The organism is Tistrella mobilis (genome assembly GCF_039634785.1).
Taxonomy (GTDB): domain Bacteria; phylum Pseudomonadota; class Alphaproteobacteria; order Tistrellales; family Tistrellaceae; genus Tistrella; species Tistrella mobilis.
Map to the genome: position 1 here is coordinate 56,072 of NZ_JBBIAB010000012.1, position 57,671 is coordinate 113,742.

General features: G+C 68.3%; 48 protein-coding genes, 1 pseudogene and 1 riboswitch (2 of these 50 running past the window's edge). Of the genes and pseudogenes, 31 read left to right on the forward strand and 18 right to left on the reverse strand.

Features of this window, described 5'->3' with window-relative positions:
• Nucleotides 1-705 carry the 5' portion of an ATP-binding protein gene (locus WI697_RS17515; RefSeq protein WP_345959345.1) on the reverse strand. It extends 411 nt beyond the left edge of the window, so the window shows 705 of its 1,116 coding nt (coding positions 1-705); its start codon is at nt 703-705; its stop codon lies off the left edge, out of view.
• Complete coding sequence (locus WI697_RS17520; RefSeq protein ID WP_345959346.1) at nt 702-1,454, reverse strand: response regulator; 753 nt, start codon at nt 1,452-1,454, stop codon at nt 702-704. Before WI697_RS17520 ends, WI697_RS17515 begins: the two co-directional genes overlap by 4 nt.
• 145 nt (nt 1,455-1,599) lie before the next feature.
• Between WI697_RS17520 and WI697_RS17525 the strand changes: the two genes are divergently transcribed.
• Nucleotides 1,600-2,808 carry an efflux RND transporter periplasmic adaptor subunit gene (locus tag WI697_RS17525; protein WP_345959347.1) on the forward strand — a complete coding sequence of 403 codons (1,209 nt, stop codon included), beginning with the start codon at nt 1,600-1,602 and terminating at the stop codon, nt 2,806-2,808.
• Between the two features lie 15 nt (nt 2,809-2,823).
• On the forward strand, nt 2,824-5,967 hold the full coding sequence (locus WI697_RS17530) for a multidrug efflux RND transporter permease subunit (RefSeq protein ID WP_345959348.1): 3,144 nt from the start codon (nt 2,824-2,826) through the stop codon (nt 5,965-5,967).
• Between the two features lie 7 nt (nt 5,968-5,974).
• Here the strand turns inward: WI697_RS17530 and WI697_RS17535 are convergent, their stop codons facing one another.
• Genes WI697_RS17535 through WI697_RS17550 form a run of 4 tightly spaced genes read right to left on the reverse strand, consistent with a single transcriptional unit; the run spans nt 5,975 to nt 9,417 of the window.
• A complete protein-coding gene (locus WI697_RS17535) occupies nt 5,975-6,502 on the reverse strand; it encodes a cupin domain-containing protein (RefSeq protein ID WP_345959349.1) in 528 nt (175 codons plus the stop codon).
• Nucleotides 6,503-6,535: 33 nt separating this feature from the next.
• Nucleotides 6,536-7,831, reverse strand: coding sequence for a TRAP transporter large permease (locus tag WI697_RS17540; protein WP_345959350.1), 1,296 nt, complete (start codon nt 7,829-7,831; stop codon nt 6,536-6,538).
• Nucleotides 7,831-8,361, reverse strand: a complete 531-nt coding sequence (locus WI697_RS17545; protein ID WP_062769837.1) for a TRAP transporter small permease — start codon at nt 8,359-8,361, stop codon at nt 7,831-7,833. The genes WI697_RS17540 and WI697_RS17545 overlap by 1 nt, the downstream gene beginning before the upstream one ends.
• A gap of 36 nt (nt 8,362-8,397) precedes the next feature.
• Entirely contained in the window at nt 8,398-9,417 is a 1,020-nt protein-coding gene (locus WI697_RS17550; RefSeq protein WP_345959351.1) for a TRAP transporter substrate-binding protein, read from the reverse strand.
• 205 nt (nt 9,418-9,622) lie between these two features.
• On the opposite strand from WI697_RS17550, the gene WI697_RS17555 reads away from it, so the two are divergent.
• Genes WI697_RS17555 through fahA form a run of 3 tightly spaced genes read left to right on the forward strand, consistent with a single transcriptional unit; the run spans nt 9,623 to nt 12,993 of the window.
• Nucleotides 9,623-11,029, forward strand: coding sequence for an amidohydrolase family protein (locus WI697_RS17555; protein WP_062769832.1), 1,407 nt, complete (start codon nt 9,623-9,625; stop codon nt 11,027-11,029).
• A complete protein-coding gene (locus WI697_RS17560) occupies nt 11,029-11,721 on the forward strand; it encodes a TetR/AcrR family transcriptional regulator (RefSeq protein ID WP_345959352.1) in 693 nt (230 codons plus the stop codon). Before WI697_RS17555 ends, WI697_RS17560 begins: the two co-directional genes overlap by 1 nt.
• Nucleotides 11,722-11,736: 15 nt before the next feature.
• Complete coding sequence (gene fahA, locus WI697_RS17565) at nt 11,737-12,993, forward strand: fumarylacetoacetase (RefSeq protein ID WP_345959353.1); 1,257 nt, start codon at nt 11,737-11,739, stop codon at nt 12,991-12,993.
• Nucleotides 12,994-13,005: 12 nt separating this feature from the next.
• On the opposite strand, the gene WI697_RS17570 is transcribed toward fahA, so the two are convergent.
• Both WI697_RS17570 and WI697_RS17575 read right to left on the reverse strand, forming a co-directional pair.
• Nucleotides 13,006-13,926 (reverse strand): hypothetical protein, encoded by a 921-nt coding sequence (locus WI697_RS17570; protein WP_345959354.1) that lies wholly within the window; start codon nt 13,924-13,926, stop codon nt 13,006-13,008.
• 212 nt (nt 13,927-14,138) lie between these two features.
• Nucleotides 14,139-14,498, reverse strand: coding sequence for a hypothetical protein (locus tag WI697_RS17575; protein ID WP_345959355.1), 360 nt, complete (start codon nt 14,496-14,498; stop codon nt 14,139-14,141).
• A gap of 219 nt (nt 14,499-14,717) precedes the next feature.
• Between WI697_RS17575 and WI697_RS17580 the strand changes: the two genes are divergently transcribed.
• The 16 genes and pseudogenes from WI697_RS17580 to rpsD all read left to right on the forward strand — a co-directional run bounded on the left by WI697_RS17580 (nt 14,718) and on the right by rpsD (nt 35,519).
• Complete coding sequence (locus WI697_RS17580) at nt 14,718-16,175, forward strand: NAD-dependent succinate-semialdehyde dehydrogenase (protein WP_197465303.1); 1,458 nt, start codon at nt 14,718-14,720, stop codon at nt 16,173-16,175.
• A gap of 92 nt (nt 16,176-16,267) precedes the next feature.
• On the forward strand, nt 16,268-17,617 hold the full coding sequence (gene gor / locus WI697_RS17585; RefSeq protein WP_062769819.1) for a glutathione-disulfide reductase: 1,350 nt from the start codon (nt 16,268-16,270) through the stop codon (nt 17,615-17,617).
• A gap of 356 nt (nt 17,618-17,973) precedes the next feature.
• A complete protein-coding gene (locus WI697_RS17590) occupies nt 17,974-19,368 on the forward strand; it encodes a class II 3-deoxy-7-phosphoheptulonate synthase (protein ID WP_014745816.1) in 1,395 nt (464 codons plus the stop codon).
• Between the two features lie 170 nt (nt 19,369-19,538).
• Nucleotides 19,539-20,669 (forward strand): beta/alpha barrel domain-containing protein, encoded by a 1,131-nt coding sequence (locus WI697_RS17595; RefSeq protein WP_014745815.1) that lies wholly within the window; start codon nt 19,539-19,541, stop codon nt 20,667-20,669.
• Nucleotides 20,670-20,710: 41 nt separating this feature from the next.
• Nucleotides 20,711-22,375: an NAD+ synthase gene (locus WI697_RS17600; RefSeq protein WP_062769816.1), complete on the forward strand. Its 1,665-nt coding sequence runs from the start codon at nt 20,711-20,713 to the stop codon at nt 22,373-22,375.
• Nucleotides 22,376-22,455: 80 nt separating this feature from the next.
• The gene (gene gltX / locus WI697_RS17605; RefSeq protein ID WP_345959356.1) at nt 22,456-23,811 is read left to right on the forward strand and encodes a glutamate--tRNA ligase; all 1,356 of its coding nucleotides are present in this window, start codon (nt 22,456-22,458) and stop codon (nt 23,809-23,811) included.
• 94 nt (nt 23,812-23,905) lie between these two features.
• Nucleotides 23,906-25,297, forward strand: a complete 1,392-nt coding sequence (gene cysS / locus WI697_RS17610) for a cysteine--tRNA ligase (protein WP_014745812.1) — start codon at nt 23,906-23,908, stop codon at nt 25,295-25,297.
• A 120-nt stretch (nt 25,298-25,417) separates the two neighbouring features.
• Nucleotides 25,418-27,055 (forward strand): citramalate synthase, encoded by a 1,638-nt coding sequence (gene cimA, locus WI697_RS17615; RefSeq protein ID WP_062769804.1) that lies wholly within the window; start codon nt 25,418-25,420, stop codon nt 27,053-27,055.
• A 62-nt stretch (nt 27,056-27,117) separates the two neighbouring features.
• Nucleotides 27,118-27,873: pseudogene (locus WI697_RS17620) on the forward strand (RNA methyltransferase); the annotation flags it as partial.
• Nucleotides 27,874-28,062: 189 nt separating this feature from the next.
• Entirely contained in the window at nt 28,063-28,692 is a 630-nt protein-coding gene (gene pncA, locus WI697_RS17625) for a bifunctional nicotinamidase/pyrazinamidase (protein ID WP_345959412.1), read from the forward strand.
• Between the two features lie 111 nt (nt 28,693-28,803).
• Nucleotides 28,804-29,015: riboswitch (cobalamin riboswitch) on the forward strand.
• Between the two features lie 96 nt (nt 29,016-29,111).
• Complete coding sequence (locus tag WI697_RS17630; RefSeq protein WP_345959357.1) at nt 29,112-29,933, forward strand: methyltransferase domain-containing protein; 822 nt, start codon at nt 29,112-29,114, stop codon at nt 29,931-29,933.
• 29 nt (nt 29,934-29,962) lie between these two features.
• A complete protein-coding gene (locus WI697_RS17635; RefSeq protein ID WP_345959358.1) occupies nt 29,963-32,107 on the forward strand; it encodes a TonB-dependent receptor in 2,145 nt (714 codons plus the stop codon).
• A 2-nt stretch (nt 32,108-32,109) separates the two neighbouring features.
• Complete coding sequence (locus tag WI697_RS17640; protein WP_345959359.1) at nt 32,110-33,048, forward strand: ABC transporter substrate-binding protein; 939 nt, start codon at nt 32,110-32,112, stop codon at nt 33,046-33,048.
• Nucleotides 33,045-34,040, forward strand: coding sequence for a FecCD family ABC transporter permease (locus tag WI697_RS17645; protein WP_345959360.1), 996 nt, complete (start codon nt 33,045-33,047; stop codon nt 34,038-34,040). Before WI697_RS17640 ends, WI697_RS17645 begins: the two co-directional genes overlap by 4 nt.
• Nucleotides 34,037-34,828, forward strand: coding sequence for an ABC transporter ATP-binding protein (locus tag WI697_RS17650; RefSeq protein WP_345959361.1), 792 nt, complete (start codon nt 34,037-34,039; stop codon nt 34,826-34,828). The genes WI697_RS17645 and WI697_RS17650 overlap by 4 nt, the downstream gene beginning before the upstream one ends.
• 76 nt (nt 34,829-34,904) lie before the next feature.
• Nucleotides 34,905-35,519, forward strand: coding sequence for a 30S ribosomal protein S4 (rpsD, locus tag WI697_RS17655; protein WP_062769792.1), 615 nt, complete (start codon nt 34,905-34,907; stop codon nt 35,517-35,519).
• 107 nt (nt 35,520-35,626) lie between these two features.
• Here rpsD and WI697_RS17660 read toward each other — a convergent pair whose 3' ends face one another.
• From WI697_RS17660 to ccoN, 8 genes are all read right to left on the reverse strand, one after another.
• Nucleotides 35,627-36,343, reverse strand: coding sequence for a sulfite exporter TauE/SafE family protein (locus WI697_RS17660; RefSeq protein ID WP_345959362.1), 717 nt, complete (start codon nt 36,341-36,343; stop codon nt 35,627-35,629).
• Between the two features lie 29 nt (nt 36,344-36,372).
• Nucleotides 36,373-37,029 (reverse strand): hypothetical protein, encoded by a 657-nt coding sequence (locus WI697_RS17665; RefSeq protein ID WP_345959363.1) that lies wholly within the window; start codon nt 37,027-37,029, stop codon nt 36,373-36,375.
• A 106-nt stretch (nt 37,030-37,135) separates the two neighbouring features.
• Complete coding sequence (locus tag WI697_RS17670; protein ID WP_345959364.1) at nt 37,136-37,669, reverse strand: FixH family protein; 534 nt, start codon at nt 37,667-37,669, stop codon at nt 37,136-37,138.
• On the reverse strand, nt 37,666-39,258 hold the full coding sequence (locus WI697_RS17675) for a 4Fe-4S dicluster domain-containing protein (RefSeq protein WP_345959365.1): 1,593 nt from the start codon (nt 39,256-39,258) through the stop codon (nt 37,666-37,668). The genes WI697_RS17670 and WI697_RS17675 overlap by 4 nt, the downstream gene beginning before the upstream one ends.
• Complete coding sequence (gene ccoP / locus WI697_RS17680) at nt 39,255-40,124, reverse strand: cytochrome-c oxidase, cbb3-type subunit III (protein WP_345959366.1); 870 nt, start codon at nt 40,122-40,124, stop codon at nt 39,255-39,257. The genes WI697_RS17675 and ccoP overlap by 4 nt, the downstream gene beginning before the upstream one ends.
• Nucleotides 40,111-40,278 carry a cbb3-type cytochrome c oxidase subunit 3 gene (locus tag WI697_RS17685; protein WP_296717434.1) on the reverse strand — a complete coding sequence of 56 codons (168 nt, stop codon included), beginning with the start codon at nt 40,276-40,278 and terminating at the stop codon, nt 40,111-40,113. The genes ccoP and WI697_RS17685 overlap by 14 nt, the downstream gene beginning before the upstream one ends.
• Complete coding sequence (gene ccoO, locus WI697_RS17690) at nt 40,275-41,045, reverse strand: cytochrome-c oxidase, cbb3-type subunit II (protein WP_322111405.1); 771 nt, start codon at nt 41,043-41,045, stop codon at nt 40,275-40,277. Before ccoO ends, WI697_RS17685 begins: the two co-directional genes overlap by 4 nt.
• An 8-nt stretch (nt 41,046-41,053) precedes the next feature.
• Nucleotides 41,054-42,565 carry a cytochrome-c oxidase, cbb3-type subunit I gene (gene ccoN, locus WI697_RS17695; RefSeq protein ID WP_345959367.1) on the reverse strand — a complete coding sequence of 504 codons (1,512 nt, stop codon included), beginning with the start codon at nt 42,563-42,565 and terminating at the stop codon, nt 41,054-41,056.
• Between the two features lie 563 nt (nt 42,566-43,128).
• Between ccoN and WI697_RS17700 the strand changes: the two genes are divergently transcribed.
• The 4 genes from WI697_RS17700 (at nt 43,129) to WI697_RS17715 (ending at nt 47,322) form a co-directional block, all read left to right on the forward strand.
• Nucleotides 43,129-43,659 carry a PaaI family thioesterase gene (locus WI697_RS17700; protein WP_345959368.1) on the forward strand — a complete coding sequence of 177 codons (531 nt, stop codon included), beginning with the start codon at nt 43,129-43,131 and terminating at the stop codon, nt 43,657-43,659.
• Nucleotides 43,660-44,208: 549 nt separating this feature from the next.
• A complete protein-coding gene (locus WI697_RS17705; RefSeq protein ID WP_062769769.1) occupies nt 44,209-45,168 on the forward strand; it encodes a tripartite tricarboxylate transporter substrate binding protein in 960 nt (319 codons plus the stop codon).
• Between the two features lie 183 nt (nt 45,169-45,351).
• Nucleotides 45,352-45,786 (forward strand): tripartite tricarboxylate transporter TctB family protein, encoded by a 435-nt coding sequence (locus tag WI697_RS17710; protein ID WP_345959369.1) that lies wholly within the window; start codon nt 45,352-45,354, stop codon nt 45,784-45,786.
• Nucleotides 45,787-45,804: 18 nt separating this feature from the next.
• Nucleotides 45,805-47,322: a tripartite tricarboxylate transporter permease gene (locus tag WI697_RS17715; protein WP_062769763.1), complete on the forward strand. Its 1,518-nt coding sequence runs from the start codon at nt 45,805-45,807 to the stop codon at nt 47,320-47,322.
• 14 nt (nt 47,323-47,336) lie between these two features.
• Here the strand turns inward: WI697_RS17715 and WI697_RS17720 are convergent, their stop codons facing one another.
• Nucleotides 47,337-48,182, reverse strand: coding sequence for a LysR substrate-binding domain-containing protein (locus tag WI697_RS17720; RefSeq protein ID WP_345959370.1), 846 nt, complete (start codon nt 48,180-48,182; stop codon nt 47,337-47,339).
• 127 nt (nt 48,183-48,309) lie between these two features.
• Here WI697_RS17720 and WI697_RS17725 point away from each other — a divergent pair, with 127 nt between their 5' ends.
• Both WI697_RS17725 and metC read left to right on the forward strand, forming a co-directional pair.
• Nucleotides 48,310-50,553 carry a rhodanese-like domain-containing protein gene (locus WI697_RS17725; RefSeq protein ID WP_345959371.1) on the forward strand — a complete coding sequence of 748 codons (2,244 nt, stop codon included), beginning with the start codon at nt 48,310-48,312 and terminating at the stop codon, nt 50,551-50,553.
• Nucleotides 50,554-51,732 (forward strand): cystathionine beta-lyase, encoded by a 1,179-nt coding sequence (gene metC / locus WI697_RS17730; protein ID WP_345959372.1) that lies wholly within the window; start codon nt 50,554-50,556, stop codon nt 51,730-51,732.
• Nucleotides 51,733-51,798: 66 nt separating this feature from the next.
• Here metC and WI697_RS17735 read toward each other — a convergent pair whose 3' ends face one another.
• On the reverse strand, nt 51,799-53,211 hold the full coding sequence (locus WI697_RS17735) for an amidohydrolase family protein (RefSeq protein ID WP_345959373.1): 1,413 nt from the start codon (nt 53,209-53,211) through the stop codon (nt 51,799-51,801).
• Between the two features lie 183 nt (nt 53,212-53,394).
• Between WI697_RS17735 and WI697_RS17740 the strand changes: the two genes are divergently transcribed.
• From WI697_RS17740 to WI697_RS17755, 4 genes are all read left to right on the forward strand, one after another.
• Entirely contained in the window at nt 53,395-54,138 is a 744-nt protein-coding gene (locus tag WI697_RS17740; protein WP_345959374.1) for a TetR/AcrR family transcriptional regulator, read from the forward strand.
• 45 nt (nt 54,139-54,183) lie between these two features.
• On the forward strand, nt 54,184-54,708 hold the full coding sequence (locus tag WI697_RS17745) for a sigma-70 family RNA polymerase sigma factor (protein ID WP_345959375.1): 525 nt from the start codon (nt 54,184-54,186) through the stop codon (nt 54,706-54,708).
• The gene (locus WI697_RS17750) at nt 54,705-55,664 is read left to right on the forward strand and encodes a FecR family protein (RefSeq protein WP_345959376.1); all 960 of its coding nucleotides are present in this window, start codon (nt 54,705-54,707) and stop codon (nt 55,662-55,664) included. The genes WI697_RS17745 and WI697_RS17750 overlap by 4 nt, the downstream gene beginning before the upstream one ends.
• A 153-nt stretch (nt 55,665-55,817) precedes the next feature.
• Nucleotides 55,818-57,671: the 5' portion of a TonB-dependent siderophore receptor gene (locus tag WI697_RS17755; RefSeq protein WP_345959377.1), read on the forward strand. It continues 627 nt past the right edge of the window; only the first 1,854 of its 2,481 coding nucleotides appear in the window; it begins with the start codon at nt 55,818-55,820; the stop codon falls past the right edge of the window.

A 57,671-nucleotide genomic window follows, 5' to 3' on the forward strand; every position in this document is an offset into this window, starting at 1 on the left:
GAGGTCGAAGCCGGCCTCCGCCAGCCGGGGTTCCACCACCTGCACCACCGCGGCGATTTCAGCTGACAGATCCGCCGCCCTGAGCTGCAGGTCCAGCCGGTCGTTTTCGGCAAGGCCGACCAGCCGCAGATCGTCGATCAGACGTCCAAGCCCCTCGACCTGGGTCAGCAAAGACCGGTGCAGCTCGGGCGTGGGCTCGAAAATCCCCTCGGTCAGGCCCTGAAGGCGGCCACGCAGCACCGTCACCGGTGTCCGCAATTCGTGGGCAATGGCCGCGTTCCAGAACCGGCGCTCGTGTTCCACCCGCTCCAGCCGGTCGGCCATGGCATTGAAATCATGGACCAGCTGCGTGGCCTCGTCGGGCAGCGGATCATCGGCCGTGGCCCGCGCCGACAGATCCCCCTCGGCCAGCCGATGCAGACCACCGGCCACGGCGTTGATCGGCATCAGGATGCGCCGCGCCAGCCTGAGCGCCCAGAGGATACCGAGGCCGAGGGCCGTCAACGCCGTCAGCACCATCCACCCCCATTCCGCCGTCGTCGGGACCAGGCCGCTGTCGTCGGGGCCGGGGATGCTTGTGGGGAAGAGGGCGAACCAGAGTATGTAGAAGACGTAGGTGCCGAGCAGCGCCAGCGCGCTGATGATCAGGGAGAGAGAGACCATCGACCGGATGATGCGGCGGCTGAGACCACCATTGCCGGTCATGACGGATCTCCCAGCCGATAGCCGACCCCGCGCACGCTGGCCGGCACGGCCTCCAGACCGGCTGCTTCCAGCTTCTTGCGAAGCTTGCTGACATGGCTGTCCACCGTGCGTTCCAGGGTCTCTCCCTCGGGCAGGCAGGCGACCAGCAATTCCCCGCGACTGAAGACCCGCCGTGGCGCATACATCAGATGGGTCAGCAGCCTGAATTCGGTCAGGGTCAGCGTCAGGGGCTGGTCGCCATCCGGGCTGCACAGCCGGATTTCGTGGCTTTCCATATCCGCATGCAGCCGGCCGACGCGGATGACCTCCCGTCCATGGTCGCGGCCGGCCGGTCGGGAGCGGCGAAGCACCGCATTCACCCGCGCCACCACTTCCGCCGGATTGAACGGCTTCACGATGTAGTCGTCGGCACCGATCCGCAGGCCGGTCAACTTGTCCATGTCCTGATCCATGGCGGTCAGCATGATGACCGGTGTCTCGCCGCGATGGCGGATTTCGGACAGCACCTGCCAGCCGTCCAGGCGCGGCATCCCCACATCCAGCAGAACCAGATCGGGCTTGAGCGACAGATGCAGGTCGAGCGCCTGGCGCCCGTCCGCGGCACGGATGCTGCGCAGGCCGTTGCGGTCGAGATAGGCGGACAGGATCTCGGCGATCTCGGGTTCGTCCTCGGCAACGAGGACAAGCGCCCGGGGGGCGGAAGGCTGGGACGTGGCAACCCGCGAGGCGGGGATCGGCGGGTGGGGCATGGCTGGTCTGCATGTTTGCGGGCGGCCTCCACTCTATCTCCACACTCCGTCGACGGAAACGCCATTCCCCCGGCATAGGGTTCGCCCCGCTCGTCCCGCCTTGGGCGGAAAGGACGAGGAGACGTCATCCCTGAAAGGCCGATGCATGAGGATGGAACGCCTGCTTCGCAGCAGTGCCGGGCTCACCCTGGCGATGATTGTCCTGGCCGGGTGCAACGAGACGACGCCCAGGGCACCCACGCCGCTGCCCCGGGTGGCGGTGGTCGAGGTTGCCCCCGAGCGGCTGGAGGTCGTCGAGGATCTTCCCGGGCGTGTCGTTGCAGTGCGCGTGGCCGAGATCCGCCCGCAGGTCGGCGGCATCGTCCAGCGCCGGCTCTTCGAACAGGGCGCCGATATCCGCGCCGGCGACCCGCTGTTTCAGATCAATCCCGCCCCGTTCGAGGCCGATGTCGGGATGGCAGCGGCCGCCTTGCGGCGGGCCGAGGTTGTCGCGGCGCGCGCCGGCCAGCAGGTCCGGCGGCTGGGGCCCCTGCACCGGGCCGATGCGATCAGCGATCAGGCCCTGGACGATGCGGTGGCGCAGCGTGACCAGGCCGTCGCCGAGGTCGCACAGGCCCGCGCCACCCTGGACCGCCGCCGGCTGGATCTGGCCTTCACCACCGTGGAGGCGCCCATCGCAGGCCGTATCGATCAGGCCCTGGTGAGCGAGGGTGCCCTGGTCTCGCCGACCGATGCCACGCCTATGGCCCGCATCCAGCAGGTGGATCAGGTCTATGTCGATCTGCGTCAGCCGGCGCGCTCGCTGGAGGCACTGCGTGAGGCCCTGCGGCGTCGCACAGGGCCGGACGGCCAGTCGGTGGAGGGCCAGTCGGTGGATGGCCAGTCGACGGATGGGCCGTCCACGGACGGGGAGGGGCGTGGCCTGCCGGTGAGGATCCTGCGCAGCGACGGCACGCCATACGGCTCGATCGGGCACATCCTCTTCTCGGGCATCACGGTCGATGCCGGCACCGGCGATATGCTGCTGCGCGTTCTGGTCGACAATCCGTCGCGCGAGCTGCTGCCGGGCATGTTCGTGCGCGCCCGTGTGCCGCGGGCCGGATACGACGACGCCCTGATGATCCCCCAGCAGGCCGTGACGCGGGCGGGCGGCGCGCCGCAGGTCTGGACCGTTGCCGCCGATGCCACCGTCCGGCCGGTGCCCGTGACGTTGGGAGAACTGGTCGATCACCGCTATCGCGTCGCCACCGGCCTTGAAGCCGGTCAACGGGTGGTGGTCGAGGGCGTGGACAGGCTGGCCGAGGGGATCGGCGTCGAGCCGCAGATGTGGCGCCCGGGCGCCGATGCCGGCTGAGATCGGAGAGGGATCATGCCGCAGTTCTTCATCGATCGCCCGGTATTTGCCTGGGTGGTCGCACTGTTCATCATTCTGGCGGGCGTGCTTGCGCTGCCCCGGCTGCCCATCGCCCGCTATCCCTCGGTGGCCCCGCCCACGGTCAGCATCTATGCCACCTATACCGGCGCCAGCCCGCAGACGATGAACGACTCCGTTCTGGTTCCGATCGAGCGCGAGCTGTCGGGCGTGAGGAACCTGCTCTATTTCGAATCATCCGCCGATAGTTCGGGCACGGCGCAGGTCACCGTCACCTTCAAGCCCGGCACCGATCTGGAACTGGCGCAGGTGGATGTGCAGAACCGGCTGAAGGCCGTCGAACCCCGCCTGCCGCAGGCCGTTCGCCAGAACGGTCTGACGGTCGAGTCCGCGACCTCCGGCTTTCTGATGCTGATCAGCCTGAAATCCGAGGATGGCCGGTTCGACGAGACGGAATTGAGCGATTATCTGGCCCGCAATGTGATTGAGGAGCTGCGCCGCATCGACGGTGTCGGCCGGGTGCAGCTGTTCGGCGCCGAACAGGCGCTGCGCATCTGGGTCGATCCGTCGCGGCTGATCGCATTCGGCCTGTCGATGACCGATCTGTCGGCGGCGATCCTGCAGCAGAATGCCCGCATCGCCCCCGGGCGGCTGGGCGATGCGCCGGCCGTGCCGGGGCAGCGGGTGAGCGTGCCCCTGACGGTGGACGGGCAGCTGCAGACGCCGGACGCCTTTGCCCGCATCGTGTTGCGTGCCGCGGCCGACGGCTCGCGGGTGGTGCTGGGCGATGTCGCACGGATCGAGACCGGCGCGCAGACCTACAGCTTCGCGAACCGCGAGAACGGCAAACCCGCGACGCTTGCCGCCGTCCAGCTCTCCCCGGGGGCGAATGCGGTGCGGACCGCCGCCGCCGTCAAGGCGCGGCTCGACACGTTGAGCCAGAGCATGCCGGCGGGGATGAGCGTCGCCACCCCGTTCAACACGGCCCCTTTCGTCAAGATCTCGATCGAGAAGGTCATCTACACCCTGATCGAGGCGATGGTGCTGGTGTTCCTGGTGATGCTGCTGTTTCTCCAGAATCTCCGCTACACGCTGATCCCGGCCATCGTGGCGCCGATCGCGCTGCTCGGCACTTTCACGGTCATGCTGGTGGCGGGGTTCTCGATCAACGTGCTCACCATGTTCGGCATGGTGCTGGCCATCGGCATCATCGTCGACGATACGATCGTGGTGGTCGAGAATGTCGAACGGCTGATGGCTACCGAAGGGCGGTCGCCCCGCGACGCCACCCGCAAGGCCATGAAAGAGATCACCGGTGCGGTGATCGGCATCACCCTGGTGCTGACGGCGGTGTTCATTCCCATTGCCCTGGCCGGGGGTTCGGTCGGGGTGATCTATCGCCAGTTCGCCCTGTCGATGGTGGTGTCGATCCTGTTTTCGGCCCTCCTGGCCCTCAGTCTGACGCCGGCCCTTTGCGCCACGCTTCTGAAACCGGTCGGCCCCGGTGCGCATGACCGACGGGGTTTCTTCGGCTGGTTCAACCGGCGCTTCAATCACATGACCCGGTCCTATGAAACCCGTCTCGTCGCGGTCGTGCGGCGCAGCGGACGGGTGATGCTGGCCTTCGTGGCGATCACCGTGCTGCTGGTTCTGACCCTGCGCACCCTGCCATCCGCATTTCTGCCTGAAGAGGATCAGGGCTATTTCATGACCTCGGTTCAGCTGCCTGCGGATGCCACGCGCGAGCGCACCCTCGACGTCGTCCGGCGCCTGGAAACCCATCTTGCCGGTCGGCCGGCGATTACCTCGAACATGGTCATCCTGGGCTTCGGCTTCTCGGGGTCGGGGGCGAACACAGCCCAGGCCTTCGCGATGCTGAGCGACTGGGACCGGCGCAACGGCGCCACGGCGGCCGACGAGGCACGGCGCGTCGACGAGGCGATGGCGGACATCACCGACGGCACGGTGACGAGCCTTCTGCCGCCTGCGATCGACGAGATGGGCACGTCTTCGGGCTTCAGCCTGCGTCTCCTCGACCGCTCCGGTCGGGGGCATGACGCCCTGGAGGCGGCGACGGCCAGGCTGCTGGAGCTGGCGGGACAGAGCGACCGGCTTGCCAATGTCTATGCCGACGGCCTGCCGGCCGGGGCCGGTGTCCGCCTGGACATCGACCGCCAGAAGGCCGAGGCGTTGGGGGTGTCGTTCGCCGCGATCGGCGACACCCTGTCGGCCGCCATGGGCTCGCTCTATGTCGACGACTTCCCCCATGAAGGCCGTCTGCGGCAGGTGATCATCCAGGCAGACGCTGCCGCCCGCATGCAGGTGGATGATGTGCTGAAGCTGACCGTGCGCAATGCCGATGGCGGCATGGTACCGCTGTCCGCGGTCGTCACGCCCGTCTGGCAGGATCTGCCCCTGCAGGTGCAGCGCTATCAGGGGAGCCTGTCCTCCAGCATTTCCGGCAGCCCTGCACCCGGTGTCTCCAGCGGCGACGCCATGGCCGAAATGGAGCGGCTGGCGGCGCAGCTGCCCCCCGGTTTCCTGGTCGAGTGGAGCGGTCAATCCCTGCAGGAACGCATGTCGGCTGCCCAGGCGCCGCTGTTGATGGCCCTGTCGATGCTGGTGGTGTTCCTGGTTCTGGCCGCCCTCTACGAGAGCTGGTCGATTCCGCTCCCGGTCATGCTGGTGGTGCCGCTGGGTCTGATCGGCGCGGTGGCGGCGGTGATGCTGCGGGGCATGCCCGACGATGTGTTCTTCAAGGTCGGCCTGATCACCGTGATCGGCCTGTCGGCGAAGAACGCCATTCTGATCGTGGAATTCGCCCGCCAGCTGCACGAGCGCGGCATGGGTGTGATAGAGGCGGCAGTGACCGCGGCCCGGCTGCGCCTGCGCCCCGTTCTGATGACGTCGCTCGCCTTCGGCCTGGGCGTCGTGCCGCTGATGCTTGCCAGCGGCGCCAGTGCCGAAACCCAGCGGGCCATCGGCACCGGCGTCTTCGGGGGCATGGTCACGGCCACGCTTCTGGCGATCTTCTTCGTGCCCGGCTTCTTCGTGTTCGTGATCGGCGGCCGGGAGCGGCTGGCGGGCTGGTGGCGTGCCCGTCGGGGCACGCCGTCACAGCCACCGGCATCACGTCCCTGAGCCGGCATCACGTTCCAGAGGAGGTGTCGATCAGCACCGCGATCAGCTGCGCCGGCTGGTCGGACAGGTTCTGCCAGGCGTGGTTGGTCTCGCGCTGGATGACCACGTCGAAGGGCTCCAGGATGGTTTCCTCCTCGTCGAGGATCAGCTTCACCCGGCCCGAGAGCAGGACGATGTAGTCGATCGATCGGGTGCAGTGCATGTTGGGATGTTTCGCATCCGCATCATGGGCGTCGCTCGCCCCCATGCGGGCGAAGACATCGGCCGACAGCACCCGGTCGTTCTCTCCCACCCCGGCCGGCGGCAGCTGAAAGATCCGGAAGGTGTTGCCGCCCCGGGCGGGGGCCAGCACCACCGGCCGGTCGGCGCCGTCCGGGGTGGCGGTGTCCGGGCCATCCTCGGCCATGGCCCAGAGATCGATCAGACCGCGATGGGTTGCCGTTTCCAGCACATGCGGCGAGGGACCGTCGGAGAGGATCCGCGAGCGGCCTTCGGCCGTGTTGGTGGTGACGATGCGGCGAATGGGTTTGAGCATATGCGTTTTCCATATCCGGGGAGCGGGAAGGGTTCAGGAGGTGAGCAGGTAGAGCGACAGCACCGGAAACACCGCGAGCAGGATCAGGCGCAGCAGATCCGAGACCACGAAGATCGAGACGCCGCGGAAGATGGTCCCGAGCGGGATGTTGCCGGCGACGCCTTTGAGGACGAAGACGTTGAGGCCGATCGGCGGCGTGATCATGCCGAGCTCGATCACCACGATATTCACGATCGCCCACCAGACCGGGTCGTAGCCGAGCGAGACGACCAGCGGCAGCACGAAGGGCAGGGTGATCAGCATCGCCGAGACGGTCTCGAACACCGCCCCCAGCGCCAGATACATCACCAGCAGCGCGAAGATGATCACCAGCGGCGGCACCTCCATGGCACCGATGGTCGAGACCAGCACCTGCGGTGCGCCGCTGATCGTGAAGAAATACGAGAAGATCGAGGCGCCGAAGATGATCAGATAGATCACCGCCGTGTTGGTGGCGGTCTCGCCCAGCGCATGCAGGAAGCTGCCCCAGCTCAGGCGCCGGCGCAGCAGGGCCAGGAACAGGGTGAAGCAGGCGCCGACCGCGGCCGCCTCGTTCACCGTGACGATGCCGCCATAGATGCCGCCGATCACGGCGGTCAGCAGAACCAGCACCGCCCAGCTTTCGCGCAGCACCTTCCACCGCTCCGCCCAGCCGGTCCGAGGCCCCGCGGGACCGGCTTCGGGCACGAAGCGGGTATAGACGGTGATCGCGATGCCGTGGAAGACGACGGCGATGATCGCCGGGATCACGGCAGCCACGAAGACGTCCAGGATCGAGACCTGGGCCAGCACCGCATAGATGATCATGATGATCGAGGGCGGAACCAGGGCGCCGAGCGTGCCGCCGGCGGCGATGCAGCCGGTGGCGAAAGAGGGCGCGTAGCCGCGGTCCAGCATCTGGGGCAGGGCCACCCGGCCGAAGGTCGCGGCCGTGGCGGGCGACGAGCCGCAGACCGCGCCGAACAGCGCGCAGCCGCCCATGGTCGCGATCGCGAGCCCGCCGCGACGATGACCGACGAAGGCATGGGCCAGGCGGTAGATTTCGGCCGACAGGCCGCCGGCGGTGGCGAAACTGCCCATCAGCAGGAAGAGCGGGATGACCGCGAATTCGTAATTGGCGATGATCCCGGCCGGCTCCGAGACCAGGATGCTGAGCGAGGGCTTCACCCCGCCCAGGATCGCATAGCCGATGAAGCCGGCCATGCCCATGGCGATGCCGATCGGCACCCGGACCAGGATCAGGGCGAACATCAGGGCGAGGCCGAGCGCGCCGGTGGTCAAGGGATCCATCAGACCTCTCCCTGATGCGCGGCAAGACGGGCGGTGTCGCCGGTGGCGAGGTCGCGCAGCGCCGTGGCGACCACCACCAGCTGCACCGGCACGCAGAGCATGAAGAGAGCGGTGGCGGCCACCCACCAGGGGGCGATTTCGACCTCGAGGATGAACGAGGTCTCGCCGCTGTCGATCAGCTCCTGCGTGTAGACCACCAGCTGCCAGGCGAGCAGGGTGAAGAAGACCAGGGTCATGATTTCGGCGAAGAGATCGCAGGCGAGCTGCGCCCGCCGCGGCAGCCGGTCGGCCAGGAAGGTGACCTTGATGTTCTGCCGGCTGGCGATGGCGGCCGGGAAACAGGCCGCCATCGCCACCGCGATGAACAGGGTCGAGAGATCATAGACCCCGGCGATCGGGGCATCGGCGAGCCAACGCGCGCCGACATCGGCCAGGGTCGCGATGGCGATGATCAACAGGGCGGCGAGGCCTGCCAGCGCGATGAGCCGCGTGCAGGCGACGTTGAGCCCGTCGAGGCGGTCGAGGGTCATGTCAGACGCTCCGCTCCCGGGGGATCACCGGCCGGATCATTCGGCGCGGATACGGTCGAGTTCGGCCTTGAAGGCCGCGGCGAGCGCCGCTCCGTTCTCCTGCTCCGCAACGAATCTGTCCGAGCAGCCGGCCATCGCCGCCGACCAGGCGGCTGCGTCTTCGGCGGTCGGGATCACGATCGTCTGCCCGGGCGCCGCTTCGGTCTCCGCCAGCCGGCGGGCGTTTTCGGCATCCATGGCGGCGCCGAAGATGCGTGCCAGCTTTTCGCCACCCTCCGCCTGCATGGCCTTCTGCACGTCTTCGGGCAGGGCCTCGAACCGCTCCCGGGTCATCACGAAGCCGAAGGGCATCGAGCCCAGCGCCGCGTGGTAGTGATATTTCGTGGCACTGGAAATGCCGAAGGCATAGAGCGCGGCATAGTGCATCGGAGTGGCATCGATGATCCCGCGGCTCAGGCTTTCGGGGATCTTGGTGATCGGCATGCCGACCGGCACGCCGCCCACCGCCTCGACGCATTGCTGTTCCAGCTTTCCGGCGATCCGGATCTTCTGGCCCTTCAGGTCCGCAACCCGGTTCATCGGCTTGTTGCCGTGGAGCAGATAGGGCGAGGTGGCGACCATGCTCAACACCTCGAAGCCGTCATAGCCCCTGAGCCGGCCGCTTTCGACCATCCGCCAGAAGGCGACCGAGCCTTCGCCTGCGGTCCGGGAGGTGTCGGGCAGCTCAATCACCCAGTTGTCGGGGAACAGCCCCGGATTGTAGGCCGGGATGATGAAGGCGATGTCGGCGACGCCGTCGTTCAGCATCTTGATCTGCTTGGACCCGTCGCGCCCGAGCGTGCCGCCGGGGAAAAGCTGGATCCGGACCCGGCCGCCCGCGGCCTCTTCCACCGCCTGGACCCAGGGCTTGATCGCCTCCTGATAGGTGATCTCCTGCTCGGGCGTGAAGACGGCGAATTTCAGGTCGATGACCTCGTCGGCCCGGGCGGCGCCGGCGGCCAGCGTCGCCGTTGCCAGCGTGGCGGCCAGGACGGCCGCGATGCGCGGAAACCTCATGCTTCCTCCCCCCTGTCTTTTTGGATGTGGTCGGTCTTCGACGGATCGGGCCGATGTGCAGCAGGCGTCCGTCTGCCTTGGGGAATTGGTAGGCGACGCTTCGGCAGATGTAAAGCGCTTGTTTGAATCAGATGATTGGATCACTTGCTTGATGCAGGTGCTGGGGCTATGGTTGCATCAACGAACCGAAGGGAGGACACCGCCCGTGCCCAACGAAATCCTGATCAGGAACGTCTATCCGGCGGATCCGGATCTGGCCCCGCAGACCCGCCCGCGCCCGACCGACATCCTGGTGCGGGACGGCCGGATCGCGGCGGTCGAAGACGGGATCCAGGCGCCGGATGCCGAGGTGATCGAGGGGGATCGGGCGATTGCGGTGGCCGGCATGGTCGACAGCCATCGCCATGTCTGGCAGACGGCGATCCGCGGCGTGGCGGCCGACTGGTCACTGGCGGACTATGTGCGCGAGATCCGGGTCGGCTATGCCACCGCCTACACGCCCGAGCATATCTATCTGGCCAATCTGGCCGGTGCGCTCGAAGCGCTGGACACCGGCGTCACCACGCTTTGCGATTTCTCGCATCTGATGAACAGCCCCGCGCATGCCGAAGCCGCGATCCAGGGGCTGACCGATGCGGGCATCCGCGGCGTGTTCTGTTATGGCTTCTACGACGTGCCGGCGCGGGAGCGGGCCTTCGCCAGCCATGACGATCGCCTGCGCCATGCGGAAGAGGTGGCGCAGAGCTTTCGAGCGACCGCGGGGCCCTTGCTCGATTTCGGCGTCGCCCTGACCGAATTCGGCCTGGTCGGGCCGGATGTGACGGATCGGGAGCTGGCCTTCGCGCGGCGCCATGACGCGCTGATCACGCTGCATGTCGGCACTTTCGGCTCGCCCCACGGCATTGCCGATCTCGACCGTCGCGGCCGGCTGGGGCCGGACATGCTGCATGTCCATGCGAATATGTGCGGCGACGACGAGCTGGAACGGCTGGTCGCCTCGGGTGGCGGGCTGTCGATCACGCCCGAGACCGAGATGCAGATGGGCATGGGCTGGCCGGTGACCAACCGGCTGATCGAAGCCGGCGGGCTGCCCAGCTTCGGTGTCGACATCGCATCCAATATCGGCGGCGACATGCTGACCCAGATGCGTCTGGCCCTGCAGACGGCGCGCGCGATCGACAATCAGAAGGTGCTGGATCAGGGCATCGTGCCCGACAGGATCGGGCTGACCGTGCGCGATGCGCTGCGCTTCGGCACCGAGGGCGGGGCGCGTGCGATGCGGATGGGCGGGGAAATCGGCACGCTCCGCAAGGGCGCCCGGGCCGATATCGCGCTGTTCGCGACCGGCGGGCTGAATATGATGCCGATGGGCGACCCGGTTGCGATGCTGCTGCTGGAATCGCGGCCGGGCGACGCGGTGACCGTGCTGGTCGACGGCCGGGTGGTGAAGCGCGACGGCCGGATGGTCGGCGTGGATCTGGCGGGGCTGCGCGAGAAGCTGGACCGGGCCTTCGGCGAGATCGCCGACCGGGTGGCAGAGAGCCGCGACACCGCCGCCGGATCGTCCAATGCCTATGCACGTGTGGTGAAGAGAGCGACCGGAACCGATTGATGACCGAGATGGAAGCCCAGGGACAGTGTCAGCCGGCCGAGGGGCCGAAGGAGCGTATCCGGCTGGTCGCCCGCATGCTGATCAGCGAGCGCGGCGTCGATGCCGTCACCACCCGCGACATCGCGCGCGGCGCCGGGCTGAACGTGGCCGCGGTGAACTATCATTTCGGCACCAAGGACAATCTGGCCGTCGACGTCTTCCGCCAGGTGGCGCGGCGGAGCGCCGAATACCGGCTGGAGCAGCTGGACCGGCTGGAGGCAGAGGCCCGCGCCGCGGGGCGTCGGGTCCGGATCCGCCAGATCGTCGAGAGCTTCGTCAGCGGCTATTTCCGCGAGGATACGCCGGCCGAGGGCGGGCTGCTCGCCAATCTGATCCTGAAGAACCGGCTGATGCCGACCGAATGGACCTCGAACCTGATCGCCGAAGAGCTGGACGGCATGGCCCGGCGCTATATCGCCGCGATCGCGGCGGCGGCGCCCGACCTCGATCACGCCGAAGTCTGCTGGTTCTACAATTTCATGGTCGGCACGGTGCTGATCTCGGTCAGCCAGCGCGATGACGGCCGCCGGGTGGAGCGTCTGTCGGACGGCGGCTGCTCCATCCTGGCACGCGACGAGATGCGCGAGCACCTGGTGCGGTTCATTACCGGCGGGATCTCCACCGCCGGCCGGAAGACCGCCGGTCAAGACTGAAGGAAACCGCTACACATGTCCGGGCGTCTGGAAAGCTGGGTCGCAAGCGCGAACCAGGCCGAGACTTCTTTTCCCCTCAACAACCTGCCCTGCGGGGTGTTCAGCCGTGGCGGAGATGCACCGCGCTGCTGCATCGCGATCGGCGATCAGGTGCTGGATCTGGCCTGGCTGCAGCGCGCCGGCCTGCTCGACGGTCTGCCGGCGGTCTTCGATCAGCCGTCCTGGAATGGCTTCATGGCCGCGGGGACGGCGGCATGGTCGGCCCTGCGGCAGCGGTTGACCGGCCTGCTGTCGGCCGGTGCGGCCGAAGCGCCGCTGCTGCGCCCGGCGCTGGTGCCGCTGACGGAGGTGCAGTTGCATCTGCCGTTCACGGTTGCCGAATACACCGATTTCTTCTCGAGTGAAGACCATGCCCGCAATGCCGGCATGGCGCTGCGCGGCGCCGATACGCTGGCCGAGAACTGGGTGCATATCCCCGTCGGCTATAACGGCCGGGCCTCGACGGTGGTGGTCTCGGGCACGCCGGTCCGGCGGCCGCTTGGCCAGGTTCTGCCGGCCGGTGCGACGATGCCGGTCTTCGCCGCTTCGGCGCGGATGGATTTCGAACTGGAACTGGGGGCGGTGGTCGGCCTGCCCAACCGGCCGGGTGAGCCCGTCACCCTGGCCGAGGCCGAGGCGATGATCTTCGGCTATGTGCTGCTCAACGACTGGTCGGCCCGCGACATTCAGGGCTGGGAGAACCGGCCGCTCGGGCCCTTTCAGTCCAAGGGCTTCGCCACCTCGATCGGCGCCTGGATCGTGACCCGCGAGGCGCTGGCGGCGGCACGCTGCGCCGCCCCCGCACGGCACCTGCCGCTGCTGCCCTATCTGGACGATGCGGGCCGGCCGGCGCATTTCGACATCGACCTCACCGCAGAGCTGACCACCTCCGCGGGCACCGGGGCCGTCATCACCCGGACCAATTACCGGCGGATGTATTTCTCGCTGGTTCAGCAGCTCTGCCACCATGCCGCCAATGGCTGCGCCATGCGCACCGGCGACCTGATCGGATCCGGCACCGTCTCGGGCCCGGCCCCCGAAAACCGCGGCTGCCTGCTCGAAATCACCTGGAACGGCCGCGACCCGCTGCACCTGCCCGACGGCACGACCCGGCGCTATCTGGAAGACGGCGATACGCTCACCCTGTCCGGCTACGCTGACTGCGACGGCTACCGGATCGGCTTCGGCGAATGTGCGGGGACCATCACGGCGGCTGTGGCCGAGAGCGGCTGACAGCGAGGCCGGTTACTTCGTCTCACGGCCTGCATCATCGCCGTTCTTTCGGGTCCAATTCATCGGCGGTGGTGCAGGCTTTGCCGCGTCGGCGGGCTGCGAGGTTTCGGACGTCGCCGGAGGAGACACGGGTTTGCCACTCATCGTGTCTTCTTCTGTCTGAGGTCCTCCACGTCCCCCGGGACTTCCCCGTAAGTCCAGAAGCCCTTCACGACCTTGCGCATCCGTGGCGGCTGCGGCTTCTCCATCACCTGTCCCGTCTTCGGATCCCGCATCACGCGGTTGCGCAACTTCTGTGCCAGAGAGGCGATGTCTTCCATGTGATCCTCCATGGATCATGCTCTGAAAAAGCATAACGCAGATCAGTACGAGCGCGAAGCCCAACCCCATGATCAGAAAATGGAAGGCTCTGCTGCGGGCTTTCAGGCGTGCCCAATTGTTGCGGCGGCTGATTCCGGCCGATTTGGCGAGCTGTGTTATGAAGACGTTGCGAAGGTCTTCCAGAACGGCACGCTCCACGATCGCGTGGACGTCAAGATCACCTCCGGGCGTATCCGACCTGACGACCTCCAATGTATTCGCCTCAAGGTCGCTGTCTGCTGGTGAGGCCGGGGGTGTCGGCGTATAGTACGATATCAGCCGTTCTGCATAATCGAGCAGGTCTTCCTCGTGCATAGGATAACCAAACGCACGTGTACGTATTGCCTGATGAAGAAAATACAGAAGAGCAAAGATATCTGCGATCAATAGGATCAGAATCCCATAGATAAATATTATCCATAGATCATGATCCGCCGTTGGCAAATTGTGAAGAGCAAGGCTGATCAGGGTGATTAGTATACCGATAGATGTCGCGAAGAATGGCAAGCTTCGAACGACATTTTCTTCCTGATCTAGTTCCCGTTTGAAGCCATCAAGGACGAGCTTCTCCAAATAGTCCCCGGCTCTTCCTGAGGGAAGCCGCGCATAGGCTGGATCTGTCAGGTTATCTGCGTGCATATCGTCATCCAGCAGGTCGAAACGCCTGACGTTGCCGGGGATCCATCTTCAGGTTCAATTTCTTCTGAATTTATACAGGCGTCAACGAATTTAACTTATGAGTTAGATGCAACCAGTTCGTGTAGTGGTGAATATTTATCTATACTTTACAGCCATGCCCCACCATCCCGCTCCACCGGCCGTCCCCGGTCCGGCCTCTCGCCCTCGCGTTCGTCCGGGGCCTTGTCGCCCTCAAGCGGTGCGCCGTGTTGGGGCAGGCGGCGCATGATGATGTTGCCGTCGCCGTCGATTTCCGGGGCGGCGTAGCGGGGCAGGTCTTCGATGGCGTCGCGCAGGCTGGTCAGGGCCTCGTCCGCCGCGCGGCCCAGGCGTTCGAGCTTGGGCCCCAGACCCTCTTCCGGCGGCTCGTTTCCGGCGGCGAGGGCCGGACCGCCTGCAAGCAGGGCAATCCCCAGCATGGCCGTGGCGATGCGGTGCGTCGTCTTCCGGTTGCCGTGCGGGCGCATGACCTGATCCTCCAGCCCTGCATGATCCGCGGAACAGGGTCCACGGCGTGTGGGGGTTCCTTGCGGCACCCCCGGCCGCCATATAGTCTGATGCCGCATTCGGGCGGGTTCAACCCATGGCCGGCCCGGAGGGCGGCGAAGTTTCGCGTGCGGACCCCCGGGGCGGTCGCCCCGGAGCCAGGCCGCATGTGGGAGACATTCCAGGGAGGACTTCAGGTGATTCAGCTCTCGCACAAGGGTCTGATGCGCGAGGCGTGCTATATCGACGGCGCCTGGGTCGGCGCCGATGATGGCGCCACCATCACCGTCGACAATCCGGCGACGGGCGCCGTTATCGGCCGCGTGCCCAAGATGGGCGCCGCCGAGACCCGCCGCGCGATCGAGGCCGCCAATGCCGCGCTGCCGGCCTGGCGTGCCAAGACCGGCAAGGAGCGGGCGGCCCTGCTGCGCAAGTGGTTCGAGCTGATCATGGCGCATCAGGAAGACATCGCCCGGATCATGACCACCGAGCAGGGCAAGCCGCTGGCCGAGGCGAAGGGCGAAGTCGCCTATGCCGCGTCGTTCATCGAATGGTTCGCCGAAGAGGCCAAGCGCGTCTATGGCGACACCATCCCGACCTTCTCGGCCGGCAAGCGGATCGTGGTGACCAAGGAGCCGGTGGGCGTCGTCGGCGCGATCACGCCCTGGAACTTCCCCGCGGCGATGCTGACCCGCAAGGCCGGCCCGGCCCTGGCTGCCGGCTGCACTATGGTCTGCAAGCCCGCCTCGCAGACCCCGTTCACCGCGCTGGCCCTGATGGTGCTGGCCGAAGAGGCCGGCATCCCCAAGGGCGTGCTGAACCTGGTGACCGGCTCGGCCTCGGCGATCGGCGGCGAGATCACCTCCAGCCCGATCGTGCGCAAGCTGACCTTCACCGGCTCGACCGAGATCGGCAAGGTGCTGATCGAACAGTGCGCCGCCACCGTCAAGAAGGTGTCGATGGAGCTGGGCGGCAATGCGCCGTTCATCGTGTTCGACGATGCCGATCTGGATGCGGCGGTGGAAGGCGCGATCGTCTCCAAATATCGCAACAACGGCCAGACCTGCGTCTGCGCCAACCGGCTTTATGTCCAGCGCGGCGTGGCCAAGGCCTTCGCCGAGAAGCTGGCGGCCCGCGTCGCCCAGATGAAGGTCGGCGACGGCCTGGAGCAGGGCGTGGTCCTGGGGCCGCTGATCGACGACGCCGCGGTCGAGAAGGTCGACGAGCTTCTGGCCGATGCCACCTCGAAGGGCGCGGAAGTCATGCTCGGCGGCGGCCGTCACGAACTGGGCGGCCGGTTCTACAAGCCGACCATCGTCTTCGGCACCACCCAGGAGATGCGGGTGGCACGCGAGGAGATCTTCGGGCCGGTGGCGCCGATCTTCGTCTTCGACGAGGAGAAGGAGGCGGTCGCCTATGCCAACGACACCGAATTCGGCCTGGCCTCGTATTTCTATACCCGCGATGTCGGCCGGGTGTTCCGGGTGATGGAAGCCCTGGAATATGGCATCGTCGGCATCAATGAAGGCCTGATCTCCACCGAAGTCGCCCCCTTCGGCGGCGTGAAGGAGAGCGGCATGGGCCGCGAAGGCTCGAAGTACGGCATCGAGGACTACCTCGAAGTGAAGTACGCCCTGATCGGCGGCATCGGCGCCTGATCCGGACCGGCGGGGCAGGGCGGGTCTCGGCCCGTCTGCCCCTGCCGGACGACGACGCACCCAGGGACGCGAACGCCAGGAGACGCGAACGCATGTACGATTACGACCTGCTCACCATCGGCGCCGGATCGGGCGGCGTCGCAGGCTCGCGGCGCGCAGCCGAATACGGCGCCCGTGTCGCCATCGTCGAAGCGGGCCGGGTGGGCGGCACCTGCGTGCTGCGGGGCTGCGTGCCCAAAAAGCTGCTGGTCTATGGTGCGCATTTCCGCGACGAGATCGAGGATGCCCGCGGCTTCGGCTGGACGATCGAGGGCGCCAGCCACGATTGGGGCGCGCTGATCCGCACCAAGAACCGCGAGCTGGAGCGGCTGGAAGGCATCTACGAGACGATGCTGGCCAATTCGGGCGTGACCGTGCTGCGCGGCCGCGGCCGGGTTACCGGCCCGCACGAGGTGGAGGTCGACGGGCGCACCGTCACCGCCGAACGGATCCTGATCGCCACCGGCGGCCATGCCTATCTGCCGAAGATTCCGGGCATCGAGCACGTCATCACCTCGGACGAGGCGCTGGATCTGACCGAGCGCCCCGAACGGCTGGTGATCATCGGCGGCGGCTATATCGCCACGGAATTCGCCTCGATCTTCTCCACGCTCGGCACGCAGACGACGCTGGTGCTGCGCGGCGACCGGATCCTGCGCGGCTTCGACGCCGATATCCGCACCGCCGTCGAGGGCGAGATGCAGGCGCGCGGCATCGGCTTCCGCACCGGTGTCGAGCCGGTGCGCATCGATCGCCTGGCCGACGGTTTCGCCGTCACCCTCACCTCGGGTGAGGTGCTGGAGGCCGACCGGGTGATGTTCGCGACCGGCCGCGTGCCCAACACCGCCGGCCTCGGGCTCGAAGAGGTGGGTGTGCACATCCGCGAGAACGGCGCGATCGTGGTGAATGATCGCTACGAGACCCAGCTCCGCTCGATCCTGGCGGTGGGCGACGTGACCGACCGCTTCCAACTGACCCCGGTTGCGATCGCCGAGGCGCGCTCGCTGGCGGAGCGGCTCTATAACGACAACAACTACCGGCTGCGCTACGACACCCTGCCGACCGCCGTGTTCTGCACCCCCCAGGTGGGCACGGTCGGCCTGACGGAAGAGGCGGCTCGGCGGATGTACGCCTCGATCCGGATCTATCGGGCGCGCTTCCGGCCGATGAAGCACACGCTGACCGGCCGCGAGACCCGGGTGCTGATGAAGCTGGTGGTCGACGGTGCCAGCGACCGCGTGCTCGGCGCCCATATGGTCGGCGACGATGCGGCCGAAATCATCCAGTCGCTGGCGGTCGCGATCACCTGCGGCGCCACCAAGAAGCAGTTCGACGAGACGATCGCGCTGCACCCGAGTGCGGCCGAGGAATTCGTCACCATGCGCAGCCCGGTGAAGGATTGAGACGGCAGAGAGGCTGAACGCGCAGGTATTTGTTGCGATGCACAAAGCCGGCTTGCCGGATATTACATCCGTCACTGATCGGCCGTGCGGCGGTGTTGCATCATCTTCCGGCCCGCGTTTTGTTTGAAAACCACCGGGGGCGGCGGTATAGGTTCGAAACCGGCGACCGTCCGGGGGCCGGAGAAGATCCGGTCCATGGGGGGCGCGTTGCCGCCGCCGCTCTTTGTCTCTCCGGCCGGCATCCGGTGCCGGCCGTGCCTTCTCCGTGACCAGCTCACGTCCCGCCCAACGCACCACGTAAAGCCGTCCGACCAGATCGGCCCGCCGATCCCGACGCCCGCGAGGACCGAGACCCGATGCCTGCCACCTGGACCCCGCAAGCCTGGCGCGCGCTGCCCATCAAGCAGCAGCCGACCTACGACGATCCGGCGCATCTCGCGCGCGTCGAGGCCGAGCTTGCGGGCTATCCGCCGCTGGTCTTTGCCGGCGAGGCGCGGCGCCTGAAGGCGCATCTTGCGCGCGTCGCCGAAGGCAAGGCCTTCCTGCTCCAGGGCGGTGACTGCGCCGAGAGCTTCGCCGAGTTCAGCCCCAACAACATCCGCGACACGTTCCGCGTGCTGCTGCAGATGGCGGTCGTGCTGACCTATGGCGCCGGCATGCCGGTGGTGAAGGTGGGCCGCATGGCCGGCCAGTTCGCCAAGCCGCGCTCCGAGGATTTCGAGAACCGCGACGGCGTCGCGCTGCCGTCTTATCGCGGCGACATGGTCAACGGCATCGAGTTCGACGCCGCGGCCCGCAAGCCCGATCCCGACCGGCTGATCCGGGTCTACAACCAGTCGGCGGCGACGCTGAACCTGCTCAGGGCCTTCGCCCAGGGCGGCTTCGCCGACCTCAACCTGGTGCACAAGTGGAACCTGGCCTTCGTCGGCGGCTCCGAACAGGCCGAGCGCTACCGCGCGACGGCCGAGCGGATCTCGGATGCGCTCGACTTCATGGCCGCCTGCGGGGTGAATTCGGAAACCGCGCCGCAGCTGCGCCAGACCGATTTCTTCACCAGCCACGAGGCGCTGCTGCTGGGCTACGAGCAGTCGCTGACCCGTGTCGACAGCACCTCGGGCGACTGGTACGCCTGTTCGGCCCATATGCTGTGGATCGGTGACCGGACCCGCCAGCTGGACGGCGCCCATGTCCAGTTCATGTCTGGCATCGCCAACCCGATCGGCGTCAAGGCCGGCCCGTCGATGGATCCGGACGAGCTGCTGCGCCTGATCGATGCGCTGAACCCCGCCAACGAGCCCGGCCGGCTGACCGTGATCGTGCGCATGGGGGCGGACAAGGTGGCCGACAAGCTGCCGGCCCTGGTCCGCAAGGTCGAAGGCGAGGGCCGCAAGGTGGTCTGGTCCTGCGATCCGATGCATGGCAACACCATGAAGACCGAGACCGGCTACAAGACCCGCTCGGTCGACCGGGTGCTGGCCGAGGTGCGGAACTTCTTCGCCGTCCATCAGGCCGAAGGCAGCCATGCCGGCGGCGTGCATTTCGAGATGACCGGCCAGGACGTCACCGAATGCGTCGGCGGCCTGCGCGCCATCGACCAGTATGGCCTGGCCGACCGCTACCACACCCATTGCGACCCGCGGCTGAATGCCGAACAGAGCCTGGAACTGGCCTTCCAGATCGCCGATGCCCTGCGCCGTGAACGCCTGGGCCTGCCCCAGGCCCCGGCCGCGGCGGCGGGTGCCGCACGGTGACATCCGTATCCGCGACCCCCAAGGGTCGGACCGATGCGGCGGCCCCGGAGACCGGGGCCGCCGTCATTCCTTCCGCTGGCCCCCGAACATCCTCTGCCGACAGCTCTTCTGCCGACAGCTCATCCGCGGACGCCCCGTCCGCCGGCACCACGGAACTGCCGAGGCTGCGCATGTCTGCCACCAACGACTTCGTCGCCGCCTATACCGATGTCTACTTCAAGCGCACGCGGCGCATCGTCGAGCGTTTCGGCGATCGCAGCGTGACCTATGCCGTGTTCATGCGCCGCCCGGTGCTGGCGACGCTGAAACTCGCCATCGACTGGATCGAGGCGATGGCCCGGCTGCGCGGGGTGGAGATCGTGATCGAACCCTGCCACGAGGAAGGCTCGTGGGTGGGGGCGGGCGAGCCGCTGATGTACATCACCGGCCCGATGTCGGCGCTGGTCGAGCTTGAGACGGTGTATCTCCAGCGTCTGGGCGCCCCTTGTGTCGCCGCCTATAACGCCTGGAGCATGGCGGTCGCCCTGCCGCGCGCGGCCTTCCTCGCCATGGATGCCCGCCATTGCGCCGGTGCCGAAATGGCCGAGATGATGGCCTATGCGGCGAGCGTCGGCTCGGCTGCGGCCCAGGCGGAAGGGGCGGTGGGCTTCATCGGCAATGCCACCGATGCGACGGCGGTGCATTTCGGCAATGCCCATGGTTTCGGCACCATGCCCCATGCGCTGATCGGCTATGCCGGCTCCACGCTTCGGGCCGCGGAGATGTTCGTCGACACCTTCCCGGGCGATGCGCTGACCGTGCTGGTCGACTATTACGGCGCCGAGATCACCGATGCGCTGGCGGTCTGCCGCCGCTTCCCCGAGATGGCGGCGGCCGGCAAGCTGTCGGTACGGCTCGACACCCATGGTGGCCGCTTCCTGGAAGGGTTGGATCCGGCGCTGTCTTATGCGGCGCTGGAACGCAACCGCCCCGACGCGATCCGTCGCTATCGCAGCGAGACCGAGCTGAAATGGCTGCTCGGCCCCGGGGTTTCGGCGGCGGCGATCTTCCAGATGCGGAACGCCCTGGACGATGCCGGGTTCGATAAGGTGCGCATCGTCGCTTCCAGCGGCTTCGGGCCCGAGAAGTGCCGGGTGATGGGCAGCGTCGAAGCCCCGATCGACGTGGTCGGCACCGGCTCTTTCCTGCCCGAGAAGTGGAGCGAGACCTACGCGACCGCGGACATCGTATCGTATGACGGGCGCGAGAGCGTGAAGGTCGGGCGCGAATTCCTGCTGCCGTCGCGGCGGCCCCGCCGCTGACGGCTCTCCGTGCCGTGCTTTCCGACAGGATCCGGACCGACATGACCCAGCTTCTGACCCTGGCCCTGGCCCAGATCAACCCCGTCGTCGGCGATGTCGAGGGCAATGCCCGGCAGCTGCTGGAGGCACGGCAACAGGCGGCGGAACAGGGCGCCGATCTCTGCGTCACCGGCGAGCTGTCGCTGATCGGCTATCCGCCCGAGGATCTGGTGCGCAAGCCGGCGCTGATGCGCGCGGTGGCATCCGCGCTCGACATGCTGGCGGCCGCGACCGCCGATGGCGGGCCGGCGCTGATCGTGGGCGCCCCCCATGCCGAGGGCGGCAAGCTTTACAACGCGGCCTATGTTCTGGATGGCGGCCACGTCACCGGCGTGGTGCGCAAGCATGCGCTGCCCAATTACGGCGTGTTCGACGAACTCAGGGTCTTCGACCTGGCGCCGCCGGCCGGGCCGGTGGTGATCCGCGGCTGGCGGGTCGGGCTGATGGTCTGCGAGGATATGTGGCGGCCGGATTCGGCCGAATGCCTGGCCGAAAGCGGGGCCGAATTCCTGCTGGTGATCAACGGCAGCCCCTATGAGGTCGACAAGCGCGACCAGCGTCTGGCCCATGCGGTGGCGCGGGTGCACGAAACCGGCCTGCCGCTCGCCTATGTCAATCTGGTCGGCGGCCAGGACGAGCTGGTCTTCGACGGTGCCTCTTTCGTGCTCGACCGCGACGGTGCGCTGAAGGTTCAGGCGCCGGCCTGGATCAGCGGCACCACGCCTGCCCATATCCGCCGCACCGAGGCGGGCGAGGTGGTGGCCGAGGCTGGCCCGCTGTCGCCCGAGCCCGAGGTGCTGGAGGCGATCTACTCGGCGATGATGCTGGGCCTGGCCGATTACGTGAACAAGAACGGTTTCCCGGGCGTGGTGCTGGGCCTGTCGGGCGGCATCGACAGTGCCCTGTCGCTGGCGGTGGCGGTGGATGCGCTGGGGGCGGATCGGGTCCGCGCGGTGATGATGCCCTCGCGCTATACCAGCCGCGACAGCCTGGACGATGCGGCGCTTTGTGCCGAACTCTGCGGTGTGCGGCTGGACGAGATCCCGATCGAGCCGGCGGTGCAGGCCTTCTCGACCATGCTGGCGCCGGTCTTCGGCAATCGCGGCCCGGATGTGACGGAAGAGAACATCCAGTCGCGCATCCGTGGCGTCATCCTGATGGCGATGAGCAACAAGTTCGGCGACATGGTGCTGACCACCGGCAACAAGTCCGAGATGTCGGTCGGCTATGCCACGCTTTATGGCGACATGTGCGGCGGCTATTCGGTGCTGAAGGACGTCTACAAGATGACGGTCTTCGAGCTGTCGCGCTGGCGCAATGCCCAGAAGCCGGAAGGCGCGCTCGGCCCCGACGGGCCGGTGATGCCCGAGCGGGTGATCGCCAAGCCGCCATCGGCCGAGCTGCGCGAGGATCAGAAGGACGAGGACAGCCTGCCGCCCTATGAACGGCTGGACGCCATTCTGGAAGGCCTGGTCGAGAAAGAGCTGCCCCACCGGGTGCTGGTGGAGCAGGGCCAGGATCGTGACGAGGTCGACCGTATCGCCCGCCTGCTCTATGTGGCGGAATACAAGCGTCGCCAATCGCCCCCGGGCGTGAAGATCACCGGCCGTGCCTTCGGGCGCGACCGGCGCTATCCGATCACCAACCGCTTCCGCGACCGGGCCTGAGGCCCGGCCGCCGCCCTGTCGGCGCCGCGGCTGCGGACCGGCGCGGCCATCTGCCCTGGTTCCACCGAGTATCGGCCCATATGACCGTCAAGACCCGCTTCGCGCCGTCTCCGACCGGACGTCTCCATGTCGGCAATGCCCGCACCGCGCTGGTGAACTGGCTCTATGCCCGCGCCCATGGCGGGGTGATGCAACTCCGGATCGATGACACCGATCGCGAGCGCAGCCGCGAGGACTATGTGGCGGGCGTTCTGGCCGATCTCGACTGGCTGGGCATTCCGGCCGACGAGAGCTTCCGCCAGACCGAACGCGCCGATCGCCATGCCGCCGCTTTCGAACGCCTGGTCGCCTGCGGCCGGCTCTATCCCTGTTACGAAACCCCGGAAGAGCTGTCGGCGCGGCGTGCGGCCCAGCTGGCCGCCGGTCGGCCGCCGGTCTATGACCGTGCGGCGCTGTCCCTTTCCGATGCCGATCGTGCGGCGCTGGAGGCCGAAGGCCGCCGGCCGCACTGGCGCTTCCGGCTGGATGACCGCGAGACATCCTGGGAGGATCTGGTCCGCGGCCGGATCGACGTTCATGCCGGATCGCTGTCCGACCCGGTGCTGATCCGCGCCGACGGTGCCCCCACCTATACGCTCGCCACCGTGGTCGACGACGCCGAGACCGGCGTCACCCATGTGATCCGCGGCGAGGACCACATCACCAACACGGCGGCGCAGATCCAGCTGTTCCATGCGCTGGGGGCCGCCGAACCGCATTTCGGCCATCTGGCTTGGCTGCTGGATGCCGGCGGCGCCGGGCTTTCCAAGCGCGTCGGCTCGCTTGCGGTGGCGGAACTGCGCGAGGACGGCATGGAGCCGCTGGCGGTGGCGGCCTTCCTCGCCCGGCTCGGCACTTCGGATGCGATCGAACCGGTCGCGGGGCTGGACGAGCTGGTGGCGAGCTTCGATATCAGCCGCTTCGGCCGGGCGGCTGCCCGTTTCGACCCCGCCGATCTGGTCCAGCTGAATGCCCGGCAGATCCGGCGTCTGGATGCCGGGGGCGTGCGCACGCGGCTGGTCGGGCTGGGCGTGCCCGATGATCTGGTGGCCCCGTTCTGGGATGCCGTCTCGGGCAATATCGAGCGGATCGCCGAGGCGGGCCGCTGGTGGCAGGTCGTGGCCGGGCCGGTGACGCCGGTGATCGAGGCCGACGAGACGTCGCAGGCGGTGCTTGCCGCGGCCCGCGACACCTTGCCGCCGGAGCCCTGGGACGAGACGACCTGGAGCGCCTGGACCCGCGGGATTCAGGGCCTGACGGGGGTGAAGGGGCGGGGGCTTTTCAGGCCGCTCCGCCTGGCGCTGACCGCGGCCGAGCATGGACCGGAGCTGAAAAAGCTGCTACCGATGATCGGCGCCGCGCGTGCCGCGGCCCGGCTTTCCGGCCAGGATGCCTGATGCCTGGCGCCTGATGCCCGAGGCCACCTGATTCAACCGGCCGGCGCCTCCGCCGTTCGCCCGTCTTTGATTGCCTGCCCGAGGACGAGCCATCATGGCGCTTTCCGTCTACAACACCCGCACCCGTGCCAAGGAAGCTTTCGAGCCGATCGATCCGGACCATATCCGGATGTATGTCTGCGGCCCCACGGTCTATGACCGCGCGCATATCGGCAATGCCCGGCCGGTGGTGGTGTTCGACACCCTCTACCGCCTGCTGAAGGCGAGCTATCCGCGCGTCACCTATGTCCGCAACATCACCGATGTCGACGACAAGATCATCGTGCGGGCGAAGGAAAGCGGCGAGGCGATCGAGACCCTGACCGCCCGCACCGCGCTGATGTTCCACGAGGATATGGGCGAGCTGAACGCGCTGCCGCCGTCGATCGAGCCGCGCGCGACCGAGCATATCCCGCAGATGATCGACATGATCCGCCGGCTGATGGCCAAGGATCATGCCTACGAGGCCGAGGGCCATGTGCTGTTCAGCGTGCCGTCGATGCCCGATTACGGCGGGCTGTCGCGCCGCGATCGGGAAGAGATGGTGGCGGGGGCCCGGGTGGAGGTGGCACCCTACAAGCGCGATGCCGCCGATTTCGTGCTCTGGAAGCCGAGTGCCGATGATCAGCCCGGCTGGTCCAGCCCCTGGGGCCGCGGCCGTCCGGGCTGGCATATCGAATGCTCGGCCATGGCCGAGGCCCATCTGGGCGAGACCTTCGACATCCATGGCGGCGGCCAGGATCTGATCTTCCCGCATCACGAGAACGAGATCGCCCAGAGCCAGTGCGCCCATGACGGCGCGCTGTTCGTCCGCTACTGGATGCATAACGGCTTCATCAATGTCGACGGCGAGAAGATGTCGAAATCGCTCGGCAACTTCTTCACCGTCCGCGACCTGCTGGGCCATGTGCCGGGCGAGGCGGTGCGTCTGCTGATGCTCCAGACCCATTACCGCCGGCCGCTGGACTGGACGCAGGAGGGTATGGAGCGGGCGAAGCAGACGCTCGACCGCTTCTACAACACCCTGCGGCTGATGGACGAGATCGAGCCCGACGGCGATTGCCGCGTCTATCCCGACGCGGTGCGTGCGGCGCTTGAAGACGACCTCAACACCCCGCTTGCGCTGATGCATCTGCATGAGCTGGTGGGGGAGGCGAACCGCACCACCGATCGGGCCGAACGGGCCCGGCTGAAGGCGCAGATCCTGGGGGCGGGGCATGCGCTCGGCCTGCTGCGGCTCGACCCCGAAGCCTGGTTCCGCGGCGGCCCCGCCTCGGGCGGCGAGACCGGCCCCGACGAGGCCGAGATCGAGCATCTGATCAACGAACGCCTGGCCGCGCGCCGCAACCGCGACTTCGCCACCGCCGACCGGATCCGCGACGATCTGAAGGCACGCGGCGTGGTGCTGGAAGACGGGCCCGACGGCACGCGCTGGAAGCGCGGCTGAGGCATTACCCGGCACAATTGATGTGCCGCAGGTGTGACTTGCGTATTTCCGTTTCGCATCGGCTGGTTCCGGGTGCTAAACATGTCCCGGAACAGCCGATCGACGGAGAATACGACCCCCATGTCCGGTGAGCGCATCTATCTCTACGACAGCACGCTGCGCGATGGCGCGCAGACCCGTGGCGTTGATTTCACGGCGGCCGACAAGGCCGCGATTGCGCGTGAACTGGACCGGCTGGGCATTGACTATATTGAAGGCGGCTGGCCGGGCGCCAACCAGACCGACGACGCCTTCTTCGGCGATCTGCCGCGGATGCAGCGGGCGCGGATCTCGGCCTTCGGCATGACCCGGCGGTCGGGGCGCTCGGCCGAGAACGATCCCGGATTGTCCGCGGTGCTGAACGCGCCGGTCCAGGCGGTGTGTCTGGTGGGCAAGAGCTGGGATTTCCAGGCGACCGTGGCGCTGGGTGTCGATCTGGACGAGAACCTGCGCATGGTGTCGGACAGCATCGGCCATGCCGCGCGGGTCAAGGCCGAGGCGATGTTCGATGCCGAACATTTCTTCGACGGCTACAAGGCCAATCCCGACTATGCGCTGGCCTGCGTCAGGGCGGCATATCAGGCCGGCGCCCGCTGGGTGGTGCTCTGCGACACCAATGGCGGCACGCTGCCGCATGAGATCGAGGACATCGTCTCCCATGTGGCGACGATCGTTCCCGGCGAGCGGCTGGGCATCCACTGCCATGACGATACCGGCAATGCCGTCGCCAACAGCCTGGCGGCGGTCCGTGCCGGGGTGCGCCAGATCCAGGGCACGCTGAACGGCCTGGGGGAGCGCTGCGGTAATGCCAATCTGGTGACCCTGCTGCCGACCCTGATGCTGAAGATGGGCTATACGACCGGGGTCGACGAGGCCGGGCTCGCCCATCTGACCAGCGTCAGCCGCGCCTTCGACGAGCGGATGAACCGGGCGCCGAACATTCATGCGCCCTATGTCGGCGCCGCCGCCTTCGCCCATAAGGGCGGGCTGCATGCGAGCGCGGTGCTCAAGGATCCGCGCGCCTATGAGCATATCCGCCCGGAACAGGTCGGCAATCAGCGCCATGTCCTGGTCTCGGACCAGGCCGGCCGGGCCAATCTTCTGGCGCGGCTCGCCGAGATCGGCATCGAGGTCGACCCGTCGGATCCGCGCCTGCCGACCCTGCTGGAGCAGGTGAAGGCCAACGAGCATATGGGCTATGCCTATGACGGCGCCGAGGCCAGCCTGGAGCTGCTCGCCCGTCGCGCGCTGGGCGAGGTGCCGGAATATTTCCGCCTGCTGTCCTTCCGGGTGATCGACGAGCGCCGCTACAATGCCCGCGGCGAGCTGGTGACCCTGTCGGAAGCGACGATCAAGATCTCGGTCGGCGGGGTGCCGGTGATGGCGGTGGCAGAGGGCAACGGCCCGGTCAACGCGCTCGACACCGCCCTGCGACGGGCGATCGCCCAGACCTATCAGCCGGTGCGCGACATGCGGCTGGTCGATTACAAGGTCCGGATCATGTCGGCCCCGGACGGCACCGGCACCGATGCGGTGACCCGGGTGGTGATCGAAAGTGCCGATACCGCCGGCGACCACTGGTCGACGGTCGGCGTCTCGGCTAACGTCGTCAATGCCTCTTACGAGGCGCTGGCCGACGGCATCACCTGGCGGCTCTATCGCGCCGGGGTATCGGTGCAGGCGGCGGCAGAGGTTGCGGCGGCCAATAGCGTCGCCTGAGGACCCGATAGCGTCTTTGTCCGGCGGCCGGCTCCCTTCGCAGCAACAAGATATATGAGCGCATGACCGATCAGTCCGAGCAGCGGCCGCCCAAGGCGGCCGCCACCCGTGGCATTGAAGGTGCCGTCGGCAACCAGGCCGCCATCATACTGGTGAACACCCAGATCGCCGACAATATCGGCTCGGCCGCACGGTCGATGCTGAATTTCGGCCTGACCGACATGCGCCTGGTGGCACCGCGCTGCGAATGGCCGAGCGAGCGGGCGCGGGTTCTGGCCTCGGGCGCCGATGCGGTGCTCGACAACGCCCGGATCTATGCGACGGTGGCGGATGCGGTCGGCGATCTGGATTTCGTGGTCGCCTCCACCGCGCGGCCGCGCGACATGGTGAAGCCGGTGGCGACACCCGCCGCGGCGGCGGCGCGCATGCGCGGCCATGTCGAGGCCGGCGGCCGGGTCGGCATTCTGTTCGGCCCCGAGCGCACCGGGCTTGAGAATGACGATGTGGCTCTGGCCGATCTGATCCTGACCGTGCCGCTCAACCCCGCTTTCGCCTCGCTGAACCTTGCCCAGGCGGTGGCGCTGGTCTCGTATGAATGGTTCACCGCACGCGACGAGACCGTGCCGGTGCAGCTCGATTTCGGCCGCTATGGCCGGGCGAGCAAGCAGGAGATCGATGCCTTCCTGGAGCATCTGGGCCAGGCGCTCGACTGGTCGGGGGTGGTGCGCAACCGGCAGATGCGGCCGACGATGCTGCGCAATCTGCAGGCCATGTTCCTGCGCGCCGATCTGACCGGGCAGGAGGTCCGCTCGCTGCGTGGCTTCCTGCACGGGCTGATGATCCGGGGCGCGCGCGACGAGGAACTGGCGGCCTTTCCGTCCTATCGCCGCCGCCGCGAGGCGCTGGATCAGGCCGAGACCGGCGGCGCCCCGGCCGAGACCGGCGGTCGCCGGTCGTCCCGTCGCCGCCGCCATGCCGAAGCCGAGGCGCGCGCCGAGGCCCTGCGTCTGCGCCCGGGCGCCGGCGATGCGCTGATCGTGACCGATCCGCAATATGATTTCATGCCCGGCGGCGCGCTGGCGGTCGCCGGCGGCGACCAGATCGTGCCGGTGGTCAACCGGATCGGACGGCTGTTCACCGAGGTGGTGCTGACCCAGGACTGGCACCCGGCCGGCCATGCCTCTTTCGCTTCCAGCCATGCCGGCAAGGCGCCGTTCCAGACCGCGGAGCTTGCCTATGGCACCCAGGTGCTCTGGCCCGACCATTGCGTGCAGGGCAGCCATGGCGCCAGGCTGCATGACGATCTGGATCTGCCCCATGCCCGGCTGATCATCCGCAAGGGCGACGACGCCACGGTCGACAGCTATTCGGCCTTCCTCGCCGCCGACCGGCGCAGCGCCACCGGGCTCGACGGCTATCTGCGCTCGCGCAGCGTCAAGCGGGTTTTCGTCTGCGGGCTCGCCACCGATTTCTGTGTCGCCTGGACGGCGCTCGACGCCCGGGCCGCCGGTTTCGAGGTGGTTCTGGTGGAAGATGCCTGCCGGGCCATCGATACCGACGGCTCGCTGGACCGCGCACGCGCCGAGATGACGGCGGCCGGTGTGCGCTTCGTATCCGCCGGTGATCTGTTCATCTGACCGAGGCCCCCGCAGCATGTCTGTCGGGGGCGTTGCATCATCTGAAAATGTTATGTTATATCGTATCAATAACCAGGAGGGCGGGATGCTTGACCAGTCATGGGCGGCTCCACTATCGTCATCCGCGACGGTTCCCCTCGGGGATCAAAAGGGAACGGGGTGCAGGCGGTGATCCGCGTCAGGCCCCGGCTGCCCCCGCAACTGTAGACGGCGAGCTGGCCGTCAGCGATGCCACTGGTTGCCCGGCATATCGGGGCGCCGGGAAGGCGACGGACCGGCGATGACTCGTGAGCCAGGAGACCTGCCGTCATTCGTGGTCACGCGCGTGCCCATCGGTCGGGGTGTATCGATGGCGATCCGGGGGGAATGCTCCACCCGGATCCGGCCTGCGGTGACGTGCCACGCAGGTGAGGCCCAAGATGTCCGCCACGCCCCGGGCTGCCGTGCCATCGGCCGCGGCCAGCTCTCCATTTGCCAGCCCACCATCCGCCCTCTGGGCGGATGCCGATGCCGCCTTCTTCGCCGAACAACTCGCGCGGTCGGACTATGCCCGCAATCTGGGCGATACGCTTCGTGCGCTTTACGGCGGCCGGCCGCGCAGCCTGATCGATATCGGCGCCGGATCGGGCCTGCTCGGCCAGGCCGTGATCGCCCGCGGCGGGCGCTGGTGCGCCATCGAACCCAATGCCCATATGCGCGGCCGGCTGGCCGGGCTTGCCGAGGCGCGGCCCGACCTGTCGATCGAGATCCGCGACGCCGTCTGGCAGGAGCTTGCGCCCGCCGATCCGGCGGCGCCGGCCGATCTGGTGCTCTGCGCCAATATTCCGGGGCCGATCGGACAGGCCCGGGCGCTGCATGCCCGCACCCGGCCGCTCGGCCGGATGCTCGCCTGGATCGTGCCGGCCCAGGCGGGACCGCGCAGCTGGTGTCTGGCGGGTTTTCTGCCATCCCATCTTCATGGTGAAGACATCACCCCCGGCGACCGGCTGGCGCTCGACGAGCTGGGGGGCGACCTTGCCCCCGATACGGTCCATCTGGTGCCCTGGACCTTCCGGGCGCTGTTTCCCGACCGTGCCGCCGCACGCGCGCATATGCTCGACCATCTGGGCCGCCGCGGTCATGCGGTGGACGATCTGGAGGCGCGGCTCGATCATCATCTCGATCTGGCGCTGGTCGAAGCCGATGGCGGGGTGATCGCCGAGGCGCCCAAGCTCTCCGCCGTCTTCCTCTGGCACGCCTGACACCATAAGAAAAACCGGATCATCAGCCCATGCGCATCCCCTCGCTGCGCCGGCCCGCCCTTGGCGTGCTGGCCCTGTCCTGCTCCGTCGCCTGTCTTCCCGATGCGGCGGAGGCCGACGTCGCCACCGAACTCGACCGCATGCTGATCACCGCCCAGGGCCGCGACGAACCCCGCGCCCGGGCCGCCGGCACCGTGCAGGTGATCGACACCGCCACCATCCGCCGGTCGTCCGCCCGGTCGGTGACCGATCTGCTGGCGGAAAACGCCGTCGGCTTCTTCAGCGACTGGAGCCCGGGCCAGACCTCGTTCAACATCCGCGGCGGCGCGACCGACGGCCAGGGCCGCGACTGGCGCAGCCAGGTGACGGTGCTGATGAACGGCCGCCGTGCCGGCACCGCCAATCTCTCCAAGCTCTCGCCCGATGATCTGGACCGGATCGAGATCATCCGCGGCCCGGCCTCGGTGATCTATGGCGCCCAGGCGATCGGCGGCGTGGTCAACCTGGTTACCCGCAGCGGCGCCACCGAGGATCCGGGCAGCGAGATCACCGCCCGGGTCGGTTCCTTCGGCCTGGTCCGCGGCCATGCCGCCAATGCCGGCAGCACGGCCGGCTTCGACCATTATGTCGGCATCGGCGGTGGTCTCTCCGACGACTACCACACCCCCGAGGGGCAGCTTGCCAACACCGCCTGGAAACGCGGCGGCGGTCTGGCAGCGCTTGGTTTCGAGAGTGAGGATGTCGGGCGCATCGACCTGACGCTCCGCACCGACGGTGTCTATGATGCCGGCTTCCGCGGCTCGCAATGGGATCTGGACAACACCGACGACCGGCGCAACGCCTCGCTCGATCTTGCCTGGGACACCGAATTCGGCGGCGGGCTGGGGCTTTCGGCCCAGGCCTATGCGGTGCGTGATGTCGACAGCTTTCACTGGGGGTCGGAGCGTCAGCGCAGTGGTGCGCCGGGCTTTTCGGTCGACGACAACCGCCGCCAGCTCGACGTGCTGGGGCTGAAGCTGGCGCCGCGGCTGGCGGTGGGGGACGATACCGACCTTCTGTTCGGCATCGATGCTGAAACCGCGAAACTGCGCAGCGACCGCTTCCGCCAGTCGGTCTCGGGCGGGGCCACCTCTCAGGTGCCGCCCTATGACATCAACCAGGATACCGAGGATTTCGGCGTGTATGGCGAGGGCGTGCATCGGGCCTTCGACGACGCGCTGACCCTGCGGGCCGGCGCCCGCTGGACCTATGGCCGGGTTTCGACCAGGGCCACCCCCAACCAGCCGCTGCTGGTGGAGCGCACCGAAAGCTGGGACGATGTCACCTGGAGTGTCGGCGCCGCCTGGGCGGCCTGGCCGACGGTGACCCTCAGGGCCGGCGTCGCCACCGGCTTCCGCGCGCCGACCGGCACCGAGCTTGGGGCGGACTTCACCGCCGTCGGCGGCGGCCGCACCTTCGGCAATCCGAACCTCGATCCCGAACGCAGCCTGCAATACGAAATCGGCGCCGCCCATGCCGATGGGCCGCTGTTCCTGGATCTGGCGCTGTTCCAGAACACCATCACCGACCGGATCACCACCGTCACCACCGGGCCGGATGAGCGGACCTATGCCAATTCCGCGGGCGATGCGGTGATCCGCGGCCTGGAGCTGCAGGCGGCCTATGACATCGCCCGGCGCCTGGGCTGGGACGGCTGGACCCTGATCGCGCGCGGCTCCGGCGTGTGGAATTTCGAGATGCGCGACAAGGGTGCCGATGCGGCCCTGACCGGGCCCTATACCGACAAGCTGCAGCGCATGCATGAAACCCAGGCGGCGCTCGGCATCACCACCGGCCAGCCCGGGGTGTGGAGCCTGACCACCACGGCTGTGTTCCGCGGCCCGCTCTATTACGATACCGAAGAAAGTCTGGTGGCGGGGGCCGAGCCCGACAGCCGCTATGTCCATCGCAAGGGATCGAGCTGGCTGATGAACCTGCGCGGCGACTGGTTCGTGACCGAGACGCTGACGCTGTTCGCCGGCGTCGACAACCTGTTCGATGTGAACGACCACCCGCTGTTCATCGCCACCGACACCGTGCCCTCGCTCGGCGATCCGGTGTCGTCGAATGGCGGCGGCACCGGCAACAGCCAGGCGGGGCGGGCGGCCTATGTCGGCCTGACCTATCGCTTCTGACGATGCGGGCCATCGGTCTTCTGCTGATCCTGTTCACCTGCATCGCCACCGGCCCCGTCGCGGCGGCGGAAGGCTGGCCGCGGCAGGTGACCGATGCGCTGGGGCGCAGGGTGACGATCCCGGCGCCGCCGCGCCGGATCGTCGCGATCTTTTCCAGCAATGTCGAAATGCTGGCCGCGATCGGCGCCGGGCCCGACATCGTGGCGATCGAGGCCTGGACGCGCTGGCCGCCGGATCTGGTCGCCCGCACCGCCCGGGTCGGCGGCCGGCTGGGCTTTTCGGTAGAGGCGATCGCGCGGCTCGATGCCGATCTGGTGGTGATGACCCCGGCGCGCCAGGCGGCGGCGGGGCTGGTCGATCCGCTGGGCCGGATCGGCATCCCGGCCCTGGTGCTGACCCATGACCGGCTGGCGGATATTCAGGCCAATATCCGCCGCCTGGGGCGCGCCACCGGGCGCGAGGCGGCCGCGGATGCGGTCGCCGAACGCATGGGCGCCCGGATCGCGCATCTCGGCGCCTGCCTGGAGGGGCGGCCGCCCGTGCCGGTCTATCTGGAAACCGGCAGTGACGAGCGCGGCGCCGCCTTCACCATCCGCGATGCCACCTATACCGGCGACATCCTGCGCGCGGCGGGTGGTGTCAGCGTCTTCGCCGGCCGCGACCGGCTGGGGCGGGTGTCGGGAGAGGCGGTCTGGCGGGCCGATCCCGACCGGATCCTGATCGCCGGCCCACCGGCGCGGGTGCCCGCCCTGATGCAGCGCCCGGGCTGGGAGGGGATCCGTGCGGTCCGCGCCGGCCGGGTCGATGCGGTCAACCGCGCGCTGCTGCTGATCCCGGGGCCGCGGGTGGTGGAGGGGGCGGAAATGCTGGCCCGGCTGCTCCATCCCGAGGCCTTCACCGCCGGCGGCAGCTGCATCATGGCGGCGGAGGGCGATCGATGACGACGCAGAGGGCCTTCGGTGCCCTGATCGCCCTGCTGCTGGCCGCGATCCTGGCGGGGCTCTGGCTGGGGACCGAGCCGGCGCGGATCGCCGATCTGGCGGCGCTGCTGCGTGGCGAGGACAGCCCCTTCACCCGGCTGCTGCTGGCCTGGCGGCTACCGCGGGTGCTGGCGGCGGTGGCGGTCGGCGCCTGTCTGGGGCTGGCGGGGGCGATCTTCCAGGGCGTGTTCCGCAATCCGCTGGCGGAGCCCTGGCTGCTGGGCACCGCCCCCGGGGCGGCCGTCGGTGCCGCGATCGCGCTGCTGGTGCCGCTGCCGGTGGCGCCGGGTCTGGCGCTGCCGGTGCTGGCCATCGCCGGTGCCTGGGGCGCCACCTGGGTGGTGATCGCCGCCGCGCGCGCCGCCGGCATCGCCGACGTCACCGGCGTGCTGCTGGCCGGGGTGGCGGTGGCGGCCGCACTCGGCGCCCTGCGCGGGCTGATGCTGCTGGCGCTTTCCGACGACACGGTCAATCTGCAGGTGGTGATGAGCTGGACCATGGGCGGCATCCACACGCCCGACATGGCCGGGCTCGGCCTGCTCTGGCTGGCGACGCTTGCGGCACTCGCACTCGCGCTCGTGCTCGCCCCCGGTCTCGACCGGCTGGGGCTGGGCGACGAGGCGGCCGGCGCCATGGGGCTGAATGTCCGCCGCTTCACCGAACTCGCCGTGCTCGCCGGGGCCGCGATCACCGCGATCGCGGTCGGCTGGGGCGGCCTCGTCGGCTTTGTCGGGCTGATGGTGCCGCATCTGGCCCGGCGCCTGGTCGGCCCGGCACATCATCTGCTGCTGCCGGCCTCCGCCCTCGCCGGGGGCGCGCTGGTTGCAATCTTCGACGGCCTCGCCCGATCCCTGTTGCCGCCGGCCGATCTGCCGCTCGGCCTGCTGACGGCGCTGGCCGGCGCGCCGGTCTTCCTGCTGCTGCTCGGCCGGGCGCGGGGAGGGGTGCGATGAGCGCGGCGGCCCTTGCCCTGGACCATGTCACCCTCAGCCTGGGCGGGCGGGTGGTGCTGGATGATCTCTCGCTCGATGTCCGGCCAGGGGAATTGCTGGCCCTGATCGGCCCGAACGGATCGGGCAAGACCACGGCGCTGCGCATGCTGACCGGCACGCTCCGCCCCCAGATCGGCCGGGCGCTGATCGACGGCCGGCCGGTGGCGGGGCTCGGCCGGCGGGCGGTGGCGACCCGGATCGCCCATCTGCCCCAGGGGTTTCGCAGCCACTGGAACCTGACGGTGCGCGATCTGGTCCGGCTGGGTGCGGCCCGCGGGGCAGGGTCGTGGCAGGCGGGCCGGCCGGCGGCACCCGATCCCGCCCTGGATCTGGGGGCGTTGCTGGACCGGCGGCTGGAAGATCTGTCGGGCGGCGAACGGGCACGGGCGGCGGTCGCCTGGGCGCTGGCCGCGCCGGCCGGTGCCCTGCTTGCGGATGAGCCGGCGGCGGCGCTCGATATCGGTCATGCTCTGTCGCTGATGCGGCTGTTCGAAGGGCTGCGCGGCGCCGTGACCGTGGTCGTGGTGCTGCATGATCTGGGGCTGGCGCTTGCCCATGCCGACCGGGTAGCGGTGCTGGCGAAGGGCCGGCTGCTGGCGCTGGACACGCCCGATGTCGTGCTGCAGAACGGGGCGATCGAGGCCGCCTTCGGCATCCGGCCGGTGCCGGCGCCGGTCGGCCCCGGGGCCTGGCCGGTGGCGGTGCGTGCGGGGGCCGAACCCCGCGGAAATCCGGGTGATTCCCTTTGACAACCGCGGGAAGCGCCTGTATTCAGTCCCGATCCTCTACTGCGGTCTACCCCGTTACCGAACGGTTCGCTCTCAAATGACCAAGCGTATCCAGGCCAAGCACAAGATCAGCCGGCGGCTCGGCGTGAATCTCTGGGGCACGGCCAAGAGCCCGGTGAATGCACGCTCGTATGGCCCCGGCCAGCACGGCCAGCGTCGCCGCAAGCCTTCCGACTACGGTCTGCAGCTCGCTGCCAAGCAGCAGCTGAAGGGTTACTACGGCAACCTGACCGAGAAGCAGTTCCGTCGCGTCGTCGAAGAGGCCACCCGTCGTAAGGGTGAGTCGACCGAGAACCTGATCGGTCTGCTCGAAAGCCGTCTCGACGCCGTCGTCTATCGTTCGAACTTCGTTGCGACGGTCTTCGCCGCGCGTCAGTTCATCAATCATGGCCATGTCGCGGTCAACGGCCGTCGCGTGACCATCCCCTCTTACCGCCTGAAGCCGGGTGACGTCGTGAGCGTCCGCGAGAAGTCGCGTCAGCTCACCTTCGTGCTCGAGGCCACCCAGCGCCGCGAGCGCGAAGTGCCGGAGTACATCGACGTCGACTTCGACAAGCTGACCGCGACCTATAATCGCATGCCGCAGCTGGCCGAAGTTCCCTATCCGGTCCAGATGGATCCGAAGCAGATCATCGAGTACTACTCGCGCTGATCCTGCCGGGTCCGGAGAGCTTTCGGGTTCTCAGGCACCAGATACAAAACACCCCGCCGGGCGACCGGCGGGGTGTTTTGCTTTGCGGGTGACGGAGCTGGCGGCGGCTACGGCAGGCAGAGCACCGCGGCGCCGACCGAGGGGATGACGGCCGAGAGCAGGCCCAGCGCGGCGATGGCGAGGCCCGCGGCCTTGCGCAGGCCGGGCAGGGCGGCGGAGCGGCGCAGCCCGGCAAAACCAAGGGCGGTGGCGGCGACGGCCGGCACGGTGCCGAGGCCGAACCCCGCCATCACCGAAAGTCCGCCTTCGGGGCTGCCGGTCATCATGGCGTAGAACAGCGCACCATAGACCATGCCGCAGGGCACGCAGCCCCAGGCGACGCCTGAGACGAAGGCCCCGCCGGGGCCGGCCGCGATGCCGCCGCCGATGCCGGCCGGGCGCAGCACCCGGGCGATGCCGGCGGTGAGCGGCATGGCCAGGCGATCGAGCCGGGCGAGGGAGGGTACCAGCCCGGCCACCGACAGCCCGACCCAGACCAGGGTGGCGGCGCCGATCAGCCGGGCGATTTCATAGCCGCCGGCACGGTCGAGCCCGGCATAGACCGAGGTGCCGATCGCCCCCACCACCAGGCCGGCGGTGGCATAGGCCAGCACCCGACCGGCATGGGCGGCGGCCAGCGCCTTGATCCGGCCATGTGTGCCGCCCTCACCATCGAAGGAGAACATCAGCCCGGCCGCGATGCTGCCGCACATGCCGGCACAATGCAGACTGCCGGCGAAGCCCATCAGGGCCCCGCCGGCAAAGGTTAGTTCGGATACCGCCATGGCCCGGTTCTCCGCGTGGGCAGCCGGGATCAGTGCGGGGTGTTGCCGGCCGAGGGCACCTCGGGCTCGTCGCTGCCGTCGACCGCGACCAGCATCATGGTGGCGATCATCACCGGCACCGCGATCAGGGCGGCGTAGAGCGCCACACCCATGCCCAGCAGCACGCAGCCGATCACCAGCGCCAGCAGAAGATTGGCGAGCAGCAGCGGCAGGCCGCGCTCGGACACCATGCCCTTCAGGAAGCTGATCCCGCGGCTTTTCGCACGCTGGCCCAGCCGGCCCGCGGCGGCCAGATCGGGCAGGGTCGGCAGGGGGGCGGGCTGGATGCCGGTGCTGGCGGCCCGGGCATGGGCCGTGCGGGCGAGCGCCGCCGGCAGGCCGATGATCAGCCAGACCAGGCTGGTGACGAACAGGCCGGGCAGGGCGATGGCGATGCCGCCGATCCGGCCGGCGGTATACATGGCCCGGCCGGCAATCGCGAAGGCGCCGACGCCGCCACGGCCGGCGATCATGATGATCCGCGGCAGCAGCGACACGATCAGCGCGCCCAGCCCGGCAACGACGGCCACTTCGGCCCCGGCGACCATGCCGCCGATCGCCGCGGCGGCGATGATGGCGACGATCAGGGGCCACACGGCCGGCCGGCCACCCGAGATGCCGCCGGCAGGAGAGGTCGTCATGGACATGGCAGAAACTCCGGAAGATGTCGGACGTCGATCGGTTCGACGATCAAGGGGAGAGAGCAGACGCGGGCAAGGGGAGAGCAGACGCGGGCAGGGGAGAGATAGCCGGTCAGCGGATCACCGGCAATTCGACGAGACGTCGCACCCCCTCATCCCCCTGCGTGACCTTCAGGCGGATGAACCAGTTGCCGCCATTGGGGAAGTCGAGCGTGCCGACCAGCCGGCCGGGGCCTGCGGCGGTGAAGCTGACGGGCAGGAGCTGCGGGATCCGGCCGGTATGCTCGGCCTCGCCCTGGACCACCACAGCATCGAGCGGCTGCCCGCCGGCATCGGTCACCCGCACCACCAGCCGGCCGGTGCGGGGGGCATCGCCCGGCTCGAAGACGGCGTCCACCTGCCAGCCAAGGGCCGCTTCGCTCTCGCGCTCTTTCAGCACCCGGTCGTATTCGATGCCGGTGGCATAGGGATCCTCGGTGACCAGGCCGGTGAAGCTGTCATAGGCCAGCGTCACGAAACCGGCCTGGACCGAGCCCAGCACCAGGAAGAAGCCCACGATCGCCCGCGGGATCCAGCGATCCGACGGCCGGGGCGGCGGGTCCGAGGGGACGGTGTACTGTCGTGAACCGTGCCGGGGGGATGTCATCTCTCCGGCTCCCAGAAGCGGGTATCGACCCGGGCGAGTTCTGCGCCGGTCGACGTGTCGTGGAAGACCAGCACGATCGGGTGCGGCCCGGCCGGGGGCAGGGCCTCGCCACGCAGCGGCGGCTGGATCACCAGCAGCCGGTTCGCGGCGCTGCGCTGGCCACCCACCGCCATCTCGGCCGCATCGCCACCGTCGCCGCTGGTGAAGCGGAGCGTCGCCTCGGGCATGCCCTCGACCGAGGCGGTCACCCCGTCCAGCCGGGGCAGGCGGTGCGACAGGCGGACGGTGTAGTCGTTACGCACGCTGCCATCCGACAGCAGCACATAGCGGGGGGTGTTCTGCGGCTCGACATCGACCTGGACGTCGGTGATGTTCGCCACGCCGAAGCTGACCGCCGCCAGCGCCACGATCATCGCGCTGCCGAAGATCATCGCCTTGGGCCGGAAGAAGCCGATGCGGGCCGGCGGGGCCATCGGTGCCGGGTCGGCCTCTTCGGCATCGAACCGGATCAGCCCGGTCGGCCGGTCGATCTTCGTCATCACCTCGTCGCAGGCATCGATGCACAGACCGCAGCCGATGCAGCCCATCTGCAAGCCGTCACGGATGTCGATGCCGGTGGGGCAGACCTGAACACAGCGGCCGCAATCGATGCAGTCGCCGCGGCCGGCCGGTGTCGCGGCCGAGGTCGCGCCCGGCGCCAGGCCGACCGATCCGTCGGCGGCAAAGGCGAAGGCCTGCGGCGTGTCGCTTGCAGTCGCGGGCGCGGGCGCGGCCACGGGCGTCGCCAGCAGCTCGGGACGCAGCGCCACCCGCTTGCGGGCGCGCGGCTCGCCGCGGGTCCGGCGATAGGTCACGACCAGGCTGTCGCGGTCGAGCAGGGCGGCCTGAAACCGCGGCCAGGGGCACATGTGCAGGCAGACCCGCTCTCGCGCATGGGCGCCCAGCACATAGGTGAACAGCGCGATCAGGAAGACCGCGCCATAGACGGCGCCGGGCAGGCCGCCCCCCAGGAAACGGCCGGCCAGGCCCGGGGCGTCGACGAACCACTGGGCGAAGCCCAGGCCGGTCAGGATGGCGACGGCGGCGCTCATGGCGCCGGTCAGCGGCCCGATCGCGGCCTCGTTGCCCTTCGCGATCCGGTGCGCCAGCCGGCGCACGCCGCCGAAGATGTCGGTCCAGACCGTCTGCGGACAGGAAAATCCGCACCAGACCCGGCCCGACAGGCTGGTGGCATAGAACAGGCCGAAGGCACCGGCCACCATCAGCCCCACCGCGATCGGCAGATCCTGCGGCCAGAGTTCCAGGCCGAAAGCGAACAGCCGCCGGCCGGGCAGGTCGAACAGCACCGCCTGATCGGGCAGGCCGGGCCCGCGATCCCAGCGGATCCACGGCACCAGGAACAGAATGCCGAGGAAGACCACGGTCAGCCGGGTCTTCAGCCGGCGGAAATGGCCGTGCACCGGCTGGGGCAGATGGGGTTTGCGCCGCGGCCGGCGGGCGGCCGGGGCTGCACGCCCCGGCCGGTCCGTTGCGGCAGCGGCGTCGGTGGCGGCCACCGAGGCGTGTGTGATGCCCGATCCGGCGGTCATTTCTCGCCACCCCCAAGCGTGTGGACATAGACCGCGATCATCCGCACGGTCGATTCGTCCAGCCGGTCGCCGAAGGCCGGCATCACGCCCATGCGCGGATTGGCGATCTGCCGCTCGATCGCCTCCTGGCTGCTGCCATAGAGCCAGATGGCGTCGTTCAGCCGCGGCGCACCGAAATCACGGCCGCCCTGACCCTCGGCCCCGTGGCACGAGGCGCAGTTGGCCGCGAACAGCGCCGCACCCGGCATGGTGCCGCGGCTGTCGGCGGCCGCGGGATCCGACAGGGCCTTCACATAGGCGGCCGTCTGGCTGATCTGCTCGGGCGTCAGGATCTGGCCGAAGACCGGCATCAGCGACTGCCGGGTATCGGGATGGGCCGACCGGATGCCGTAGAGGATGGTCTGGCGGATGTCGGCGATTTTGCCGCCCCAGATCCAGTCATCGTCCACCAGCGCCGGGAACTGGCCGATCTGGCCGCCGGCACCCACGCCATGGCAGGCGGCGCAATTCTCGTTGAACGCCGCCTGACCGCCGGTGGTGGCAAAGCGACGGAGCGCGTCGTCGGCCTCGATCTCCTCAAGCGGGGTCTCGATCAGGGCGTTGCGCATGGGGGCCTGGGCGGCACGGGCGGCCACCACCTCCTTGCGCAGCTCTTCGGCGCTGCTGTATTTCAGCGCGCCTTCGTAATACCGCTCGGTCGATGCGAAGGAGGGGTAGAGCACCATGTAGAGCAGGGCGACGGCGATCGAGATCAGGAAGACGCCGACCCACCAGCCGGGGATCGGGGTCGACAGCTCTTTGATGCCGTCCCATTCATGGCCGGTGGTGTAGCGGCCGGTCAGGTCATCACGTTCAGGCGCGGCCATCGTCTTCGTCCTTGATCAGGAAGGGGATGTTGGCATGCGCCTTCATCTGCTCGCGCGACGAAGGCCGGAAGGTGCGCAGCAGGATCAGCGCGAACAGCGCCACGGCGGCGACCAGCCAGTACTTGTAGACAAGGGCACTCAGCGCATCGATCACTGTCCGCCCTCCACCTTCGAGCCGGCGATGCCGGCACCGATGCCGCTTTCCAGCCGGACATCGGTGAAATCGACCATGGTGCCCAGCACCTGCAGATAGGCGACCAGCGCATCCATTTCGGTGATCCGGCCGGGCTGGCCGTCATAGTCGCCGACCTTCGCGCCCGGATAGCGGCGCTGCATCTCTTCCGGATCGGTGCCATTGGCCTGGGCGGTGAGATCGGCCTCGGCGCGGGCGATCATCTCCTGGCTGTAGGGGACACCCACAGCCCGCAGCGCACGCAGATGTTCCGAGACCTCCGAGACGTCCAGGTCGCGGTCCAGCAGGGCGGCGTAAGAGGGCATGATCGAGACCGGCACGACGCTGCGCGGATCGACCAGATGCGCCACCTGCCATTCATTGGAGTATTTGAGACCGACCCGGGCGAGATCGGGGCCGGTGCGCTTCGACCCCCAGAGGAAGGGATGGTCGTACATGCTCTCGGCCGCGATCGAATAATGGCCGTAGCGCTCCACCTCGTCGCGGAACGGCCGGATCATCTGGCTGTGGCAGGTGTAGCAGCCCTCGCGGGTGTAGATGTTGCGGCCCATCTGCTCCAGCGGCGTGTAGGGGCGCACCCCTTCGACCGGCTTCACCGTGCTTTCCACCTTGAACAGCGGCACGATTTCGACCAGGCCGCCGATCGAGATGACCATCAGCGTCAGGATGAACAGCAGCGAGGTGCTGCGTTCGATGCGGGCGTGATTGAAACGGGGCATGTGTCCGATCCTCCGCCTCAGGAACCCGCAGCCGGCGCGGCGCCACGCGCAGGCGCGGCATCGCTCGCGCCCGGCAGGATGGCCGGGGCGGGCTGGCGGATGGTCATGAAGATGTTGAAGGCGAACATCAGCCCGCCGGTCAGATAGAGCACCCCACCCAGCGCGCGGGTGACGTAATAGGGGTGCAGCATGGCGACGCTGTCGGCGAAGCTGTAACGCAGGAAGCCGAACTCGTCATAGGCGCGCCACATCAGGCCCTGGGCGATGCCCGAAACCCACATCGCGGTGATGTAGAGCACGATGGCGAGAGAGGCGATCCAGAAATGCCACTCCACCAGCCGCATCGACCAGAGCGGCCGGCGCCAGAGCCGCGGCACCAGATAGTAGAACGCGCCGAAGGTCATGAAGGCGACCCAGCCGAGGGCGCCCGAATGGACATGCCCGACCGTCCAGTCGGTATAATGGCTGAGCGCATTGACCGGCTTCAGCGCCATCAGCGGGCCTTCGAAGGTCGCCATGCCGTAGAAGGCCACGGCCACGACCAGGAAACGCATGATCGGATCGGTGCGCAGGCGGCCCCAGGCGCCCGACAGCGTCATGATGCCGTTGATCATGCCGCCCCAGGACGGCATCCACAGCATGATGGAGAAGGCGGCACCCAGCGTCTGCGCCCAGTCGGGCAGGGCGGTGTAGTGCAGGTGGTGCGGCCCGGCCCAGATATAGAGGAAGATCAGCGCCCAGAAATGGACGATCGACAGCCGGTAGGAATAGATCGGCCGCTCCGCCTGCTTGGGCACGAAATAGTACATCACGCCGATAAAGCCGGCGGTGAGCAGGAAGCCGACCATGTTATGGCCGTACCACCACTGGATCAGCGCATCCTGCACGCCCGAGAAGTTCGAATAGCTCTTGGCGCCGACGAAGGACACCGGCATCGCCAGGTTGTTCACCACATGCAGCACCGCGACGGTGATGATGTAGGCCAGGAAGAACCAGTTGGCGACGTAGATATGGGGTTCCTTCCGGCGCGCCAGCGTGCCGACGAAGATCGCCATATAGGCCAGCCAGACGATCGTCAGCCAGATGTCGGCATACCATTCCGGCTCGGCATATTCGCGGCTCTGGGTAACGCCCAGCACATAGCCCACGATGGCCATGACCAGGAATGCCTGGAAGCCCCAGAACACGAAATTCGCCAGCCGCGGGCCGCCCCAGAGGCCGGTCCGGCAGGTGCGCTGCACAACATAGAACGAGGTGGTGAACAGCGCATTGCCGGCAAAGGCGATCACGACCGCGGTGGTGTGCACCGGGCGCAGGCGGCCGAAGCTGCCCTCCAGCCCCATGTTCAGCTCGGGGAAGGCCAGCAGCAGGGCCACCCAGGTGCCGGCGGCAAAGCCGAAGACCGCCCAGAATACGGTGGCGATGGCGAAGCGGCGGACGATCGCTTCGTTATAGCCGGCGATGGTGTCGCTGCTCACCGGTGTGGATATGGCGGGGGCATGGCCCGCCACGGCTGTCGTCGCAGTCATTCCGAATGCCCCTGCATCGAGAGATGGCCGGTTTCTTCTGATGTCGACATCAGGATCTCTTGTGCCTGACGACATGGTGATGCTGTCGGGCGGCAATCGCCGACGCTGATGGAAGAAGCCATCTCATGACCTCACGGTATTTCTTGGATGCCGTCGTTCTGGTCATGCCCGACGACGGAGGTCGCGGCATGGCCGGCAGCTTGGGGATGTGGCAAGGCGGCAGGGCAGGTCCCCGATGGGGGGCTGATCCTGCCTGCGCATGCAGGTCCGTCATCGGTCCAGCACAAAGAGCCACCACGACCGCAGTCGTGATGGGGCTGGAACCGAACCGACGGTGCGCCCGTGATCGGGCTGTTTTGCTGCATCGCGCCATGGCGCGGACTATCGCGGATGCGTGACCGCGCATGCAATCGACAGACTGTCGCGGCGGCATTCTGTCGCACAGGAGCGCGCATGCCGCCGGACGGCGGATCCCGTTCGGGTTAATCTGGGGGCTGGAGTGATCGCCATATGCGGAAGCGGCCGGACGAAGCCGCCCCCCCGACCAAGGAGAGCTGCACCCGATGACCACCGATGGCTTCGACCCCTGGGCTGCCCTGCCAGACGCCCCCCTGCCCGAGATCCAGGAAAAGCGTGTCCGCGCCGGCGTGGCGGCACAGGGCTTTACCGCGCATCTGGGCGCGGAACTCACGGCCCTCGGCAGCGGCCGCTGCCGCATCGAGATCGCCGCACGGCCCGAGCTGATGCAGAACCACGGCGTGTTCCATGGCGGGGTGATCGGCTATCTGATCGACAATGCCTGTGCCTGTGCCGCCGCCACGCTGGTGCCCCTGGGCCATGGGGTAATGACGGCGGATTTCGGCGTCTCGCTGCTGGCCGCCGCGGCCGGCGGCCGGCTGGTGGCGGATGCCCGGGTGGTGAAACCGGGCCGTCGGCTGACCGCCGTGGAAGCGCGCGTTCATGTGCTGACGGACGGTGGCGCGCCCAGACTGGTGGCGACCGGCCGGGCCAGTATTGCCGTCATCGAGGGCCGCGAGAGCGCCGCGGCGGCGGCGACCCACAATGTGTCTCAGGAACGCCCTCAGGGCGGATGAGGGGTATCGGTGACGAAAAATGGCGGGCACCCGTCCGAGACGGGGCCCGCCCAAGTCAAGCCGGTTACCCAGTCGACGGACAAGGCGTGTCGTCATCCCTCCCTGCCGTCCCGACCGAGGATGCGGTTTCGGTACCGGAGCGTCAAGTAAGGGATTGGGGAAAAGCTTAGAAAATTTACTAATGGTTGTATGAAACGATTGTCTGACAGGGCATGTATGCTGTCGCTGCATATGAAAGTAGTACAACCTTATTGTATGGATTCTGCCCTCGGGCCGATGGATATTCGGCATGCGATTGCACGGTAAGGCACATCGTCGGGCGCGATACTGGCCGTATCCTCAGGGGAAACTTCTCCCGATATGTCGCAACCTGAGGGTATTCGGCGGTTAAATCATCACAAAAGCTTATTGATTCCGTGTTTTTTTGAATTTTTTCTGACGCTGCGAACGGCATAGGATCTCCCCGACCCCCGGCAGACGTCGCATCCCCCGGGGAAGCGGGGATGCAGATCAGGCCGTCCCCGGGACGCTCACAGGGAAGGCAGAGAGATGAAGAAATTCCTGGCGACCGCCGTTCTGGGCGGCGTGCTGGCCCTCGGTCTCGGCGGTGCCGCCAAGGCGGAGTTCCCCGAGAAGAACGTGCGGATCATCGTGCCGTTCTCGCCCGGCGGCGCCGTCGACTTCACCAGCCGTCTGATCGCCGAGGTCGGCTCGGACTATCTGGGCGGCCAGAAGATCATCGTCGAGAACATGCCCGGCGGCGGCGCCGTGGTCGGCCAGAGCTATGTGTCCCGGGCCAAGCCCGACGGCTACACCGTGCTCGCCTATACCTCGTCGGTGATCAATAACCCGATCGTCAAGAAGACCCCCTACACCTACAAGTCGTTCCAGACGCTGGCGATGTACTGCCTGGATCCCGAGGTGGTGATCGCGCCGTCGAACTCGGCTTTCGCGAATGTGGCCGATCTGGTGAAGGCGTCGAAGTCGGGTGCGGTCAGTATCGCGACCCCGGGCCATTCCACCTCGCATCACATCGCAGCCCTGGTGCTCGCGAAGGAAGCCGGCGCGCAGTTCAACTACATCCACAACGAGAGCGCCGCCATGCAGTTCCAGCAGGTGATGGGCGGTCATGTGGATGCCGCCTTCGTCTCGATGGGCGAGGCGCTGAGCAATGCCAAGGACGGCCGGATCAAGATCCTGGGCGTGATGTCCGAAGAGCGCGTGCCCGCCATGCCCGACGTGCCGACGCTGGCCGAGGTCGGCCTGCCGGCGCTGGATCACATGGCGACCTTCCGCGGCCTGGCCGTGCCGGCCGAGACCCCGCGCGAGGTGGTCGACAAGCTGGCGGCCGCCCTTGAGAAGGTGGTCGCCGATCCCCGCTTCGTCGAGGGCATGAACAAGGGCGGCTACCCGATCGCCTATCGTGGCCCGGATGCCTTCTCGACCTATGTCGACAAGGTCGCCGTGGTGATGGAGGAAATCCTCCCCACGCTGAAGAAGCCGGAATAATCTCCGGCCCGGACGGTGTGACCGGCGGCGCCACCTCCCCCCAGGGGATCTCCGAGGCCCCTCCCTTCGCGGAGATCCCCGTCCCCCGCGGCCCGCCGGTCGCACCACCGTCTTCCGTCTTTCCGGCGATCGCCGCCCCCGGCGATCCCATGCGCGCCCCGATTTCAGCAGGGATACGGCGTCATGCCACGAGCATCGGGCGGCAGGCTGCCCGAGATCTGCCTCGGTGCCGCTTCGCTGGCACTTGCGGCCTTCGTCTTTTTCGAGACCGCCGGCTACGATTCGATCGCAGCGCTGGCGCCCGAACTCTTCGCCGGCATCCTTGCGGTCTGCGGGCTGCTGCTCTTCGTGCCGCAGGCCGGCCGCAAGGCCTCGGACTTCGTGCTCCGCCAGCAGATCCTGCCGGCCGCCATCGCCCTCGGCATCGGGCTGGTGATCCTGGCGGTCGAGCCTGCGGGCTTCGAGCTTCCGGCCTTCATCCTGTTCATCGTGATCGCGCGGCTGCTGGGCGACCCGCTGTCGATCCGTCTGGTGGTGACCGCGATCGTCTTCACCGCGGCGATCCGTCTGGTCTTCGGCGTGCTGCTTGGCGTGCCGCTGCCCTCGATCACCGGCTGACCCGGGAGGCCCCTGCACATGATCGATCAGATCCTTCCGGCCCTGCTGCATCTGGCAGAGCCCGCGGTCTTCGGCTTCCTGGTCTTCGGCGTGATCATCGGCCTGGTGGTGGGTGCCATGCCGGGGCTGAACGACAGCATCACGCTGGCCGTGCTGGTGCCGATCACCTTTGCCATGCCGGGCGACCTCGCCTTTCCGCTGCTGGTCGGCATCTACTGCTCGGCCTGTTTCGGCGGGTCCTTTCCGGCCATCCTGCTCAAGATCCCCGGCACCGCGTCATCGGTGGTGACGGCGATCGACGGCAATGCCATGGCCCGCAAAGGGCAGGGCGGTCTGGCGCTGGGCATCGCCACCTACAGCTCGGTCTTCGGCGGCATCACCAGCGCGCTGGTCCTGCTGCTGTGTGCGCCTTTCCTTGCCGAACAGGCGCTGCGCTTCGGTCCGCCGGAATATTTCGCGCTGGCGCTGCTCGGTCTGTCGACCGTCATCGGCATGGCGACCGGCAATGCGGTGCGCAGCACCATCGCCTGCGTGCTCGGCCTGCTGATCGCCACGATCGGCTTCAGCCCGCAGAGCGGCTATCCGCGCTTCACCTTCGACGAGCCCTGGCTGTATGACGGCCTGCCGCTGGTGCCGATGCTGATCGGCCTGTTCGGCATCGCCAGCCTGCTCGACATGGCAGAGGAAGCCTGGGTTCGCCGCCGCAACCCGGCCTCGGCCAAGGCGGCCGAGGTTGCGACCGCCGGTGTCCGCTTCCGCGACCTGCTGCTGCCGGCCTCGATGATCCGCCGCCTGCTGCCGACCTGGGTTCAGGCCTCGGCGATCGGCAATGTGATCGGCATCCTGCCCGGCGCCGGCATGCTGATGGCGATCTATATGGCCTATGGGCGTGTCGCCCGCCGCTTCGGCGCCCAGGCCGGCACCGGCCTGCCGGAAGGCGTTGCGGCGCCGGAGGCCGCCAACAACTCGGTGGTCGCAAGCTCGATGGTGCCGCTGCTCTCGCTCGGCATCCCCGGCAACTCCACCTCGGCGCTGTTCCTGGGCGCGCTGCTGATCCAGGGTCTGCGCCCCGGCCCGTCGCTGTTCACCGACAGCCCCGACATCGCCTATCTGATCGTCGTGGCCTTCGTCATCGCCAACATCCTGATGTTCCCGCTGGGCCTGGTCATGGCCCGGGCCATTCCGGGGCTGGTCGCCCGCATTCCGCAGGGCATGCTGGGGGCGGCGGTGGCGCTGCTCTGCATCGCCGGTGCCTATTCGGTCGCGAACAGCACCTTCGGCGTGGTCGTGGCGCTGGGCTTCGGCATCTTCGGCTACCTGATGAACAAGCTCCATGTGCCGCTGTCGCCGCTGATCCTGGGCGTGGTGCTGGAGCCGGTCATCGAACGCTCGCTCTATCAGAGCCTGTCGCTGTCGGGCAATTCGCCCTGGATCTTCTTCGAGCGGCCGATTTCGGGCGTGCTGATGGTGGCGGCGATCGCCTTCGTGGCATGGCCGCTGATCGGCGGCCGCATCACGCGGCGCCGCAAGGCCTGAGGTCCTGCCGGGCCTCAGCCGCGGGCGGCCATCAGCCGGAACAGGTTCTTGGCCGCTTCTGAAACCGCATCGTCGCGCTGATACAGGTAGTAGCGGATGCCGCCGAGCGGCGGCAGCCCGTCGGCCTCTCCCACCACCCGCAGTTCGGGCGTCAGCGCTTCGATGCTGCGGGCGGTGATGCCGAGGCCGGCTGCAACCGCCGCACGGATGCCGGCAAGCCCCGGCGCGGTATAGCGCTCGTGCCAGGTCCGGCCGCTCCGCTCCAGCGCCGCCAGCGCGATCTTGCGGAAGATGCTGGGCTCGTCGGCCAGCACCAGCGGCAGGGGGCGGTTCGGATCGACCCGGAAATCATTGGCCGCGATCCACACGACCGGAGAGGTGCGGAGCAGAAAATGGCGCCGGCTTTCGTCGAAGCGGGTGGAGATGGTGAGGTCGATGGCGCCCTTCTTCAGCAGCTCCATCAGGTCGGGGCTGCGGCCGACATGGATCACCAGCGACAGGGCCGGGTTCGCCCGGGCGAAGCGGCGCAGCATCTCGGGCAGCACCGTGTCGGCGATGTCGGCGGGCGATCCCAGACGCACCGGGCCGCCGGTGGTCACCGCATGCAGCGCCGCCAGGGTCTCTTCCTGAAGCGCCAGCATGCGCCGGGCATAGTCGACCAGCTTGCGGCCCGAGGGGGTCAGTTCCTTGGTGCGGCCGCTGCGTTCGAACAGGGCCAGGCCAAGCTGATCCTCCAGCCGGCGCATCTGCTGGCTGACGGCGGCCTGGGTGCGGTGCACGGTTTCGCCGGCGCGGGCGAAGGTCTCCTGATCGGCGATCGCGACCAGGGTGCGAAGGGCGGCGAGGTCGAAGTTAATCATAAGCGTTCCTGATGGGAATCGCGGGATAACTCGTTATTTTCGGAATGAGTTTAGCGCTAGCCTGCAGAGATGCAACGCACTGCCTGTCGGGCAGGGCGCTGAACGGGAAGGAAGAAGGAATACGCGGATGATCGATCGTCGCCGGATTCTCGCCGACGGGATGGTGGCCGAAGCGCGCCAGATCCTGGCCGCCGAAGGTCTGACCCGGGCAGCTCTCGCCCAGGTGCTGGACCGCCTGAAGACCCTGGCGGCCCGTGCCGAACTCTGGTCCGAGGCGGATTTCCCGCCGCCGGAAGAGGGTGAGCGCCAGGCCCGCTACATGATCCGCGAGGACAGCGATCACGGTTTCGCGCTCTATCTGAACGTGATGCGCCCGGGCAAGCTGATCCCGCCGCACGACCACACCACCTGGGCCTGCGTGGCCGCGGTGGATGGGGTTGAGGTCAACCGCCTTTACCAGCGCACCGATGACGGCACCGTGCCGGGCCGCGCGACCCTGGTCGAGGCCGGGCGGATCGAGGTCGGCCCCGGGCGGGGCGTGGCGCTTCTGCCCGACGACATCCATTCGGTGGTGATCGAGGGCGAGCAGATCATCCGCCATCTGCATTTCTACGGCCGCGCGCTGGAGACCCTGTCGGGCCGTACCACCTTCGATCTGGCCGCCGGCACCTGCAAGACCATGGGGCTCGGCGTGCCGACCCGGTCGATCCCGGTGCCGCCGGCGCCGGTCGACGACACCCCGGCCGAGGGCGTGATCACCGCCGCCCATCTGAAGGCGGCGCTTCACGACGGCGGCGAGATCGCGCTGCTCGACGTGCGCGAGCATGGCCAGTACGGCTGGTCGCATCTGTTCTATGCCGTGCCGCTGCCCTATAGCCGGCTGGAGCTGGACATCGAGCGGCTGGTGCCGAACAAGGCCGCCCGGGTCGTGGTCTATGACGACGGCCTGTCGACCGTTGCGGCCCGTGCCGCCGCCCGCGCCCGGGCGATCGGCTATCGCAACGTTCTGGTGCTGGATGGCGGCGTCGCCGCCTGGGCCGCGGCCGGCTACGAGCTGTTCGCCGGCGTCAACGTGGTCAGCAAGACCTTCGGCGAGGTGGTGGAGCACGAGCTCGACACCCCCTCGATCTCTGCCGAAGAGCTGCAGGCGGCGCTGGCGCGCGGCGAGGATCTGGTGGTGGTCGACGGCCGTCCGGTCGATGAATACCGCAAGATGAACATCCCGGGCGCGATCTGCTGCCCGAACGGCGAGCTGGTGCACCGCATCCGCAGCATCGCGCCCGACCCGAAGACCCGGATCGTGGTCAACTGCGCCGGCCGGACCCGCAGCATCATCGGCGCCCAGACGCTGCGTGATGTCGGCGTGCCCAACCCGGTGGTGGCGCTGCGCAACGGCACCCAGGGCTGGCGCCTGGCCGGTTTCGATCTGGAGCATGGCAGCGACCGGCTCTATCCCGAAGCCGTCGACGGCAATGACGAGGCCGCGGACTGGCTGGTGGGCTTCGCCGCGGTCAACGGCATCACCTTCATCTCGCCCGAGGTTGCCGGCGCCTGGCTGCGCGATGCCAGCCGCACCACCTATCTTCTCGACGTCCGCACGCCCGAGGAATACGAGCTGCATCATGCGCCCGGCGCCCTGCATGCCCCGGGCGGCCAGCTGATCCAGGCCTCGGACCAGTGGCTGGGCGTGCGCAATGCCCGCGTCGTGCTGACCTGCGACACCGGCATCCGCTCGGCGGTCGTGGCCAACTGGCTGAAGCGCATGGGCTGGGACGTGGCGGTGCTGGAAGGCGGCCGGTCGGGCTGGGGCCGGATCGGTGCCTCGGGCCTTGGCCATGAAGAGGCGGCGGGCCGTCTGCCGGCGCTGGTGGTGCTGCGCCCGGCCGAGATTGCGGCCATGCAGGCCGATGGCGGCGCACCGGTGGCGCTGATCGATCTCCGCCCGGGCATGGCCTTCCGTAAGGGCCATGTCGAGGGGGCCCGCTGGGCGATCCGTCCGCGGCTGGCAGCGGCGGTGGCCGATCTGGCCGCCGATGCCCGCATCGTGCTGATCGCGGCCGATCCGCGCATCGCGCGCTGCGCCGCCATCGATCTTGCCGGGCTTGGCCGCAAGGTCGCGGGCCTGGCGACCGCCGATGCCGCCGGCTGGACGGCGGCGGGTTTCGACATGGTGGCGACCCCGGACGAGCCGTCGGAGGCCGATTGCATCGACTTCCTGTTCTTCGTCCATGATCGCCATGATGGCAATCTGGAGGCCGCCCGCCGCTATCTGGCCTGGGAAACCGGGCTGCTGGCCAAGCTGGACGACCGCGAGCGGGCCGGTTTCGCCATCATCGGCGCCGGCCATGACGTCAAGGAAGGGAATGCGTGAATGAGCGCGGATCGTGAGCTGTCTGAAGAGACCCGGCTGATCCATCTGGGTCGCAGCCAGCCGATGGAGGGCGTGCGCCCGGTGAGCCCGCCGGTCGTCCGCACCTCTACCGTGCTCGCCCCCGACATCGCCACCATGCGCGCCAACAAGGCGCGGCGCGAGGATGGCAGCCGGGTGTTCAGCTATGGTGCCCGCGGCACCCCCACCAACCATGCGCTGGAAGAAGCCTGGGCCGCGCTTGAAGGGGGGGAGCGGGCGCTGCTTTTCCCCACGGGGCTGGCGGCCATCGCCCATGTCCTGCTGACCTGCCTGCTGCCCGGATCGCATGTGCTGATCCAGAACACGGTCTATCCGCAGGTTCATGCCATCCGGTCGAAATTCCTGGAGCCGCGCGGTATCGCGTCGACCTATTTCGACGGCACGGTCGAGGATGCGGCGGCGAAGATCACGCCGGCCACCCGGATGATCTATGCCGAGAACCCGGGGTCCTGGGTCTATGACCTGATCGACGTCAAGGCGCTCTCGACGCTGGCGCATGATCACAACGCGCTGCTGGTGATCGACAACACCTGGGCCTCGGGCCTGCTGCACAAGCCGCTTCTGCACGGTGCCGACATCTCGGTCATTGCCGGCACCAAATATGTCGTCGGCCATTCCGACGTCATGATGGGTGCCGTGGTCGCCAATGGCGAGCTGGGCCGCGAGCTGTGGCGGATGCAGGTGGTGATGGGCCAGACCGTCAGCCCGGATGATGCCTGGCTGACCCTGCGCGGCCTGCGTACCATCGCGGCCCGACTGCCGATCCATGCGGCCAGCGCGCTCGGTATCGCCCGCTTCCTTCAGGATCATCCCCTGGTCGAGCGGGTGCTGCACCCGGCGCTGGAAAGCCATCCCCGCCACGACCTCTGGCGCCGCGACTTCACCGGCGCCAACGGGCTGGTGACCATCGGCATGCGCCCGGATCTGGATCTGGCTGCGGTCGACCGCTTCGTCGACACGCTCCGCCTGTTCGGCATCGGCTCGTCCTGGGGCGGGTTCGAAAGCCTGGCCCTGCCGCAGGCCCCCGAGACGGTGCGGGGCTGGACCGGGGCCGGCGTGCCGGTCCGCCTGCATATCGGCCTGGAGAACCCGGCCGATCTGGAAGCCGATCTGGCGCGCGGTCTGGCCGCGATCGGCTGATCTTGCGACATATGTGACGAGAGCGGCCCGTCCCCTTCCGGGGGCGGGCCGTTCTTATGCCGGGGGTCAGGTCAGGTTGGCGAACAGGCCCGCGCCCATGGCCTCGATCGGTGCGCGATCGACCCGGGCCGCCGCCGCGGTGATCCGCATCGCCGATGCTTCGAGGCGGGTGGCGAGACCCGGCCAGTCGACGCCGGCGAGCGTGCCGCGGCACTTGATGATCCGGCCGTCGACCATGACCATGTCGACGTCGGACGGGGCCGCATTCAGCACGACGGCGGCCACGGCGTCGATGGTCGGGCACATGTTGATGGTATCGGTGCGCACCAGGATCAGATCGGCGCGCTTGCCCGGCGCGATCGAGCCGATCCGGTCTTCCAGATGCAGGGCTTCGGCACCGCCGAGGGTTGCCATCCGCAGCACCTCGCGGGCGGTGGGGGTGATCTGTCGCGGTGCGCCGCCCCGGGCTTCCAGTGCCGCATTGCGCCGGGCGCGCTCGGCCTGAAGCATCAGCCGCATCTGCCGGAACATGTCGCCGGCATAATTCGACACGATATCGATGCCGAGCCCCGTGCGGATGCCGGCCGCCTGCGCGGTGAAGGCCAGCGGATGGCCCATGCCCATCTGCATCTCGGTCTCGGGCGTCACCGACAGCCCGGCCCCGGCTTCGGCGATCGCCGCCTGTTCAGCCGCGGTCAGGGCGGCGCCATGCACGAACAGCAGATCGGGGCCCAGCGCGCCGGCATCGGCCAGCTGCTGCACCACGCGGTGGCCCTGATCGTAACCGCCCATGGCGACATGCAATGAGATGCTGTGGGCGCCAAGCTCGCGCGCAAGGTTCAGCTCGCCCAGAAGATGGGGCAGCGGCGTCGCTTCGGCCTCGGCGGGCGCCATGCCGAACAGGATCCGGTTCTGGCCCGAGAAACCCGTGCCGGCCCGCAGCCGGCGGATATCGGTGGCAAGCCAGTCCGGCGCGATCTCGGCCACCAGCGGATCATGGCCGCGTGGATTGCCGAACAGCCCGTAGCAGAAGATGCCCCGCCCACCGGCATCGATCAGCCCTTTGAGCGCCGCATCGGCATGGTCGGGGCTGTTCAGGATGTGGCAGTGGTCGACCATGGTGGTGATGCCGGCATGCAGCGCTTCCAGCGCGCCGATATGGTTGCCCAGCCAGACGTCGTCGGGCGAATAGAACGCCGAACAGATCATCCGCATACGGACGAAATAGTCGAACAGCGACCAGTCCGCCGCGACGGATCGCAGCTGGGTCTGCCAGACATGGCGGTGGGTGTCGACGAAGCCGGGCATCAGGATGCCGGCGGCGGCATCGATGACCTCTGCCTCCGGGTGATCGATCCGCCCGCCGACGGCCTGGATCACCCCATCGGCGATCAGCAGGTCGCCGGCCGTCTCGTCCTGGCCGTCGACCATGGTCAGAAGCCGGGCGTTCCGGATCAGGATCGGTCTCTCTGCGGTCATCTTATGTCCTCCCTGGTATGCCGGCGCTCTGCTGGGGCCGGTCAGGAGGCATGATGGCGCGAGGAGGAATTGAATCACAATATGATTTTTATATCACGATATACAAATCTGATCGCGCCTTGCCGGCGCCACCGCCATGGTGCATAGCAGGGGGTGGAGAGACCGGTCGAAAGGGAGGGCAGGGTGGCTGCGACATCCGGCAGAGTGCGGCTTGCGGACCGCAAGCGGGCCTTCGCGCGGGAGGAAATCCTGAACGCGGCGGAACGGCTGCTTCTGGCCGGGGATCTGCCCGACTTCTCGATGCGCGCATTGTCCGAGGAGGCGGGGGTCAGCTTCGCGACCCCGTTCAACCATTTCGGCAGCAAGACGGGCATTCTGCGCAGCCTGGCCCAGCGCATGTTCGACGCGATCACCGATCGCTATGTTGCGGACAGCACCACGGGTGCGGGCGATGCCATCGACCGGACCTTCATGATGGGGCAGGCGGGCTGCGCGGTCTGGCTGGAGCGTCCGGCCGTGCATCGCTATCTGATCGGCACGCTGGTGGCGGGCGGGCCCGCAGCCGGTGGCGGCAGCGCCGATGATCCCGAGGAATTCCGCCGGCGATCGCGGGCCCTGTGGATCCTGGCGCTTGGCGATCATGACGGCATCGATCCGGCCATGCGGCCGCTGGCGGTCGGGGCCCTGCCCGAACAGCTGGCGATCATGTTCCGCGGTGCCGCGGCACTCTGGGCCGGGGGAGAGGTCGCCGACGACCAGTTCGGCGCCGCCGTCGATCTGGGCATCGCCACCTCGCTGATCGGCTATGTTCCGGCCGGGCGGCGGGACGACCTGACCGACCGCATCGCCCGCGCCGCTGCGGTGCTGGCACCCCGGGGTGCCGTGGGGGAGAGTGTTGTTGTTGCGACCGGTTCGCAATCCGACTAGCATGCGACCGCATCGGGTTTCCGCCCCGGAAGGCATGCAGGCGCCGTGCGCGACGACGATCCCAGGCTCAAACTGTTTCTCGACCACCGCGCGACGCTCGTGGATTACGCGACGCCGATCGTGGGCGATCGCATGCGCGCCGAGGATGTCGTGCAGGAGGCTTATATCCGCTTCGCCCCCGGCGCCGCGGACGGGGTGGCGGCCGGGCGGGTGGCGCAGCCGGTGGGCTATCTCTATCGCATCGTCCGCAATCTTGCGCTGGATGTCACCCGCAGACGCCAGACCGAGGATCGCAACCGCCTGCAGCACCGCCCCGACTGGCTGGCCCCGGCCGAACTGCCGGCCCCGGATCAGGGGCTGCTGGATCGGGACGAGACCCGGCGGATGGCCGCGGCGCTTGCCGACCTGCCGGAGCGTGAACGGGTGGCGCTGAAGATGCATCGTGTCGACGGCCGCAGCCTTCAGCACATCGCCGATCATCTGGATGTGTCGGTCACCACCGCCCACCGGCTGGTTCAGGGGGCGGTGCTGCGCCTGACCCTGGCGCTGCGCGACGAGGACGGGGCATGACCGCCGATCCTGCGCCCAGACCTTCCGCCACCCTGCTCGCCGAAGCCGCCGACTGGCTGGTCCGGCTGGAGGCCGCACCGGGGGATCGTAGCCTGAGCCCGGCCTTCGAAGCCTGGTGCGCGGCCGATCCCGCCCATGCCGCGGCCTTCGCCGAGGTGCGGCGCAGCTGGCTTGCCGTGCCCCAGGGGCTGGCGGCCATGGCACCGGCCGCCCGGGCCGCCCGCCGCCCGCCGCGCCGCGGGCGATGGGCCGCGGGGCTTGCGGGCCTGGCGGTTGCGGCGGGTCTTGCGGTGATGCTGCTGCCGGGGCTGGCCCTGCGGATGACGGCCGATGCCGCAACCGGGGTGGGGGAGCTGCGGCAGGTCACGCTTGCCGATGGCAGCCGCATGCAGCTGGCGCCGCTTTCGGCGGCCGACATGCAGCTGGACGGCAGCCATCGGCGGGTGATCCTGCGGCGCGGCGAGGCCTTCTTTCAGGTGGTCGCCGATGCCGGCCGACCCTTCGTGGTGCGGGCAGGCCGGGTGCAGGTCACGGTCACCGGCACGGGGTTCGAGGTCGACCGCGATGACGACCGGGTGACGGTCGCGGTCCGCAGCGGCACGGTGCGGGTAGAGGCTCCGGACGTGCCGGCCGTGCAGCTCAACCCCGGTGAGACGGTCGAGATCCCGGCCGACGGCTCCGCCCCCATCCGCGGCCGCATCGCACCCGATGCCGTGGCGCTTTGGCAGGACGGCCGGCTGTTCGTCGACGGGGCGACGGTGGGCGAGGTGGTGGCCCGGCTGCGGGCCTATACCCCCGGGCTGATCCTGGTGGCGGATGACGCCCTGGCCGACCGCCAGGTGACGGGGCTTTACGACCTGCGCGATCCGCAGGCGGCGCTTTCGGCGCTGATGCGGGCCCATGGCGGGCGGCTTCGCCGGATCGGGCCGCTGCTGACCATCCTCGACGGCGCCTGACCGCTGAGCCGCACCGTCTTCTGGTGGAAGATGCGGCTTTTTCTCAAAAAAATATCCGGATCTGCGGAAAATCCGCCCCGGCTCCACGTCTGTTGGTCCTGAAAATGCGAAGCACTCGCACATAGGGTCGGGCAGAGAATGAAGGAGACGGGTATGAGCCAGGGCCAGCAGCGCCGCCGGAGGATGCCGCAGGGGGTCGCGGCCATGGTCGCGGCATCGGTCGCGACGCTTCCGGGACCCATGGCCATGGGCGGCGCGGGGATCCTTGCCGGGATGGCGATCAGCCGGGCCGAAGCGGCCGACATGGCGGCCGAGATCGGTTTCGACATTCCGGCACAGCCGCTGGCCGGCGCGCTCGGCGCCTTCGGCCGGCAGGCGGGGCTTCAGGTCTCGGCCGATACCGCCGTCACCCGGGGCGTGGAAAGCCGCGGTCTTCAGGGGCGGATGACGCCGGCGGCGGGGCTGGCGCAGCTCTTGGCCGGCACGCCGGTCACCGGGGCGATCACGCCCGACGGGGTGGTGGTGTTGCAGCGGCTGGCGGGCGAGGGGGCGACCGTGCTCGACCCGCTCCAGGTCGGCGCGGCCAGAACGGCCGAGGTGGCGACGGGGCCCGTCGCCGGCTATGTCGCGACCCGCACCGCCACCGCGACCAAGACCGACACGCCGCTGCTGGAAACCCCGCAATCGGTCTCGGTGGTCACCCGCGACCAGATGTCGGCCCGCGCCGTCACCACCGAGGGCGAGGCGCTGGCCTATACCGCCGGTGTCCGCGTCGGCGGCCGTGCCGGCGGCATCATGCCGGGCGGCGACAATATCCAGGTCCGCGGCTTCGGCGGCGACGGCACCTATGGCGCCTCGTCGAACGAATATCTGGACGGCATCAAGGTCGGCGGCGCCAATTTCGCGATCGGCGGCTTCGAGCCTTACATGTTCGAGCGGATCGAGGTGCTGAAGGGCCCGGCCTCGGTGCTCTATGGCCAGAACACCCCGGGCGGCATCGTCAACCGGGTGAGCAAGACCCCGTCCGACCAGGCGATGAACGAGGTGATGCTGCGCGGCGGCAGCTTCGGCCGCCATGAAGCCGGCGCCGATATCGGCGGCCGGCTGGTCGAGGACGGCCGGCTGGCCTTCCGGGTGGCCGGCCTGATGATGGAAAGCGACAATCAGGTCGACGGCATCGATCAGGAACGCACCGCCATCGCCCCCTCGCTGACCTGGCGGGCGGGGGACGACACCACGCTCACCCTGCTCGGCAGTTGGCAGCGCGACGATGTCGACGGCGGCTTTTCCAACATGCTGCCGATCGTCGGCACGCTGAAGGATGCGCCCTATGGCAAGCTGCCGCGCAGCTTCTATGCCGGCGACACCGATTACGGCCATTGGGACCGGGATCTCTATACCCTGGGCTACCAGTTCGAGCACCGCTTCGACGATGCGATCACCTTTCGCCAGAACGCCCGCTATATCGCCAACCGGCTGGATTTCGCGACCGTCTACATCAAAGAGCTGAAGTCGGATGGCGTGACGTTGGATCGCAACGCCTTTGCCGCCCGCGAATCGTCGGACGTCTATGTCGTCGACAACCAGGTGCAGATCGACGGCACCACCGGGCCACTGGACCACACCCTGCTCGCCGGTGTCGAATACCGCCGCCATGACAGCGACACCATCCGGCGCTTTGCCGGGGTGACTCCGATCACGCTGCCTCAGGGGGGCAATGCCACCTTTACCGGCGAGCCGGCGATCTATGAGAACGCCGAGCTTCGCCGGGACCAGTGGGGCTTTTATGTGCAGGATCAGATCCGCCTGGGTGGCTGGATCGTCAATCTCGGTGGCCGCTATGATCGCGCTGACATGCGTCTGAAGGACCGTTATAAGACGGGCGAAAACTCCCGGGATGACGAGGCCTTTACCAGCCGTGTGGGGCTTGGCTATGCCTTCGATTTTGGTCTGACCCCCTATGTCAGCTATTCGGAGAGCTTCGAGCCGCAGACGATTACGGTCAGG

Bases quoted from the DNA above. Each gene is read 5' to 3' on its own strand.
- WI697_RS17650 (WP_345959361.1), top strand. From the start codon at position 34,037: ATGAGCGCGGCGGCCCTTGCCCTGGACCATGTCACCCTCAGCCTGGGC.
- WI697_RS17645 (WP_345959360.1), top strand. From the start codon at position 33,045: ATGACGACGCAGAGGGCCTTCGGTGCCCTGATCGCCCTGCTGCTGGCC.
- WI697_RS17675 (WP_345959365.1), bottom strand. From the start codon at position 39,258: ATGACCGCCGGATCGGGCATCACACACGCCTCGGTGGCCGCCACCGAC.
- WI697_RS17525 (WP_345959347.1), top strand. From the start codon at position 1,600: ATGAGGATGGAACGCCTGCTTCGCAGCAGTGCCGGGCTCACCCTGGCG.
- WI697_RS17540 (WP_345959350.1), bottom strand. From the start codon at position 7,831: ATGGATCCCTTGACCACCGGCGCGCTCGGCCTCGCCCTGATGTTCGCC.
- ccoN (WP_345959367.1), bottom strand. From the start codon at position 42,565: ATGACTGCGACGACAGCCGTGGCGGGCCATGCCCCCGCCATATCCACA.
- WI697_RS17635 (WP_345959358.1), top strand. From the start codon at position 29,963: ATGCGCATCCCCTCGCTGCGCCGGCCCGCCCTTGGCGTGCTGGCCCTG.
- cysS (WP_014745812.1), top strand. From the start codon at position 23,906: ATGGCGCTTTCCGTCTACAACACCCGCACCCGTGCCAAGGAAGCTTTC.
- metC (WP_345959372.1), top strand. From the start codon at position 50,554: ATGAGCGCGGATCGTGAGCTGTCTGAAGAGACCCGGCTGATCCATCTG.
- WI697_RS17520 (WP_345959346.1), bottom strand. From the start codon at position 1,454: ATGCCCCACCCGCCGATCCCCGCCTCGCGGGTTGCCACGTCCCAGCCT.
- WI697_RS17720 (WP_345959370.1), bottom strand. From the start codon at position 48,182: ATGATTAACTTCGACCTCGCCGCCCTTCGCACCCTGGTCGCGATCGCC.
- WI697_RS17660 (WP_345959362.1), bottom strand. From the start codon at position 36,343: ATGGCGGTATCCGAACTAACCTTTGCCGGCGGGGCCCTGATGGGCTTC.
- WI697_RS17735 (WP_345959373.1), bottom strand. From the start codon at position 53,211: ATGACCGCAGAGAGACCGATCCTGATCCGGAACGCCCGGCTTCTGACC.
- WI697_RS17705 (WP_062769769.1), top strand. From the start codon at position 44,209: ATGAAGAAATTCCTGGCGACCGCCGTTCTGGGCGGCGTGCTGGCCCTC.
- cimA (WP_062769804.1), top strand. From the start codon at position 25,418: ATGTCCGGTGAGCGCATCTATCTCTACGACAGCACGCTGCGCGATGGC.
- WI697_RS17600 (WP_062769816.1), top strand. From the start codon at position 20,711: ATGACCCAGCTTCTGACCCTGGCCCTGGCCCAGATCAACCCCGTCGTC.
- fahA (WP_345959353.1), top strand. From the start codon at position 11,737: ATGTCCGGGCGTCTGGAAAGCTGGGTCGCAAGCGCGAACCAGGCCGAG.
- WI697_RS17630 (WP_345959357.1), top strand. From the start codon at position 29,112: ATGTCCGCCACGCCCCGGGCTGCCGTGCCATCGGCCGCGGCCAGCTCT.
- ccoP (WP_345959366.1), bottom strand. From the start codon at position 40,124: ATGGCCGCGCCTGAACGTGATGACCTGACCGGCCGCTACACCACCGGC.
- rpsD (WP_062769792.1), top strand. From the start codon at position 34,905: ATGACCAAGCGTATCCAGGCCAAGCACAAGATCAGCCGGCGGCTCGGC.
- WI697_RS17670 (WP_345959364.1), bottom strand. From the start codon at position 37,669: ATGACATCCCCCCGGCACGGTTCACGACAGTACACCGTCCCCTCGGAC.
- WI697_RS17665 (WP_345959363.1), bottom strand. From the start codon at position 37,029: ATGTCCATGACGACCTCTCCTGCCGGCGGCATCTCGGGTGGCCGGCCG.
- WI697_RS17710 (WP_345959369.1), top strand. From the start codon at position 45,352: ATGCCACGAGCATCGGGCGGCAGGCTGCCCGAGATCTGCCTCGGTGCC.
- WI697_RS17595 (WP_014745815.1), top strand. From the start codon at position 19,539: ATGTCTGCCACCAACGACTTCGTCGCCGCCTATACCGATGTCTACTTC.
- gltX (WP_345959356.1), top strand. From the start codon at position 22,456: ATGACCGTCAAGACCCGCTTCGCGCCGTCTCCGACCGGACGTCTCCAT.
- WI697_RS17550 (WP_345959351.1), bottom strand. From the start codon at position 9,417: ATGAGGTTTCCGCGCATCGCGGCCGTCCTGGCCGCCACGCTGGCAACG.
- WI697_RS17560 (WP_345959352.1), top strand. From the start codon at position 11,029: ATGACCGAGATGGAAGCCCAGGGACAGTGTCAGCCGGCCGAGGGGCCG.
- WI697_RS17590 (WP_014745816.1), top strand. From the start codon at position 17,974: ATGCCTGCCACCTGGACCCCGCAAGCCTGGCGCGCGCTGCCCATCAAG.
- WI697_RS17750 (WP_345959376.1), top strand. From the start codon at position 54,705: ATGACCGCCGATCCTGCGCCCAGACCTTCCGCCACCCTGCTCGCCGAA.
- WI697_RS17715 (WP_062769763.1), top strand. From the start codon at position 45,805: ATGATCGATCAGATCCTTCCGGCCCTGCTGCATCTGGCAGAGCCCGCG.
- WI697_RS17530 (WP_345959348.1), top strand. From the start codon at position 2,824: ATGCCGCAGTTCTTCATCGATCGCCCGGTATTTGCCTGGGTGGTCGCA.
- WI697_RS17700 (WP_345959368.1), top strand. From the start codon at position 43,129: ATGACCACCGATGGCTTCGACCCCTGGGCTGCCCTGCCAGACGCCCCC.
- WI697_RS17640 (WP_345959359.1), top strand. From the start codon at position 32,110: ATGCGGGCCATCGGTCTTCTGCTGATCCTGTTCACCTGCATCGCCACC.
- WI697_RS17545 (WP_062769837.1), bottom strand. From the start codon at position 8,361: ATGACCCTCGACCGCCTCGACGGGCTCAACGTCGCCTGCACGCGGCTC.
- gor (WP_062769819.1), top strand. From the start codon at position 16,268: ATGTACGATTACGACCTGCTCACCATCGGCGCCGGATCGGGCGGCGTC.
- WI697_RS17725 (WP_345959371.1), top strand. From the start codon at position 48,310: ATGATCGATCGTCGCCGGATTCTCGCCGACGGGATGGTGGCCGAAGCG.
- WI697_RS17535 (WP_345959349.1), bottom strand. From the start codon at position 6,502: ATGCTCAAACCCATTCGCCGCATCGTCACCACCAACACGGCCGAAGGC.
- WI697_RS17575 (WP_345959355.1), bottom strand. From the start codon at position 14,498: ATGCGCCCGCACGGCAACCGGAAGACGACGCACCGCATCGCCACGGCC.